The sequence below is a fragment of the Mesorhizobium sp. ES1-6 genome (genome assembly GCF_020164775.1).
Taxonomy (GTDB): domain Bacteria; phylum Pseudomonadota; class Alphaproteobacteria; order Rhizobiales; family Rhizobiaceae; genus Mesorhizobium.
Map to the genome: position 1 here is coordinate 1 of NZ_JAIUGU010000021.1, position 43,817 is coordinate 43,817.

40 protein-coding genes and 6 pseudogenes are annotated in these 43,817 nt (G+C 60.1%); 24 read left to right on the top strand and 22 right to left on the bottom strand.

Annotated elements, in window-relative coordinates; all coding sequences use genetic code 11:
• A pseudogene (locus LB564_RS30730) lies at window positions 1-246 on the bottom strand (hypothetical protein); the annotation flags it as partial.
• Window positions 247-479: 233 nt separating this feature from the next.
• Between LB564_RS30730 and LB564_RS30735 the strand changes: the two are divergent.
• The 3 genes from LB564_RS30735 to LB564_RS30745 are packed head-to-tail and all read left to right on the top strand — an operon-like array spanning window position 480 to window position 2,532.
• Window positions 480-1,004, top strand: a complete 525-nt coding sequence (locus tag LB564_RS30735; RefSeq protein ID WP_224542814.1) for a hypothetical protein — start codon at window positions 480-482, stop codon at window positions 1,002-1,004.
• Window positions 1,001-1,870, top strand: coding sequence for a hypothetical protein (locus tag LB564_RS30740; RefSeq protein WP_224542815.1), 870 nt, complete (start codon window positions 1,001-1,003; stop codon window positions 1,868-1,870). The genes LB564_RS30735 and LB564_RS30740 overlap by 4 nt, the downstream gene beginning before the upstream one ends.
• Window positions 1,871-1,875: 5 nt before the next feature.
• Entirely contained in the window at window positions 1,876-2,532 is a 657-nt protein-coding gene (locus LB564_RS30745) for a hypothetical protein (protein ID WP_224542816.1), read from the top strand.
• A 127-nt stretch (window positions 2,533-2,659) separates the two neighbouring features.
• Here the strand turns inward: LB564_RS30745 and LB564_RS30750 are convergent, their stop codons facing one another.
• The gene (locus LB564_RS30750) at window positions 2,660-3,142 is read right to left on the bottom strand and encodes a hypothetical protein (RefSeq protein ID WP_224542817.1); all 483 of its coding nucleotides are present in this window, start codon (window positions 3,140-3,142) and stop codon (window positions 2,660-2,662) included.
• A 751-nt stretch (window positions 3,143-3,893) separates the two neighbouring features.
• Here LB564_RS30750 and hxsB point away from each other — a divergent pair.
• Genes hxsB through hxsA form a run of 3 tightly spaced genes read left to right on the top strand, consistent with a single transcriptional unit; the run spans window position 3,894 to window position 6,963 of the window.
• On the top strand, window positions 3,894-5,303 hold the full coding sequence (gene hxsB, locus LB564_RS30755; RefSeq protein WP_224542818.1) for a His-Xaa-Ser system radical SAM maturase HxsB: 1,410 nt from the start codon (window positions 3,894-3,896) through the stop codon (window positions 5,301-5,303).
• Complete coding sequence (hxsC, locus tag LB564_RS30760) at window positions 5,300-6,400, top strand: His-Xaa-Ser system radical SAM maturase HxsC (RefSeq protein ID WP_224542819.1); 1,101 nt, start codon at window positions 5,300-5,302, stop codon at window positions 6,398-6,400. Before hxsB ends, hxsC begins: the two co-directional genes overlap by 4 nt.
• Window positions 6,397-6,963, top strand: a complete 567-nt coding sequence (hxsA, locus tag LB564_RS30765) for a His-Xaa-Ser repeat protein HxsA (protein WP_224542820.1) — start codon at window positions 6,397-6,399, stop codon at window positions 6,961-6,963. The genes hxsC and hxsA overlap by 4 nt, the downstream gene beginning before the upstream one ends.
• Here the strand turns inward: hxsA and LB564_RS31585 are convergent.
• Window positions 6,950-7,075: a hypothetical protein gene (locus LB564_RS31585; protein ID WP_263493414.1), complete on the bottom strand. Its 126-nt coding sequence runs from the start codon at window positions 7,073-7,075 to the stop codon at window positions 6,950-6,952. The genes hxsA and LB564_RS31585 overlap by 14 nt on opposite strands.
• Before the next feature lie 235 nt (window positions 7,076-7,310).
• Between LB564_RS31585 and LB564_RS30770 the strand changes: the two genes are divergently transcribed.
• Window positions 7,311-8,294 carry an AAA family ATPase gene (locus LB564_RS30770; protein WP_224542821.1) on the top strand — a complete coding sequence of 328 codons (984 nt, stop codon included), beginning with the start codon at window positions 7,311-7,313 and terminating at the stop codon, window positions 8,292-8,294.
• Between the two features lie 15 nt (window positions 8,295-8,309).
• A complete protein-coding gene (locus LB564_RS30775; protein WP_224542822.1) occupies window positions 8,310-10,772 on the top strand; it encodes a S8 family peptidase in 2,463 nt (820 codons plus the stop codon).
• A gap of 366 nt (window positions 10,773-11,138) precedes the next feature.
• Here the strand turns inward: LB564_RS30775 and scpB are convergent, their stop codons facing one another.
• Window positions 11,139-11,846 carry an SMC-Scp complex subunit ScpB gene (gene scpB / locus LB564_RS30780; protein WP_224542823.1) on the bottom strand — a complete coding sequence of 236 codons (708 nt, stop codon included), beginning with the start codon at window positions 11,844-11,846 and terminating at the stop codon, window positions 11,139-11,141.
• 5 nt (window positions 11,847-11,851) lie between these two features.
• Window positions 11,852-12,886, bottom strand: coding sequence for a DUF1403 family protein (locus LB564_RS30785; protein ID WP_224542847.1), 1,035 nt, complete (start codon window positions 12,884-12,886; stop codon window positions 11,852-11,854).
• Between the two features lie 125 nt (window positions 12,887-13,011).
• Between LB564_RS30785 and LB564_RS30790 the strand changes: the two genes are divergently transcribed.
• Window positions 13,012-14,409 (top strand): site-specific integrase, encoded by a 1,398-nt coding sequence (locus LB564_RS30790; RefSeq protein WP_224542824.1) that lies wholly within the window; start codon window positions 13,012-13,014, stop codon window positions 14,407-14,409.
• A gap of 47 nt (window positions 14,410-14,456) precedes the next feature.
• On the opposite strand, the gene LB564_RS30795 is transcribed toward LB564_RS30790, so the two are convergent.
• Entirely contained in the window at window positions 14,457-14,975 is a 519-nt protein-coding gene (locus tag LB564_RS30795) for an RES family NAD+ phosphorylase (protein WP_140707438.1), read from the bottom strand.
• Complete coding sequence (locus LB564_RS30800; RefSeq protein ID WP_140707436.1) at window positions 14,972-15,361, bottom strand: MbcA/ParS/Xre antitoxin family protein; 390 nt, start codon at window positions 15,359-15,361, stop codon at window positions 14,972-14,974. The genes LB564_RS30795 and LB564_RS30800 overlap by 4 nt, the downstream gene beginning before the upstream one ends.
• A 112-nt stretch (window positions 15,362-15,473) precedes the next feature.
• On the opposite strand from LB564_RS30800, the pseudogene LB564_RS31815 reads away from it, so the two are divergent.
• Window positions 15,474-15,946 (top strand): annotated as a pseudogene (locus LB564_RS31815) (integrase); the annotation flags it as partial.
• Window positions 15,947-16,298: 352 nt separating this feature from the next.
• Here LB564_RS31815 and repC read toward each other — a convergent pair.
• The 6 genes and pseudogenes from repC to LB564_RS30840 all read right to left on the bottom strand — a co-directional run bounded on the left by repC (window position 16,299) and on the right by LB564_RS30840 (window position 26,944).
• Window positions 16,299-17,639, bottom strand: a complete 1,341-nt coding sequence (gene repC / locus LB564_RS30810; RefSeq protein WP_224542825.1) for a plasmid replication protein RepC — start codon at window positions 17,637-17,639, stop codon at window positions 16,299-16,301.
• Between the two features lie 154 nt (window positions 17,640-17,793).
• Complete coding sequence (repB, locus tag LB564_RS30815) at window positions 17,794-18,774, bottom strand: plasmid partitioning protein RepB (protein ID WP_140707432.1); 981 nt, start codon at window positions 18,772-18,774, stop codon at window positions 17,794-17,796.
• Between the two features lie 77 nt (window positions 18,775-18,851).
• Window positions 18,852-20,054, bottom strand: coding sequence for a plasmid partitioning protein RepA (gene repA / locus LB564_RS30820; RefSeq protein WP_224542826.1), 1,203 nt, complete (start codon window positions 20,052-20,054; stop codon window positions 18,852-18,854).
• A gap of 1,428 nt (window positions 20,055-21,482) precedes the next feature.
• On the bottom strand, window positions 21,483-24,758 hold the full coding sequence (locus LB564_RS30830; protein WP_224542827.1) for an error-prone DNA polymerase: 3,276 nt from the start codon (window positions 24,756-24,758) through the stop codon (window positions 21,483-21,485).
• Entirely contained in the window at window positions 24,755-26,278 is a 1,524-nt protein-coding gene (locus LB564_RS30835; protein WP_224542828.1) for a Y-family DNA polymerase, read from the bottom strand. The genes LB564_RS30830 and LB564_RS30835 overlap by 4 nt, the downstream gene beginning before the upstream one ends.
• Window positions 26,193-26,944, bottom strand: a pseudogene (locus LB564_RS30840) (ImuA family protein). Before LB564_RS30840 ends, LB564_RS30835 begins: the two are co-directional and overlap by 86 nt.
• A 594-nt stretch (window positions 26,945-27,538) precedes the next feature.
• Here LB564_RS30840 and LB564_RS30845 point away from each other — a divergent pair.
• Window positions 27,539-27,694: pseudogene (locus tag LB564_RS30845) on the top strand (IS481 family transposase); the annotation flags it as partial.
• A gap of 103 nt (window positions 27,695-27,797) precedes the next feature.
• Here LB564_RS30845 and LB564_RS30850 read toward each other — a convergent pair.
• Entirely contained in the window at window positions 27,798-28,085 is a 288-nt protein-coding gene (locus LB564_RS30850; RefSeq protein ID WP_224542829.1) for a hypothetical protein, read from the bottom strand.
• 138 nt (window positions 28,086-28,223) lie between these two features.
• Between LB564_RS30850 and LB564_RS30855 the strand changes: the two genes are divergently transcribed.
• Window positions 28,224-28,469 (top strand): hypothetical protein, encoded by a 246-nt coding sequence (locus tag LB564_RS30855; RefSeq protein WP_224542830.1) that lies wholly within the window; start codon window positions 28,224-28,226, stop codon window positions 28,467-28,469.
• 2,003 nt (window positions 28,470-30,472) lie between these two features.
• On the opposite strand, the gene LB564_RS30860 is transcribed toward LB564_RS30855, so the two are convergent.
• The 4 genes from LB564_RS30860 to LB564_RS30875 all read right to left on the bottom strand — a co-directional run bounded on the left by LB564_RS30860 (window position 30,473) and on the right by LB564_RS30875 (window position 34,909).
• A complete protein-coding gene (locus LB564_RS30860) occupies window positions 30,473-30,625 on the bottom strand; it encodes a hypothetical protein (protein ID WP_224542831.1) in 153 nt (50 codons plus the stop codon).
• Window positions 30,626-31,618: 993 nt separating this feature from the next.
• The gene (locus LB564_RS30865) at window positions 31,619-32,470 is read right to left on the bottom strand and encodes an ABC transporter ATP-binding protein (RefSeq protein ID WP_224542832.1); all 852 of its coding nucleotides are present in this window, start codon (window positions 32,468-32,470) and stop codon (window positions 31,619-31,621) included.
• Entirely contained in the window at window positions 32,418-33,098 is a 681-nt protein-coding gene (locus LB564_RS30870; RefSeq protein ID WP_224542833.1) for an ABC transporter transmembrane domain-containing protein, read from the bottom strand. Before LB564_RS30870 ends, LB564_RS30865 begins: the two co-directional genes overlap by 53 nt.
• Window positions 33,099-33,394: 296 nt before the next feature.
• The gene (locus LB564_RS30875; protein WP_224542834.1) at window positions 33,395-34,909 is read right to left on the bottom strand and encodes a protein adenylyltransferase SelO; all 1,515 of its coding nucleotides are present in this window, start codon (window positions 34,907-34,909) and stop codon (window positions 33,395-33,397) included.
• Window positions 34,910-35,136: 227 nt separating this feature from the next.
• On the opposite strand from LB564_RS30875, the gene LB564_RS30880 reads away from it, so the two are divergent.
• A complete protein-coding gene (locus tag LB564_RS30880; RefSeq protein WP_224542835.1) occupies window positions 35,137-35,328 on the top strand; it encodes a hypothetical protein in 192 nt (63 codons plus the stop codon).
• A gap of 791 nt (window positions 35,329-36,119) precedes the next feature.
• Here the strand turns inward: LB564_RS30880 and LB564_RS30885 are convergent.
• Both LB564_RS30885 and LB564_RS30890 read right to left on the bottom strand, forming a co-directional pair.
• Window positions 36,120-36,308: a DUF6894 family protein gene (locus LB564_RS30885; RefSeq protein ID WP_224542836.1), complete on the bottom strand. Its 189-nt coding sequence runs from the start codon at window positions 36,306-36,308 to the stop codon at window positions 36,120-36,122.
• 13 nt (window positions 36,309-36,321) lie between these two features.
• Window positions 36,322-37,023, bottom strand: a complete 702-nt coding sequence (locus LB564_RS30890; RefSeq protein WP_224542837.1) for a Crp/Fnr family transcriptional regulator — start codon at window positions 37,021-37,023, stop codon at window positions 36,322-36,324.
• 240 nt (window positions 37,024-37,263) lie between these two features.
• Between LB564_RS30890 and LB564_RS30895 the strand changes: the two genes are divergently transcribed.
• A complete protein-coding gene (locus tag LB564_RS30895; protein ID WP_224542838.1) occupies window positions 37,264-37,488 on the top strand; it encodes a hypothetical protein in 225 nt (74 codons plus the stop codon).
• A 459-nt stretch (window positions 37,489-37,947) separates the two neighbouring features.
• On the opposite strand, the gene LB564_RS30900 is transcribed toward LB564_RS30895, so the two are convergent.
• Window positions 37,948-38,157: a DUF3606 domain-containing protein gene (locus LB564_RS30900; RefSeq protein WP_224542839.1), complete on the bottom strand. Its 210-nt coding sequence runs from the start codon at window positions 38,155-38,157 to the stop codon at window positions 37,948-37,950.
• A 755-nt stretch (window positions 38,158-38,912) separates the two neighbouring features.
• Between LB564_RS30900 and LB564_RS30905 the strand changes: the two genes are divergently transcribed.
• The 4 genes and pseudogenes from LB564_RS30905 (at window position 38,913) to LB564_RS31825 (ending at window position 41,101) form a co-directional block, all read left to right on the top strand.
• On the top strand, window positions 38,913-39,431 hold the full coding sequence (locus LB564_RS30905) for a ferritin-like domain-containing protein (protein ID WP_224542840.1): 519 nt from the start codon (window positions 38,913-38,915) through the stop codon (window positions 39,429-39,431).
• 626 nt (window positions 39,432-40,057) lie between these two features.
• Window positions 40,058-40,255, top strand: a pseudogene (locus LB564_RS31820) (hypothetical protein); the annotation flags it as partial.
• 175 nt (window positions 40,256-40,430) lie between these two features.
• On the top strand, window positions 40,431-40,748 hold the full coding sequence (locus LB564_RS30915) for a hypothetical protein (protein WP_224542841.1): 318 nt from the start codon (window positions 40,431-40,433) through the stop codon (window positions 40,746-40,748).
• Between the two features lie 161 nt (window positions 40,749-40,909).
• A complete protein-coding gene (locus LB564_RS31825) occupies window positions 40,910-41,101 on the top strand; it encodes a DUF6074 family protein (RefSeq protein WP_411910174.1) in 192 nt (63 codons plus the stop codon).
• 325 nt (window positions 41,102-41,426) lie between these two features.
• Here the strand turns inward: LB564_RS31825 and LB564_RS30925 are convergent, their stop codons facing one another.
• On the bottom strand, window positions 41,427-41,633 hold the full coding sequence (locus tag LB564_RS30925; protein ID WP_224542843.1) for a DUF2188 domain-containing protein: 207 nt from the start codon (window positions 41,631-41,633) through the stop codon (window positions 41,427-41,429).
• A gap of 121 nt (window positions 41,634-41,754) precedes the next feature.
• On the opposite strand from LB564_RS30925, the gene LB564_RS31685 reads away from it, so the two are divergent.
• From LB564_RS31685 to LB564_RS30955, 6 genes and pseudogenes are all read left to right on the top strand, one after another.
• Entirely contained in the window at window positions 41,755-41,913 is a 159-nt protein-coding gene (locus LB564_RS31685) for a hypothetical protein (RefSeq protein ID WP_318012869.1), read from the top strand.
• 78 nt (window positions 41,914-41,991) lie between these two features.
• On the top strand, window positions 41,992-42,141 hold the full coding sequence (locus LB564_RS30935) for a hypothetical protein (protein WP_224542844.1): 150 nt from the start codon (window positions 41,992-41,994) through the stop codon (window positions 42,139-42,141).
• On the top strand, window positions 42,141-42,374 hold the full coding sequence (locus LB564_RS30940; protein ID WP_224541698.1) for a hypothetical protein: 234 nt from the start codon (window positions 42,141-42,143) through the stop codon (window positions 42,372-42,374). The genes LB564_RS30935 and LB564_RS30940 overlap by 1 nt, the downstream gene beginning before the upstream one ends.
• Window positions 42,375-42,472: 98 nt before the next feature.
• Complete coding sequence (locus tag LB564_RS30945) at window positions 42,473-42,673, top strand: hypothetical protein (protein WP_224542845.1); 201 nt, start codon at window positions 42,473-42,475, stop codon at window positions 42,671-42,673.
• Window positions 42,674-42,747: 74 nt separating this feature from the next.
• A complete protein-coding gene (locus tag LB564_RS30950) occupies window positions 42,748-42,969 on the top strand; it encodes a hypothetical protein (protein ID WP_224542846.1) in 222 nt (73 codons plus the stop codon).
• Between the two features lie 69 nt (window positions 42,970-43,038).
• Window positions 43,039-43,737, top strand: a pseudogene (locus tag LB564_RS30955) (SOS response-associated peptidase); the annotation flags it as partial.
• Window positions 43,738-43,817 lie beyond the last annotated feature (80 nt).

Sequence of the window (43,817 nt, forward strand, 5' to 3'; positions counted from 1 at the left end):
GGAGGCGTCGCCGCCGAGCACGGTCTCGATCTCCAGCGTGCCGCCATTGCCGGTATAGTTGCCGGCAATGGTGAGCGCGCCGGGCACACCCGGATTGCCGGCGGCGATCACACCGCCCGCGGCATTGGTGGTATTGCAGACCGTGCCGGTGCCTTCGAGGCGCCCGCCGGAAAGTGCGTTGACGTCGCCGCACAGGCTGCCCGAGACGTTGACCGTGCCGCCGCCGGTGCGATGACGAACCGACATCGGGGCCAGCCACCGGTCTATGCTCTGGGGACTATGCCCGCCCTTCTATACACAAATGAAGGGCGATAGCCTTCGAATGTGAAACCGGTAGGACGTCAAGTCGTTCCTGAGTTCTCAAACGGGATCAAGACCGAAGGCGCCCAACAGGAAGAAGCGATCCCTTCACCCAAAAAAGACTCTGTGGATTTGTGTAGTCGTATCGTTGTCGAATGCGCAACATGATAGAAGAGCCAATGTTCAATGTTTTTGCCAGACTAGTTTTTACGAGCACTGCCCTCGCCCCGGTTGGATTGACCTATGCTTGGGTTGCATGGGTTGAGGGGGCGCCCCGGACGGCAAAATACATCCTGGCAGCCTGCCTAATCCTTTGCGTCCTATGCGTTTTGATTCTCTGGAGCGCAAAGCGGTCATTGCCTGCATCTAAATTCAAAGCAGCTTCAATTGAGGCTGCGGACCATGAGAACACGGCGTTTCTCCTGCTCTATGTAATGCCGCTATTCACGTCGCAATTCAACACGCTGGATTGGAAATTTTGGATACCAACCATTGTTATCTTTGGCGTCATAACAGCGACCGGTTACAACTACCATTTCAACCCATTGCTTGGCTTGCTTGGTTGGCATTTCTATAAAGTCCAATCTACCGAGGGGGTGACTTTCGTGCTGATAACGAAGAAGCATCTTCGTACTGCCGCCACGGAATTGCAGGTAGGCCAGCTGACAGAATACATTTTGCTCGATCTGGGGGGAAGCAAATGACTCAACTCTACGCCGTGTGCCGCCCGGCCGGGGTAGCCGAAGTCAGACACATTCAATTGACTAACCCGCTGCAGGCCCAGCTAGACGGGATATTCGGACACCAAGAGGCTCAGTTCTTGGCCGGCATCGACAACGAAATTGCCTTCACAGGCGACTGGATCCCAGACAGCGAGGATGTGCTTTTTATCCAGAACCTGCCGGAGGCACAGGCGCTGCTTGCTGCGGCGGACCAGAACGCGGTCGCACTTCCCGTACTCGATGTCGCCAATTTTCAGGACCAATCCGTCAAGGGAATATTCGCTGTCCTCGGCAATGGCGCAAATCGGCGCCTCCTGATCCAGAACTTCGGCCCGCAACAGGTACTGTCCAATCGTTTCGCGCTTTTGTACGAGGGCGACGTTTTTCGACGGCTCGTCGAACCGGCATTCTCACTGGACAACAAACTGGTGGCAACCGTCGACGCGGCAGGACTGGTACGCTTCAAGAGCTATGCCATGTTGCGGCGTGTCCTCGATATGTCGCCTGTGTTCCGAGAAGCCACCGATCCTGAGCTGGGTGCATTTTGCGGTCACCCCAGTCTCGCCGTCGAGGATGCCGCGGCGTTCGTGGCAGGGGCTGATGAAGGTATCCGAAAGCACGTTCTTGCAATCACAAAGGCCAATGTCCTTGGGAACCATCCAGTCGCAAACATTCAGGCGCAGGCAGTGGCTATAGGATTTCCAATCTCCGTAAACGCAGGCCGTATCGAGATACCAACCGATCGAAGAGGCGCTAAGGCTCTGTTCAGCTTCCTCCTGAACAAGGTCTATCTTGGGCCTATCGACCAGCAGCTCTTCATCACCAATTCAAACCGTCCACTGGGCTAACCCAAGTGAGTTGGGAAACCAGGGCTGGGAACAACCTGCTACCGCTTAGTCGTGACAAGGACAGCCTTTCGCGCGCACTTCGCGAGTGGCGCTACACTGGCGACTATCATGACCTCGAAGAGCCCTCCGCGAACTGTGAGCTCTGTGATCATCCCGACATCCGCTACCAATTCGAAATCCGTAATTTGAATACTGCTGAAACGCTGCTGATCGGATCTGAATGCATTCATCGCTTCGGTATCCCTGCGACCGACGAAGAAGGGCGCGCATTAGACGCCCTCGCCACTCGTAAGAAAGTCGATCGGGATCGGCGACAGCTTGTCGAGGACGCGCGCCGCAGACGACTGGTAACCGCGCTTGTGGCGCTGGCCAACGTGGAACGCGATTTCGATGTTCATTCCTTCATAGACTATTTGCAGACGCGGGGTGCATTCACCCCCAAACAACTGGCGACCGTTCTCTGGAGGTTGAAAAAGCAAGGCGTCGCGCATAGCCCTCAAGACTTCAAGCTCACGATCCGCCGAGGCCGGGAAAAAGCGCAACTTTTGTCCCTGAAGGAGTGGGAGATGGTGCTCGTGCGCCCGTGCCTCACGAGCGAACAGTCAGCCTACCTCGAGAAAGTTGCTCATCGAAGGGCAAGCCTCGACCATCTGCTCGACTAAGTCAAATTGCGGTTCCGAAAGCGCTCATTTTCGATCTCGTAACACCGACCTCTGAGTTGTGCGGCCTTCACCGATAGCGGTAAGAATCATAGGAAAGCGCGCGATAAGGAACTTGCCACATCGGCTATCATGCCGGTTCGGCTGCGGCTCTTTCAGACCTCTTGCTTTTCGCTTCAATTTTCTCCCGCATCGTTTTGGTGGAAAGGTACTCAACCAATTCTGCAGCGTGGTTTTCGCAGCCCTTTGCCTGCTTACGAAGAAGCGAGACGTGGTCAGAAAGTTCTTGCGTTGTGCAGAGGCCTATTGGAACCAAGGACCGTTCACCGTTCCGAAGCACAGGATAAGATTTGACCAAGCGAGTATGGCCGGGAAGGACCATCTGAGGAGACGCAGGATCGTCACTCATGCCCACGCGTTTCAACATGCGTGTAACGACACCCACAAGTTCCTTCTTGGCAAATGCTCTGTAGAAGTCGGCATGCGGGCCTGTCAGAGGTTTACTTTTGAATATCTCCTCAACGATTTCGCTCGGCTGCGCGATCTGGCCAGCCTCCATCCGTTGCCCGATGAGTTTATGCATCTCAGACAGAAGCGCTGAGTCTTTGGCCATGCCTTCTATCCCATCAATTGTTAAACGGGAAACTGATAAGCCTAAACGGCCGTCAATCCGTTGCTGGGGCCACAGCGTCCGCACCAAACGTGAAGCACTGGTAAGTTGGCTGGATATCCTCCGCCGATTCTAAGATTTGTCAAACTCGTTGCTCTGACTTTGTTCGAATTTGCAACTGACACGATACAGGCGAAGCCAGACAACTGCCAAGACGACGCCGAAAAGTCCGACTGATAGATCGCCGGCAACCTTATAGTTTAGCCGGTTATCCGAATTCGTGCGGCGGTGCCGGCGAGTCGAATGTCCGCTTTTTGTGTGTCGCGCTGACCCCATTGAACGACCGATATCAGGCGCAAAACTGCCGTCCTCTCAGCAACAACCCCAACCATCAGTGATATCGGTCCTCACTGAAAAATCGAAGTTGAACTGCACTAATTCCCATACTCGGGTTTGGGTATAGTTTGTTGGGCGGGAGGACTTGGTACGTGGGGGAGGCGCGCTCTCTAGGACGGGCAACAATCGAGATTCCACAAGGCTTTCAGCGCTTTGTGGAAGGCGCGTTAATGCGACTACAAGTCCAATATCCGTCGCTGCGGTTTTCGGCCTCCAGTCAGGGCGTAGCGGTAGAAGAGATTCCGCCGGACAGGCTAGACGATCTGCGAAAGAACGTCCTTCACGCCATCTATCGTGAGAAGATCTACTTGGAAACGCTTCCGCTCCGACATGCGATGATCGGGGCGGTCACCGCCAGATGACAGTGTGGCCGCTCAAATTTAGAGATCTCCCGGACGGAAAGCTTCTGTTTAGCGACGATGCCGGTGGGTTCTTTCTCGGTAGAGACGAGTTTCTAGGGAGATACGCACGCGATGCGCTCTCACTCGACGACCTGAGATTTCTTCGAGGCAATGGACATACGTTTGAACGCGAAGGCGATCCTGATTGGACATCCTATGCCTATCGTTGGGCGGGCAGGCAATCGAAGCAGCAAGAGCTCTCGTATCTCATTCTCGTCCCGACTTTGCGTTGCAATCTGACATGCGGCTATTGCCAGGTTTCCCGGGCCCCTGAGGCCGCGCGCGGCTTCGACTGGTCCAATGAAACATTGAACGCCTCCCTCGAATTCATTGGAAACTTGAAAGGTCCGGACATTAAGATCGAGTTTCAGGGCGGGGAGCCTTTGCTTCGCGTTGATCTCCTCGAGCAAATTCGGGCTTTCACCCGTTCAAAATTTCCGCGCAGTCAGTTTGTCGTTTGCACCAACCTCCAGCGCATGGGCGAGGTGGAGTGGGCCTTTCTTGATCAGCCTGACACGTTCGTCAGCACGTCATTGGACGAGAACCACGAGACGCATACCCGGCAGCGCACTGGCGACGGCCTGGCTACGGACACCTTCTTCGGAAACATGGCTGAAGCTGTGCGGCGCCTCGGCCCCGGCAAGGTGTCCGCCCTGCCAACCATCGACGTGGGGCGTCCGCCGGATTTCGAGGATCTCGTCGGCAACTTCGAGCGCCATGGGATACAGTCGATATATCTGCGGCCGATAAACCACCAAGGCTTTGCGCGCCGGCGGAAAAGCGATCCCAATGCGATCGCTCAATGGAATTCACTCCATTCAGGTTTCATCGATTACCTCATAGAGCGTAATCAACGCACTGGCCGATACGTTGAAGAGTACTATTTCAGCCAGTGCCTGCGGCGATTCTTGAGATCAGGCACCGATGATCACGTCGATCTTCGCAATCCGAATTTCTTCGCGTCCGACTACATCGTTGTCGATCACGATGGGCAGTTATACCCGACGGACGAAGCCAGGATGCTGTCGCGGATCGGACGTGTCGATCTCTCGATTGGAACAGTGGCCGACGGCATCAATCGGCAAAAGGTGCAGCTACTCAATCATGCATCGATCAACAACTTCGATGCCGATTGCATCCACTGTGTTTATCAGCCTTTTTGCGGCACGGACGTCGTCGACGATCTGTCACGCGACGGCCATATCGATCTCATTCGCAGTGAGACGTGGTTCTGCAGACGGCATATTTCTCTATTCGACAAAGTCGTAGAGGTGATGACGCGTTGCGACGACGCAGCTCGGCAATCCGTCGCCAAATGGGCCGGAGTTCCCTCCTGGGGAGATCACATGGTCCCGGTCCACGCATGATCCCGCTTCGCCTCAAAATCGAGACTAACGCGATCGATCCATATGTGGTTCGACTCCGGTCCTTCGAGGGCGTTGCCCACGACACGCCAACGCTCAGCTCGTTCGATGCGGTGCTGGGTAACGCATCCGGCGAAAGTGCAGACTTTTCGGGCGGAGCGGGAACGCTCCGTGTCTACGGAATCGACCCCAGTGACGTAAATGGGGACGTGCTGTTTGTTGTGCCTCGACGGGGAACTGCACACCGTCTCATCCGGGCAAATTCCCGTCACAACACGCTGCTGGTCACCGAACGATGCGACCAGCTTTGTCTGATGTGTTCGCAGCCGCCGAAAGCGCACCACGTAGACATGTTTCCGTTTTTTGAGACGGCAGTCCTTCTCTCGCCAGAAAACGCGACGATCGGTCTATCTGGCGGAGAGCCGACGCTCTTCAAATCGGAACTGCTCGAGTTCCTGGGACGAATGCTGGCAGCGCGGCCCGACATTGATTTCCACGTTCTGACCAATGCGCAACACTTTGACCGCGATGATCTGGCTAAGCTCGGCGAGCTGGATTTAAATCGTGTCCTTTGGGGTGTTCCCGTCTACTCGAGCGACCCCGAGGTTCATGACCGGATCGTGGCAAAGCCAGGTGCGTTCGACAAAGTTAGAGAAGGCCTGTCGATCCTTTGTCAGGCTGGCGCAAAAATCGAATTGCGTACAGTACTGATGAAACCGAATGCAGCCGGTCTGGCGGATCTGGCTGGGTTCGTGACGACATCGCTGCCCTTCATCGACAAATGGGCGATCATGCAGCTCGAGAACATCGGCTACGGCAGGCAGAACTGGCACTCGTTGTTCTTCGACAGCTCCAGAGGTTTCGACGTGGTCGGTAAGGCCCTCGATCTCGCCATCAGCCGCGGTATTGACGCCATACTGTACAATTTTCCGCTGTGCACGCTTCCGCCCAACTATCGGACGCTGGCCCCGTCGACGATTTCAGATTGGAAGCGAACTTACCTCTCGGAATGCGCTGGCTGCGCACTGCGTGACGACTGCGGCGGTTTCTTCGAATGGCACCCAAAAACGCATGGATACGAAAGGTTTGGTCTCGCGTGAAAAAGCGGCTCTTTACGATCCCGTCGTTGCTCGCTGCCGGCTTCATGCCGATTGAAAGCATCGCAATGCCGATTGCTCCGTTCAATGACGGAGGCAAGTCGAAATCATTGTTCGACATTTTCAAGCTTGACCACAAATTCACATTGGCCGGTCACAGATCTCACTCCAGCCACAGCAGTCACAGCTCTCACAGCAGCCATCGATCATCGACGGGCGGCACCTATTTGCCGCGTGCCCCGGTCTATCAATCTCCAGCGCCTGTCTATCAAGCTCCGGCGCCAGTCTATCAGGCGCCCGCGCCGACCTACCAGGCGCCGACCGCCGCTCCGCCGGCTGCGGCGCCGCTGGTCGTGCTTCCAGGGACCGCTGCCAAATTCAAGGAGATCGTCCTCCAGGTTCAGTTCGCGATGCTATCGTTCGGCTATTACAATGGCGAGTTGGATGGAAAGATGAGCCCTGCGATGCGATCTGGGCTCCTGAAAATGCAGTCGGATTACAATCTGAAGGTAACAGGCACCATTACGCCGGAGACACTGAACGCCTTGCGCATTACAGCGGATTAATTTCACCGAAATGATGCGTGTGAACAAACAGCGGCACCACCCCCTGCACTGGCACCTGTTTATTCTTCGGCGCCGATGCCTCAAAGGCGAGGTCGAGAAGGTTGTCCGACACGGTAGCTCGTTCGCCGGTGTCCTTCGGCAGCCCGACATCGGAAATGCATTTGCTGGGGTCAAAAACCTTAATGATTTCACATTATGTTGGCTGCAAGGTGGCTCCCGGGATGTCACGCCGACAAACCTTGTGGACGACGCCTACGTTTCACGGATCTTTCTTCGATACATCGTGCCAAAGTACCGCTAGAATCGGCTTCGTTGGATCTCGGCCTTGGGCCTGAAACTGGTATGAGATGACCACCGCACACCACATTGTTGCATTGCTGCGAAGTCATATCGACGGGGACGAGGATCGCTTCCTCTCCGTGGCGACGCAGCTTGCCGCTCATGAGGCCCGTCAGGGCCATGGCAAACTGGCGCAGGAACTTCGTGAACTCGTCGACACAGCCAAAGGCAAGGGAGCAACTGTCGGTCGCCGTGGTGCCGGGCCTGTGCCGATCGCCCAACCCAAGGGGGAATTGACCAGCCTCCTCGCCGCGCGTTATTCGGACATTCGGATGAACAGCATGGTGCTTGGCCCCGAGTTGCATGAGCGGCTTGCGCGCGTGCTGACGGAACAGCGGCAGCAGGAACAGTTACGTGCACGGGGATTGCCGCCGCGCCGGAAGTTGCTCCTCGTTGGACCGCCCGGTTCCGGCAAGACGATGACCGCCGCAGCGCTGGCGGGTGAGTTGAAATTGCCGCTCTTCACCGTTCTTTATGATGGCTTGATCGGTAAATTGATGGGCGAGACTGCTAGTCGTCTGCGGCTGGTTTTCGATGCGATTGCTGTCCAGCGCGGCGTCTACTTCTTCGACGAGTTCGACGCAATAGGTTCGCAGCGGTCCGGGCCCAATGATGTGGGGGAGATCCGTCGGGTCCTGAATTCCTTCCTGCAATTTCTGGAAAATGATGCCGGCCCAAGCCTCGTCGTGGCCGCGACCAATCATCCCGAGCTCCTGGACAGGGCGGTTTACCGCCGGTTCGATGATGTCATCACCTATGGGCTTCCGGATCCTCAGATAGCGCAAGGTATTCTCGAATCGCACCTTGCTACGTTCAAACTGAAAACCGTGGCCTGGCCACAAGTCTTGGGCGCGACGGTGGGTTTGAGCCAAGCCGAAATTGCGCGCGCCGCCGACGAGGCTGCGAAAATCGCGGTGCTCGCAGATACAGACGAAATCAGAACCCAGACACTGCTTTCGATGCTGGCGGAACGCAAAGCCGCCACCAGTTGAGGTAGTCGTCGATCAATGGCTCGCCCCCCACGTAATCGGCCCCATTTCTATGTGGAGGGCGGCGGCCAAGCCGAACCCTATACCTCACCACGATTGGTCATCACCGGGTTGCCGCCTGCGCGGGCGCGGGTCGCCCACGCTCAGAAGCTGGAGCGCGCGATCGGAGACGCGGTGGCCGAGGGGCGAAGGAACCTGGCGGCACGAGATGAAGCCATCGCCGAAGGTGAGCGTGGCTTCTACCTCGAATTCGAAGTTCCGGCGGCCGAGCGCATCGCCCTCGATAGCCTCGAGAATAGACCCGCAGCGATTGAGCTCGTGGCGGTGCGGCCAGTCGCCGACGGTGACGAGATGGTATCGGCGACCGTGTTCGTACCCGAGCGCTCGGCCGAGTTTTTCGCGAGGAAGATCGAGGCTTATCGAGATGAGAACACAAGGACGGGCAAGCCGAAGAACGAAGCCTTGGTTACCCGGATTGAGGATGTACGGCTTGCGGCTGTCCGCTCTCTTTTCACCGATGAGATCGCGCTTTTCCCTCAAGCTGGTCGGCAGGCCTGGTGGGAGGTGTGGATCCGCGATGGACGGTTGGGGACGTTACGCCATGTGGCAGACCGCTTGAATGTAGCCCTCAAGCACCACTCTATCAGCTTTCCAGAACGCGATGTCGTGCTTGCGCTCGCGGACGAAGAAACGATGGCGCGGCTGATCGCGAACACAGATGCGGTCGCCGAGCTGCGCCTGGCGAAGGATACTCCGACACTCTTCCTTGAGATGCGTCCCATGGAACAGGCGGATTGGGCTGGCGACCTGGTTGGTCGGATCGATCCGCCCGACGCCTTGGCGCCGGCTATATGCCTCCTCGACAGCGGGGCTACGCGTGCTCATCCCCTGATCGAGCCTGCACTCGAAGCGGCTGACCAACACGCATATGTTGATGCCTGGGGCGTCGGCGACAGCGCCTATTGGAATGGACACGGCACTTCCATGGCAGGCGTCGCCCTTTACGGTGACCTGGAGGCCGCGCTCGCCGATGGCAATGTTGTAGAGCTCCGCCACCGGTTGGAGACCGTCAAGGTCCTGCCGCCGGCCGGACAGAACGATCCTGAGCTCTATGGTGCAATTACCGCGGTTGGCATCGGCAAGGCCGAAGCGCAGGCACCACGAAGGCGACGCATCTTTTGTATGGCTGTCACGAGTGAAGTCGGCCTCGGTCGCGGACGACCGTCATCATGGTCTGCGGCCGTTGATCAGCTCTGCTACGGGGGCGGAGACCGCCGCCGGCTCGTGGTGCTGGCCGCCGGCAACCTCCGCGGCGAGATCGATGTGGGAGAATATCTCGATCGGAACGATCTCGAAGAGGTGGAGAGTCCGGCTCAGGCCTGGAACGCACTGGTCGCCGGTGCCTATACCGACAAGATCGGAATCGCGCATCCCGATTATACCGGTTGGGAGGCCGTGGCCCCTGCTGGTGATCTATCGCCGGCGAGTCGCACATCGGGCATATGGGACCGTCAGTGGCCGATCCGGCCGGATGTCGTCTTTGAGGGCGGCAATTTCGCTCATGATGGCGTCAACGCCGCGTCGGCGATTGATGACCTCCAGCTCCTGACTACCCACTACCGACCACAAATGCGGCTGTTCGAAACCTTCGGCGATACCAGCGCCGCCGCTGCGCTAGGCGCCAATCTTTGTGCCGAGATTCTTGCGGTTCGACCCGAGTTATGGGCAGAGACGGTACGAGGTCTCGCAGTTCATTCTGCCGAATGGACCCCCGCCATGCGCGCCCGCTTTAATGCTGCTGGCTCACAAGCGCAGAAGATGGCGATGCTACGTCGCTATGGATGGGGCGTACCGGATCACGGACGAGCGCTGATGAGCGCCACCGACGATGCCACATTGATGGTCGAGGATGCCCTGCTTCCGTTCCGCAAGGACGGATCGGCGATCAAAACGCGCAGCATGAATCTGCATCAGCTGCCTTGGCCGCGCGATGAGCTTCTTGCTCTTGGTGGCCAGGATGTCGAGCTGCGGATCACATTGTCTTATTTCGTTGAGCCCAATCCGGGCGAACGCGGCTGGACCAGGCGACATCGCTACGCCTCTCATGCGCTGCGCTTCGCGGTGAAGCGATCACTTGAGAGCCTTCCGCAATTCCGACAACGGATAAACCGGGCTGCGGAGGCTGAAGAAGGCGGTCAATTGGGAGCTGCCGCAGGAGGCGATGATTGGGTGCTGGGCCAAATCCGTGACCGCGGATCGATCCACTCCGATATCTGGCGTGGAAGCGCCGCCGCGCTCGCGAACCGGGACGCGATCGGCGTGTTTCCAGTAAGCGGCTGGTGGAAGGAAAAACCCGGACTGCAAAGATGGGATCGTTCAGCGCGCTACGCTCTCCTGGTTTCGGTACGAGCTCCTGGAGCCAACGTCGATATCTACACGGCGATCGCCAATCAGTTGGCAATCCCGATCCCTGCATCATAACTGACAGACCGTCGCCGCCATCATCTACAAAACCATCCAGCGATAAGGGCGCGCCGTGGTCCGGCGCGGCAAAGGTAGGGGGTGCGTGCTAATATCTGCACGCGCTGCCCAACCGTTTGGCGCGAGCCGTGTCTTTCCGCCTTCTAAAACTACACCGAGACAGACCTGCAGGCGAGCCTATCGGTAAGCCATGGCCTTGACTTCCTTACAGGGCCATCCCGTCCGTGCTTGAGCGTCCTCTGTCGCAGCACCAAGGACACTCATGAAAAACCTGGACTTGTCGAAGCGGGCGCCGGCGTGCTCGCAGTCGAGCTTAAGCCGCGAGTATCTGCAAGCGCCAGCGACTGTAGCGTGGGCGGCGGGCAGTCATTCGTTGAACTCGACTCCGCCGTATTCTGCGCTACCGGCAAAGTCTGGCATGATGTCGCCCGCCAGCAGCTTCTCTTTGCTCAGCAGTCCGGCGTCCTCGAGCGCCTCGAAATCCGGCAGATCGCGCAGCGTGGCAAGCCCGAACTCCAGCAGGAATTCTTTCGTGGTGACGTAGGTGTACGGCGCGCCGGGCGTCGGGCTGCGCGGACCGGACGCAATCAGGCCGGCACCGCGCAGATGGCCAATAAAATCGCGACTGATCTCCTTGCCGAAAAAAGACGACAACTCGGCGCGGGTGATCGGCTGGAAGTAGCCGATGCACATCAGCACCAGCACCTCTGACTGCGTGAGGTCTGCCGCGCGCTCGTTACCGCCGACTGCACTGCGGATGGCGTCGGCATAGGCCGGACGGGTCAGGTGCTTCCAGCCGCCGGCGACGGCGACCAGGTCATAGGGTCGACCGCGCAACTCCTCACGGATGTCGTCGATGAGGAGATCTATGCTGCAATTTTTCCCGACGATGCGGGCGAGCATTTCGCGGCCGACCGGCGCGCTGGCGGCAAAAATTGTCGCCTCGACGCGATGCATCCATTCGCGCCAACGCGCGTCCGGCGGCAGATGATCCAGCTCGCGATCAAACAAATGGTCATTTGGCCGTCCGTCGCCTGGTTCACCCTTCCCTCGCCTGCGCGCCGCCTCCGCCATGGTCGTCACAGCCCGTAGATGCGGAAGGTCGGCCGACCGGACAGTTCGCGCACGGCGCCGAGCTCGAGCAAACGGTCAAATAGACGGCGCAGGCCACGGTCGCTCATGCCGGCGATCTTTTCCGAGGCGACGATCGCATCGTCGGACAGCAGCTTGTCGACGACGACGTCCGCCGCCTTGGCCCGGAGTTTTGGCGCAACGGCAAGCAGCCGGTCCGCGCTGCGCTCGATCTCGCCGGAAAGATCAATTGCACGCAGCGCGGCGCGCGCCTGCGCGGCAAGCAGACCTTTCGCACGCTCGGAATCTGTCTCAATGCTTGTCGCCACAGAGCTGGCCGCCGATCGACGTGGGCGGGCGCTTGTGCCCAAGGCTACCTCCGCACCCAGCAGCGGCACCGCGTGTGCCCAACCCAGCCGTTGCGCCAGCAGGGCGTCGGCGAGCCATGCCCCGACGGCGCGCGCAAAGCCGTGGCGTTCGGCGGCCATGAACGTGCCGGCGAGCGTTGCAACCATGCCAGCGCCGGCGAGTTGCCGGAGATCATCCGCGAGATCGCTGACCACCTCATCATCCGGGGCGTAGCCGAACTCTTCCAACACCGCCGCGAGGTTTTTCTCCGTCAGCAATTCGTCCCCAGGCCGGGTGGCCAGCCGACGCCAGGCGAGGAGCAAAAGCCCGGCGGGACCAACGGACAAAAAATCGCCCGGCCGTGTGAGCAGCACGGCGTCGCGCAGCGCGCCTTCAACCTCGACGCGCCCGGTTTGCCGTGCCGTCACCGCGGCCGCAGCAAGCGACAGTCGCTGCCGCCAGGCGCCGGCCCACCGCTCCTGCCGGCGGACCACCGCATCGAGCGCGCCAATGGCGGCGCCGGCGGCGAGCGCGACATCCTCAAGGTCATTTAGCCCTACGGCTTGTCCCGCAAGGCTTTGTGCATCCGGGACGGCCCGGCGCAGCCAGGCCGGCACCGTTGCCATTGGCGCGGTCGAAGCGGCATCGGCGATCGTGGCGTGGTGGGGTAGGGAAGGTTTGGAACGCAGAATCATCACTGACACGATGAATCATGACGGCGCTTTTATCAACAGAAATGGACAAAAAGCGCTGCGGTTGTCGTGTCGACAAAACGAATGATAATGTTGCATTATCATTCATTTTGCTCTTCATATAAGAAATGGCCTCTCACATCGATCAAAACCTCGAACACCGTAGTCAGCGCGGCTCCGCTCGACCGCAGGAAACGGCGCCCCGTGTCGATCGGGAACGTGTTAACCAGAACGCGGCTGCAGGCTCGGCCGAGGCCGACGCCACGTTGGCCGATGACCTGCCCGACATCATCGACGTCGTCCTGGAGATGGGCCGCGCGCCGCAAGAGCCGGCGGAAGCCGAAGCTCTCCGCTATGGCTCCCAGCCCTTCGGGCGTTCGTCATCCTTCGAAAGGTCCACCGGACCTTCCTATCCGCCTGAAGAGGAACCGGACGCTCACCGTTCGGAGTTCGGACAGCCAAATCGTTGGCTTTCCGCCGGCGATGCCGACCACTCCTCACCCCCTCCCCTTCCGGTCGTCTCGACCGAGCGCCTGCCGGCGCATCTCGACGCACTGGCCGATCGGGCGCGCGATTACGTCGAGGCGGCGAGCTCGGCCAATACGCGCCGCGCCTACGCGTCCGACTGGAAGCATTTTTGCGCCTGGGCGCGCCGCCAGCATCTCGATGTGTCGCCGCCCGATCCGCAGGTCGTCGGCCTCTACATCACGGCCTGCGCGTCCGGCAACGTAGCGGGCGACAAGAAGCCGAACGCGGTCTCGACAATCGAGCGACGTCTCTCTTCGCTGACCTGGAATTTTTCTCAGCGTGGCCAGCCGCTGGACAGAAAGGACCGCAACATCGCCACCGTCATGGCCGGCATTCGCAACAAGCACGCAGCCCCGCCCCGCCAGAAGGAGGCGGTGTTGCCCGAGGATCTGATCGCCATGCTGGAAACGCTCGACCGCAGCACGCTACGCGGCTTGCGTGACCGGGCAATGCTGCTGCTCGGCTTCGCCGGCGGCCTGCGTCGCTCCGAAGTCGTCGGCCTCGACTGCGGCCGGGACCAGACCGAGGATTCTTCGGGCTGGATCGAATTTTTTCCCGACAAGGGCGTTCTGGTCACCTTGCGGGGCAAGACCGGCTGGCGTGAGGTCGAAATCGGTCGTGGTTCCTCCGACGCTACCTGTCCGGTTGTTGCCCTGCAGACCTGGCTGAAACTTGCGCGCATTGCCCACGGCCCGCTTTTTCGTCGGGTGGCAGGGCAAGGCAAAAAAGTCGGAGCCGACCGGCTCAACGACCAGGAGGTCGCCCGCCTGGTCAAACGCACCGCGCTGGCGGCCGGCGTGCGTGGAGATTTGCCCGAAGGCGAACGCGGTCAAAAATTTGCCGGGCATTCGCTGCGCGCCGGCCTCGCCTCCTCGGCCGAGGTCGACGAACGCTATGTGCAGAAGCAGCTCGGCCATGCCTCGGCTGAAATGACCCGCAAATATCAGCGCAGACGCGATCGTTTCCGCGTCAATCTCACAAAAGCCTCCGGGCTTTAGGCGCGGGAGAAGGCCCCTCCCCTGCCCTTCGGATGCCGAGACGTGCATCATCGCCAGGAGAGCTGGTCCTTCGGCAACCGGCCGCTTGGGTCGAATACGGTTACCTTGTGCGGCAGATCCGGACCCCAGTCCCAAAGCACCAGGTTACGATCCTCCATCTCGGCGCTCGGCGCGAAACTGGGGACCACAATGCCGGCAATACTGCGAGGCCGCAGCCGGTCGTAGACGGACCAGGACGCCGGGCGCTCTCCGTCGCTGAGCGCCGTCGCCCAGGCGCAGGCCATGTCCTCGAGCGCGATAGAAAATTCTCCCCTTGCCTCGTCCGTTGTCAGATCCACGATGTCATCGCAGTCGATCTCATAGGAACACAGCACGCAAGGATCGATCCGGTGCGCGAACCCTTGGTTGGCTTCCTTGACCGCTGTCATGATGGTCAGCGCCAAATATAGCGCCGGCACGCCTTTGGGATTAAATCGCGCACCTCTGATCGCCGCCCCTTCGCCGGAAGTCGGCTTGAATGCCCAACGTGGATCGTGTGCCCGGTAGCAGGTTCCAACGAACCTCAAGCGAAACCACCGACGGCCATGTGATCGAGATAATCACGGACCGCAGCGGCCTTGCCTTCCTTCACCAGCGCTTCAGCAGTGCGTCCGCCAAATGCTGGAAGCGGCTGAGCTCGATACCAAGCCATCGCCTGCTCCTTGCCGCCCGCCCAATCCGTCACACGACTGATGATCTCAAGCATTTCCCGCAGACGCCCCTGTGTCTTGACCGCGGCGCTGCGCTCTGAGCGATAAAGGGTCTCGCGAGCAAGACCGGCGGTCTGGGCCAACTGGCCCTTGGACATGCCAAAACCGTCCGCGACCTGCTCGATCGCAATCTTCCCGTTCCGGTCCATATAGGACAAGATGAGAGGTCCATTCTGCTCGGGGATCTTGAGTGCATGGGCCACAGAATTCATCCTACCATATTGAGAGTCATATTTCCTGTGCAAAAGGTATGGCAGTTCTCGGCACCTTTCAAGCCCAGGACCGAACCATTCAAGCTGCTGCCACCGTCCTAGCATGCACGCAAATCGAGCTGACCATGTGCGCGCTTATGCCGGGGCAGCGAGTTCGGCAAACACCCGTCGCGCCTATGCTCCAACTGGAAGCATTTTTTGAGCCCGGTGCCGGCGTCAGATCCGCAGCGGCCAGACCCACAGATCGTCGGCCTCTACATCACGGTCCAGACCTCTGGATCGGCAAGCGACACAAGTCGGTGTCGACAATCGAGGGCTGCCTGTCGTCGCTGACTTGGCACTATACGCAACGCGGTCGACCGGAAGGGCACGGCATATCTCCACCGTGCTCGCCGGCATTAATAACAAACGCGCCTCCACTCCCCATTAAGGAACCCATCCTGCGCGTCGTTCGACTCGCCATGCGGGAAACGCTTGACCGCGGCACCTGCGCGGTCTGCGCGACGCGTCATGTTGCTTTTGGATTTCGCAGGCGGCTTGCGCCGATCCGAAATCATCGGCTTCGACCTTTTGCGCGGGCCGGCTTGGCCACGCCTCCGCCGAGATGACGCGGAATACCAACGCCATCGCGACCGCTTTCGCGTCAATCTCACGAGGCGAACGGGCTGTAGAGCCAAACGGCCCCCTCCCTGCTCCGTGATCAGCTATTCGGTTCGAGGCGACGCGCGCCGTTACTGGCAAGCCGAGCACGTCAGCGACACTTGCTAGGGCTGGCCCGACTGATCTCATATGAGACCTCGAACAAAGAGGCTCCTTGGCTCCCACTGTCAAGGGAATCGCAGTTGGCCCTTACGGAATGCGTTATCAGCCCCCTCCCCTGCCCCGATAGGCGGCTGAAAACCGGGCGCCGCATGGTATCCAGCGCCCGTCACTCCCAGCCCCTGTTTTTCATGCTGAGCCGCAGAGCCTCGCTGATTTCGGTGTGTCTGGGGCGATCAACTAGATCGTTGCCGACGTCCGCCTCCGTCCAGGACGGTTCTGCCGGGGACTTCCCTGCCTTTTCGTCAAGCCTGGCCCGGAGCAGTGCCATGATCATAGGCCATACAGAAAACTGTCCGCCACGAGCCCTTTCCGTCAGGTTCCTGAGATAGCCCCCCAAACTGTTGATATGATTGCTCCGCTGGAGGATCCCTGCAACCGTTGCTGCCGCTTGTTCCGGACCCATGGCTTCGACGGCTTCCTGCCAAGCGCTCGGACTGATCCCCATATGGGGCCGGGCAAGCTCGGCCGCGGCCACAAAGTCCCGCCATGTTCGAATTTGCCCCCCACGTACCATGGTCAGGATTTCGGGGCAGGCATCCAGGACCATCCCTAGGGGCAGATCGCGTTTGGGCAAACTGCGCACATTATCGTATTTCGCAGCCGTGGCGCTCGCTTCGTTCTCTTTTCCAGAGCGTTTTTCAGATTCATCGGTAGAATTAGAGTGTGGGTTTGAATTCTGTATGTGGCGCTCAAAATGGGACTCATTGGCGCTCATATTTTGTGATTTCACGAACGTTTCCAGCAGTTGATGGACCTGCGTCCAAAGATCCTCCAACTCGTCGGCAATCGTCTCGAGCACCTGCCGCGATGCCGTACGCGGTAGCTTCGCGATGATTGTCTCGTACCGCCTCAGGAACCGTCCCCAATCGGCCGGCACATCTTCATTGAGCCCTGCATCGATAATCTTGACGATATCGCGCCGGCAGATCGTAAGGCGCTCCTTGACCAGCTTATAGGCCTTCCGCTCGTGCTGGACCGCGGCTGCCAATTCCTTGAACTCGCCAGCGCGCGCCACGATCGGCGACAGGTCGAAACCATAGGCCTGCTCAACCTGACCTCCCTGGCCTTTACGGGCAAAGCGTTTGCCATTCGGGCTGTCGCGCCGGATCACCAGGCCACACGTGACCAGAACAGACAGGTGGCGCCTGAGCGTCGCCGGCGACATGCCGTTGGCACGGCGGATAAGCTGCTCATTCGACGGGAAGACGACGAGACCGCCCTCGCCCGAAAGTTCGTCATCACGGTGAAACGTCAGCAAGGCGTTAAGGATCGCCAATGCGCGGTCGGTAGCGCCGAGCGCTTCCTTGGCTTCCCTGATATTCCCGAAGGCCTGCCACTTGGAAACCGTGGCATCGGAATCGATCTTTCCAGCCCTGGCCTGACTTGCAATTATGTCAAGCGACATTGACCGCCGCCCAAAGGGCGTCGTTGCGATATGCGTCCCCATCTTCCTTCACCTAACGCTAGGCAAAAGAAATCTGCTCGCCAAACGACGTCCAAAGCACTTGACAGTGATTCGCGGATTTGCGATTCTCAGCTTGCTACAGACTTGAGAAGGGCTTCCGTGACGGTGACGTTCGGGGGCCTTTTTCTTTTGCGGTTTAGTCTCCTGTTTGAACCTTCTGTGTCTTCTTGAAGGCTTGGTAGAGATCCTCAAGGTTCTCCGAGAGCCACACTCCAAACCCCGGTTGATTCTTCGACGACAGGGAGATGCTGACCGCTCTGCCCTTCACGCCAACCTTGGCAAGAACGGCCTGATCGGATGATGACCATGATGTCGTGGTGGACGGCGCCAACTTCTTCCTGGACCGGTGAAGAAGCGCGGCCAAGACGAAATTGAACCGTTCGGCCTCATCCACCTGTCGTATCTCTGCACTCTCGACCAGGTCCACAGCGGCGGCCGCATTCTTTGGCGCCAGAACCGCCTTCTTGAGTTCCTCCCATCGGTCACGACCGACACCTTTTGCGGGTCCCAAAGTGCGGATCACCACCGCGGGAATGACATCAACGACGGAAAGCATCCTGGAAAGCACAGAATCATCGACCGTCAATGCGGCCTTCGCAGTCTCCTTCGAGTGGCCAAGGTCCAGCACTTGCCGGGCAAACAATGCGCGTTCGATGAACGAAAGGTCCGCTCTGGCCGAGTTTTCCTGACCTTGTGCGACCACAGCGGCCTCGTCCGCCATAGGCTTGATCACCGCGCGCACTGGTACACCGATCTCGGCCGCGGCCTTTAGCCGTCGCCGGCCAAAGACGACCATATACCGGCCATGCTCGGTTGGATGCGGCCGGACCAGTATTGGTGACGCCTGGCCATTTGCCCGCATCGCGGCCACCAGATCGCGATAGTCCTGGTCATCCAGTTCCATCCTGTCCGCTGTCGGCGAAGCATTGACGAGGCCCGGGTCCAAGGCGACGACCGCTTCCCCTTCCAAAAGCCTGGCAGAGTTCTGCGACATCTCATCCAGCGACAACATCATCGTTCGCGATGCTCCGCGCCGGGCGTACTGAGACCGCGCGGCGGCGTCGGCTACCGCCGCGTCCGGGCTTATTATGCTCGTCAGCAAGCCTTTCCTAGCCATTTTTCAGCGCTCCATCCAACCTAAGGCCCTGACGAACATCGAAAAAACGCCGATTTGCACGGCTGTCAAAATCTCGCTCATCGACGCCCCCACGCGCGGTGGATAAGCGTGACGATCTCAGAATTCACCGCGTTCATGCTCTCGATCGCCCGATCATAGGTCGAGCGTACGAATTGTGAGCGATCGACTTCGTAAAGCGTCTGCTTGGTCATGCCGGCATCGGAAATCGCCGTCGATTTAAGCATATTCGCCTTCAGCATGTGCTCGACGAACATGGCTTGCATGAAGCCGACCATTTGCGTCTGGGGTCCGTCGGTCGGTTCATACCGCGTCACAAGATATCGGAACCACTTCAGTTTCACGGTGGCTCCAGCCGCCTTGATCGACTGCAATATGCCGCCCAGCATCAGAAGAAATTGCGACATCGACATTATGTCCAACATCTGTGGGTGCACGGTAATCAGAACGGCCGTCGACGCCGTCAGCGCCGTCAGCGTGAGATAACCCAGCTGGGGCGGGCAATCGACAATGACGACATCATAGCGATCATCGACTGATTTGAGCGCATTCGAAATCCGTGTGAAGAACGTCCGTCCTTCAACTGACTGCTTCGAAGCGGCCAGGGGAGTTTCATACTCGTATTCCTGCAATTCCAGATTCGCTGGGATGATGTCGAGACCAGGGAAGTTGGTGGGCTGGATAAGCTCCGCGATGTCCTTTCGCTCGTCATCGTAACGAAGGGCCTCGTAGAGGGATGGATTTTGGTCGAGTTCCGGTTGGATTCCATGCAGCGCCGTCAAGGAGGCCTGGGGATCGAGGTCGATCGCCAAGACTCGGTGCCCGGTGAGCGCGAGGTATTGCGCCAAATGGGCGGCGGTGGTCGTCTTACCGGAGCCGCCTTTAAAGTTCACGACAGAGACAATCTGCATCGCGTCACCGAGGCGCCGATGCGGCAAATATTGCTTCATTCCAGGACGGCCGTGCTTGTCCAGATACCGCCGCAGATCCAGCATCTGCGCAGCCGTGTAAGTACGCCGGCCCGAGGGGGTGGTCGCCGGTACCGGTCCTTTGCCGTCCAGATGCAGCTTTTTTACGTTGTTCGACGTCACGCCTAAAAACTCGGCAACTTCCGACAGCGAAAACGCTCTCAGTCCCTTGGCTGCATTGGGTGGATACTGTTCGAATCGAAGGATGTTCAGCTTGTCGGAGATCAGTTCGCCTTGCGCGACGATAGCCTCGTCGAAGTCCAGATCAGCGTCTGAATTCGGCCGGATATTCATTTAGGAGCCTCGAATAACGCTTTTTCCGTCTAAAAAGATTTTCAAGCGTGAATAGTGCCCGATTCTCTAAACGACGCAAGGAATTTAAAGTTAATGGAACGTTAACGAAGGCGGCAGCTTTGCCCGATCGATCAGCATGTATCCAAAAAACGACGGCAAGTTCCGAATATCCTGTTGATATTGCTACCAATCTCGGCGATTTGCACGGCTGTCAAATCGCGCTTGCAACGTTAGCCGATTCGCCAGCCCGTATCACACAGGACGGAACAGCGCACCCTGGTTGGTGTCCGAGGCGCGAAGGTCAGGTGGAGTTCCTTGAAAAGGTCGTTCGTACCGCTGCGGCCCGCTCCTCATTCCAAAATCCGCCCCGCGAGCCTTTCGAGGTGACTTATGCGCGCTTGCTGCCGGCTCGTTTCGATGAAACCCCAACCCGCCTCGCTTTGATTGCGGGATGGCATCTGGGCCGCTTCGCGGCGATTATGGGGAAGGATTGGAGAGTTGCCCGCGGTGACGTTGCGGCGCCGGGAGGGCCGAAAGCGATATTCGGCCGAGCCGTGCGAGTTGCGTGCGCGCGGTGCGTTAGTGGCCGGACGCGGGTGCCCCGGACCGTCACGCGCTCCGGGCAGCGTCGTTCATAGCGGCGCGGCCTGGCCCCCTACGCTTGTCCTCGCAGTGTCTGGCGGATGATCCAAGCGTTGAGATCACCTTGGCCTTAGGCCCACTGCCATGCGGCCTAGGTTTGAGAAGTACCGCGGCTGCGTATAGTCAGTTGAGAAGCCGTATCCGACTCATGTGCAACGACTATGAGCAACTCATACTCTGGGCCGAATACCGCACGATGATCCAGCGCCTCGAACTCGGCGTTCCGACGCGACAGACCGAGGCCGATCTGCCCAGGGCTGTCGACATCAAGGTGAACGATATGGGCCAAGTCATGAGGGCGGCAGGCAATGGAGTCGGGTTGGGACCCATGAATTTCAGCTTTCCGCCATGCAGGCCGTGCGGCGGGCCAGTCTTCAACTTCCGCTCCGAGGGACGCAGCTCGCCAAGAGGAATCGTTGTCTTGTGCCGGCATGGGCCTTCTTCGAGTTCACGGGCAAGAAATAGCCAAAAGCCAAGCATCGCTTCACGATGAACGGCGAAGCATTCGTGGCAATCGCCGGCATCTGGCGGGTAGGGGAGGGGGACGGGCCGCCGACCTTTCAATATTGACGACCGATCCGGACATACGGCCCTATCACGAGCGGCAGGTCATTGTTTTGAGGCAGGAAGATTGGCGCATTGGATCTATCTGACCAAGGCGCAAGCTGACCTACTGAAGCCATTGCCGGCCGGACCGCTTCAGGTCGAGACTGTTAGAACAGGGAAGTGACTGACGAGGCGAGATGGAGGGCGACCCAGGCGCGGCGACGTTTCGAGCCGTGCCGCTCATTTGAAATCTCGTGGCTTCACCGTGATCGTGTCGATATGCAGATCTGGAATGTAGATGTCGCGTGGGCGCAACCGCCCCGCAGGCAAACCGCGCGGATCGGGCGTCGGACTGCCATGATGGAACTCGTCGCCCCGGCCATGGGGCAGCGGGAACGCGGCATCGCGATTGCCGACACTGGCGAGTTCGGCCGACAAGTCGACGAGCCGTTGGGCTACGAGATGAACCACATCCCCCTCTCGTTGTATGCGGCCATGTACAGCGATCATGCCGGCCGAGAGCACGACGCGGCGATATTGTTCGAACACCTTGACCCAGACGACGAGGTTCGCGATGCCGGTTTCGTCCTCAAGCGTGATGAACATCACGCCCTTGGCGCTGCCGGGACGCTGCCGCACCAGAACAATGCCCGCAGCCTCAAGCCAGGACCGATCACGCGCCTCCATCGCCTCCCGGCACGTGACGATGCGCCGGCGGCGCAGGTCATCGCGCAGAAACGAGACGGGATGGGCGCGCAGCGACAGGCCGACATGGCCGTAATCCTCGACCACTTCGCCGCCCGCTGTCATTGGCCGCAGCGACACGACCGGCTCGTCCACTTCAGGAACGGCGCGCACCTGGCGAGCAGACGCCGCGGCGAACAGGGGAAGCGGCTCCTCGCGCAGCGCCTTGATGGCCCATAGCGCCTCGCGCCGTGCCAGCCCCAGGCACGGACGGAAGGCATCGGCATCGGCAAGCTGGACAAGCGCTGCTGAGGGTACACCGGCGCGACGCCAGAAATCGTCAACCGAAGCAAAAGGCCGATCGGCTCTCGCGGCAACGATCGCGGCGCCATGCGCGTTGGCGAGCCCGCGCGTCATGCGCAGGCCAAGGCGGACGGCAAAGCGGCTGTCATTTTCCGTTGACTCGAGCAGGCAGTCCCATCGCGAGGCATTGACGCAGACGGGACGGACCTCGACGCCGTGCTCGACCGCATCGCGCACGATCTGGGCAGGCGCATAAAAGCCCATTGGCTGCGCGTTGAGGAGGGCGGCGCAAAACACGTCCGGGTGCCAGCATTTCAGCCAGGCGCTGGCATAGGCGATGAGCGCAAAGGAGGCAGCGTGGCTTTCCGGAAATCCGTAAGAGCCGAACCCCTCAAGCTGCTTGAACGTGCTTTCGGCAAAATCCCGCTCATAGCCATTGTCGACCATGCCCTGGATCAGCTTCTCCTTGAAGGAAGAGACACCGCCGGTGAACTTGAACGTCGCCATCGACTTGCGCAGCAAGTCGGCTTCGCCAGGCGTAAAACCGGCGCATTCGATTGCGACCCGCATCGCCTGTTCCTGGAAAAGGGGAACCCCGAGCGTCTTGCCGAGCACCTTCTCCAGCTCCGGCTTCGGGTAATGGACCGGCTCAAGGCCTTGCCGGCGCCGCAAATATGGATGGACCATGTCGCCCTGGATGGGTCCCGGCCGGACAATGGCGACCTGGACGACGAGATCATAGAAAGTGCGAGGTTTCAGCCGCGGCAGCATCGACATCTGCGCGCGGCTCTCGATCTGGAATGTGCCGAGTGTGTCCGCCTTGCGGATCATGGCGTAGGTGCGCGGATCCTCGGCGGGGATAGTTGCCAAATCGAGGTTGATGCCCTTGTGGTCAGCCAGGAGATCGAAGCCTCGTTTCATGCAGCTCAACATGCCCAGCGCCAGGACGTCGACTTTCATGAATTTCAGGGCGTCGATATCGTCCTTGTCCCATTCGATGATCTGGCGATCATCCATTGCGGCGGGCTCGATCGGCACCAGCTCGTCAAGCCGGTCATGGGTCAGCACGAAGCCGCCAGGATGCTGCGACAGATGGCGCGGCGCGCCCATCAGCTGGCGGGCGAGATCAAGCGCCATGCGCAGACGTCGGTCACCGAGATTGAGGTTGAGCGCCTCGACATGCTTGGGCTCGACGCCTTCCTGCGACCAACCCCAGACCTGACTGGACAAGGTTCTAATGAGGTCCTCGGTGAGCCCAAGGGCCTTACCGACATCGCGCAATGCCCCCTTGGTGCGATAGCGGACAACGGTCGAGCAGAGTGCCGAATGGTCGCGACCATAGGTTTCGTAAACCCACTGCATGACTATCTCGCGCCGTTCGTGCTCGAAGTCGACGTCGATATCGGGAGGCTCGCGTCGCTCCTCGGAGACGAAGCGCTCGAACAGCAGATCGTTGCGGCCGGGATCGATGCTGGTGATGCCGAGCACGTAGCACACCGCTGAATTCGCGGCCGAGCCTCGGCCTTGACACAGAATGTCTTTCGATCTCGCGAAGCGCACGATGCTGTTCACGGTGAGGAAATAGGGCGCGTAGCGCAGCTTTTCGATCAGCCGCAATTCGTGCTTTAGCGAGGCGCGCACGCTGTCCGGCACCCCCTCGGGATACCGTTCATCGGCTCCCTCCCAGGTCAACTTCTCAAGCGTCTGCTGCGGGTTCAGCGTCGGATCGCCGCGTTCCTCTGGATATTGATAGGCGAGTTCGGCGAGATCGAAGCGGCAGCGTGACACGATCTCCAGTGTGCGAGCCACGGCTTCCGGATTGCGCGGGAACAGGCGATGCATCTCCTGCGGGGGCTTCAGGTAGCGATCGGCGTGGCGCTCGCGTCGGTGTCCAAGTTCGCCGATGGTGACGTGATGACGGATGCAGGTGACGACGTCCTGCAGGACCCGGCGGTCCGGTGCGTGGAAGAGCACGTCATTTGTGACGACAGTCGCCACACCGACGTCATTTGCCATGGTCGCCAGATCGTGCAGCCTCAGCTGATCGTTCGGTCGTCGGCGCAAGGTGAGCGCCACGTAGGCGCGGTCGCCGAAGACGACGCGCAGCCGCCGCAGATGCAGGCCACAGCACTCGTCAGCCTGGTCGGGAAGTAAAACGGCGAGCAGGCCTTCGCCGTAGGCGACGAGGTCTGCCCAGTCGAGGATGCATTTGGCCTTGCCGCCGCGTTTCTTGCCGAGCGACAGCAGCTGGCAGAGCCGGGCATAGGCGGCGCGATCGGTTGGATAGACCAGGACGGACATGTCGTCGGCGAGATCGAGCCGGCAGCCGACGACAAGGCGGACGCCGGTGGCCTTGGCCGCCTCATGGGCGCGCACGATCCCGGCGAGCGAGTTGCGGTCGACGACTGCCAGCGCCTCGATGCCGGCCACCGCGGCCTGGGCAAACAACTGCTCGCATGATGAGGCGCCACGCAGGAAACTGAAATGCGATGTGACCTGTATTTCCGCGTAGCGGGGGCGGTCCGTCATCCGAACACCCCATGCAAGAACCAGCGATGCGATCCCGTGGCCGCATCCTGGCCGTCTCCGGAGCGGAAAATCCAATAACGTTCGCCGCCATCGTCCTCGACGCGGAAATAATCGCGGACCGCCGCCAGTTCCGCGTCGCAACGCCACCACTCGCCGAAAATGCGTTCCGGTCCATCGGCGCGGCGAACACGGCGTCGGATGCCGCGCCAGATGAACGACATCGGCGGATGATCGGGCAACAGCGCAACGGTCTCGATCGGTTCGGGCGAGGGCAGGAGCCGGGCCGGGCGCGGCCAATGACCTGGCCATGTGGCACCGGAGTCCGGCGCCATTGCCGGAATGCGGCGCACCGATCGCTCCGGAACATCGGTGGCGACCGGGGCGGCGCGATAGACTGAGCGTTCGCCGACACGGTTGGCCAGGACATCGATCAAATCGGACACGTCCGGTGCCACATCGTCGACCAGGGAGGTCATGAGCTGCCGGCCGGCAAGCGGCTCGGCAAGTATCGCCGTCAGCGTCATGATCTCGATCCCAAAGCCGGGGTCGATCGTTTCGACCTTGTCGGTCAAAAGCCGCGTCAGGCGCTTGGCGTCGCGTACGGGCAGGGCGGTGCCGACGCGGATGGCCTGGGCGCTGCTGTCGACGCGGTTGCAAATGAGGTCCAGACGCCGGACGCCGAGCCCCTTGGACTCCAACGCCTGGCGCAGGGCAGCGACGAGTTCGCCAATGTAGTGTTTTATGGTCTCGGCCGCCCCAATCGGCTCGGCAAAGCTGCGTCTGACCTCGATCAGGTCCTCGCCCCGTATCGGATCGATCAGCTCGTTAAGGACGCCAAGCGCCTGATCGACCCGCCGCCAGACTTGGGGGCCGAACCGCAATGCAAAAGGCGCACGCGGCTGCACGATCAGATCGGCGATGCGTTCGAAGCCAAGGACGCGCAGGCCCTCGATCGTGTCAGCCGGCAGGCGCAGTGCCGAAAGCGGCAGCTGTGCAATCGCTGAGGCGGCGTGTCCTGGCGGGGCAACGACTGTCGGTCTGGTCGCATGACGCGCGAGCGCGTGCGCTGCTCCCCAGGTGTCGGCGATCGCCGACCGACTGGTGAACCCGGACGCACCCAGCCGGTCAACCAGGCCAGCGAGCATCCCTTCCTCGCCGCCGTGCAGATGATCGGCACCCGTTGTATCGAGGACGATGCCGTCCGGCAAATCGACCGCAACGAGCGGGGCGTAACGCCGCAACAACCAGACGGCTAGCCGGCCGAGCGCCTCTGCGTCGCCGGCAGCATCATATTCTCGAACGATCAGCTTGGGGACGAGAACACGGGCCTTGGTGGCAGCCATGCCGACGCGCGCGCCCGCGGTCCAGGCCGCCGTGTCCGCAGCCAGCACCACCTCCCGTCTCCCGAGCAGGCCAGTCAGCACGAGCGGCGCCTCAGCCGGAGGCGCGGCGTCGCCACCCTTGCGCCGCAGCCTGTCGGTCGACCAGGTGGGAAGGAACAGCGAGACGACCCTTGCCATCGCAGGCCTCCAGTTCAAAATCCGCACTTTCGCCAGCTCGCGACCGGATGAGCTCGACCAGCCAGCGGTGGCGGCCCACACCGGGAACAGGCAATGGAGCCGAAGGCAGCACCGAAATGCGCCATCGGGTCACAGCCGCGGTCGGTTGACCGAAATCGGCAGCTTCGGTCTGCCGTCGCCAGCGCCGCAGGGCGATGCCGATGGTGCCGGTCTCTTCGGCACAAAGCTGAAGCCGCCGGGAGGCCGTCATGTCGAGGCGGGCGACTTCGCCGACCACGGTGCCGAGCCCGCCGTGCCGCAAGCCTTCCTCCACGCAAGCAAGCAAGGTCTTGTCGTTGCCGGCTTCAGCGTAGATGACCCGGTCGGGTGCCAAGCCTGCCTGCGCCAGAGCCGGCGCGAACAGGTCGGGGCGTGGGATCACCCACAGGACCTTGCCTCTAGTACGGGCGGCGATCCCGGCGGCGAAAAGCGCCGCGGCTGCGGCATCGATCGCACCGTTGCCGCCGCCGGCGATCTCATGCAGGGCACCGAGCGCCAGCCCGCCACCCGGAAGCCGCGTGTCGAGGTCGGCGATGCCAAAGGGCAGACCGACTTGATACGCCGACTTCGGCCTTCGATTTTTTCGATCGACGTGCGCAATGTACCGATAGCGGGTTGTGGCCGCACCTTAACCGAACCTTCAGCAGGATAGGAATTTGTTCTCTATTTGTTCCAAAACTAATCAAGAGTCAAGCGATATGCAGGGACGCCTCTTGGCACGACACCGCCAAAGATGGACGAGCACGAAAGGCACAAAAGTGACCGCCAAGAAACTGCTCGGCCGGTCAAGGACGAAACCACGTCTGTCATTGCGCCGTTGCCGGGCGGTAGGGGTGGCGGCGGGTGCTGGAGGATAGCGCCTTACAACGGGCGACGCAGCCCAAGCTATCGTCGGCGATAACTGTCGCGAGGCGCTGGAACTACTCGCCAAGCAGGAACAACTGCTCTATGCTTAGGCGGTGCCGTTAGCAAGATCGGGTTGCCTGGCGGGGGCGTTGCATGTTCGAAGTCGTGCATTGTGGCGAGCGCGAGCCAAAGCGCAGCGTCTTGGCCTGATCGTAATAGCGATACTGGGATGGCTGGTCTTCGGGCCGCAAACAGCGAGTGCAGCACCGAACTGGACGCTCGATTCGGCCGCTTCGGTGCTTACCTACCAGTCAGTCAAGAAGAACACGATCGTCGAAACCAACAAGATCAGGAATCTCACCGGTACACAACGAGCTGCGCAGCCATCTCACCGATTTCGTCACCGCCTACAACTTCGCTAAGCGGCTCAAAACCCTCACACCCTACGAGTTCATCTGTAGGGCCTGGACAAAAGAGCCCGAACGATTCACCCTCAATCCGCTCCAGCACATGCCGGGACTAAACATCTAGCGACCTGTTTGAGGTCTAGATAAAACTTTCCCCGTCAAACAACCACCGGCAGCGACAGGGGCATCTCCTGTCTCGGCGCGATGTTGTATCGCTGCGGGTACCATCAGTGCTGTTGCTGCCGGCCTTCGAGGCGAGCGGCCTCCCTCAGATCAATGTCGATCTGGTCGCGTATCGCATCAGCTAGCGACAACTGCAATTCGAGGTTATCAGGGTAGTAGGCCTTGATCCAGGCGGTCGTCATTTGCGCGATAGCCATCTTCTGGCTGACGTCGGAGAGACCGCGCATTGGCTTTGCCATCTTCAAGACCGCACGATGAATTGCAGGCAGTTCGCGTCTGACGGTGGCAAAAATCTCGGGTTGCTCAGTTTCAGTCGCACGCAGCGGTTTCATGGGAATGCCTCCATTTGCCGACAGTGAACAAAATGAGAACAAAGAGTCAATCCCTCTTGACCTCACAGGAATATGTTCCTAACTTTGGGGTATGGCGCACGATCCGATAGACACGCTGGGCAAGGCGACCCGGCAAACATGCTTGTGAAGGTGGAATGCAGTTGCGGCAATGTCCGCTACTACCGGTCCGCCGATCTCATGATGGTCTATGGCGGCGGGGTCGACCCGCTTAAGCTGAAATTCGATTGCAGCCCATGCAAGCCGTCGATCAAGATCACGCTGCTCGAAGTCCATCCCGAGCACCTTCCCAAGAAATTGATGATCCACAAGCCGATGAAGGTGGACGGCAAGATCACCTGGTACACTGAACGGTTCAAAGGGTGAGGGCGGTTTCCCAATCTGCGGCACAGGCGGGCTCCATGACGCTGCGTCAAATCACCTAACATTTCGCAGCTACAATCCTCACTAACTTTCCCGGCGTTGTGGAACGCGGGCAGTGTCGAACAATATCATTTGTCGACTGGGGGGTATGGCTCAATCTTACCCGTGCGGCGGGCGACAACTTGGAGATGACCACATGCACGGCAATCTTGGCCCTGTACGTCGCGCGCGCGTCGTTCGTCGCGACAACACCTGGACGTTCAGTGAAAGCGAGATTTTAAGAACAGATTGGCCCGAAGACCCTCTCGCAGCAAGAAATGACACCTCTCGATAGTTTGTTTTTCCGGAACATTAGGTGGCGACGCGTCTTCCTTAAGACATGATGACAGGAGGAGGGGGCTTTGACCCAAAGGAGGATCGATAGAGAAAAGTTGGACCGCGCGGCTGACGTAGCCAGACTGGTCAACGCCGCCGAGCGCGAAGCGCGGGAGTCCAAGACGGCGCGGCTTCGAGAACTACGCCTTCAGCAACAACAGACAGGTAAGCATGAGCGGGAAGTTGAGCGGGCAAAACGTGGCCCTACGAGATAGGGTCTGGCTTAGTGGCCATCCGCTCTAGCAGCTTACGGGACTTCGCGATGATGGGGCAGGTCTCCGCGTTGGCGATGTGCAAGTCTACCAGTTTAGCCGTTGTCTAGCGGATGCACGACTTCTCTTCAAAAGGTGGTATGTCCCCACTTGTCGTGGCGGAAGGCGAGTACTGCTAGGTAACCCAGTTGAAACATCCCCGTTAGTGGGCGCGGATCGCGGCTCCGTCTCCGACTTCCAAGCGCAACCGAGCAAATTCGCCAATCAAGGCACGCTTTCGTTCCTGCTGGAGCGCAAGGCTGAGACGCAAGGCGGCGCCAGCACGATCTCATTAAAGCCGTCGGAATATCGGCAATCATGCCCGGCTAACTAGCCATCGGGAAAACTTCATCTCCATCCTTCGCGGAAGCCCGTCTATGGCGAACGCGCTGGAATATTCTGGCGCTCACCAACTTGGAGGCTGCACTGATCCATCAGTGCTCCCCTGTGCGCGAGCTGGCCGGCTGCCCAAAGTGGCCGGTTCTTTCCTCCCTGCGCGAGAGGCTGGTTACCACAGTCGCCACTTGCCAAGACGCCGAGAGAGCTAAGAGGATAAGCGCTGGCCACCACGGGATTGCGATCGCCTCGCCGAACCAGCAAGAAGCCAGAGTAGGCCAGCGTACGGCGAAGACCCTGAACCGCTCACCCAGGCTGTCAAGACCTTGACGCAGGCCCACTCCCGCCGCCGCCGCACCGTGTCCATTGATGACCATCTGGCAGCGTGGCTGCAGGCCAACCTGGCCGACGTGACCGTCAATTCGCGTATCGGAAGAGTCTCGCAGGTCCGAGATTGCCGCTTTCGAGACTGTCACTGCGCTATTGCTTTTGCCCAACCTCACCCCGGTTGATAACCGCCGACACTGTAACGTTCGCGCTGCACCGGTTCCAGCAGGTTGCAGTGAAAGCGGCCCGCCCCGGGTGGAACTAGGGGCAGGGACGCTGATCTGTCGATTGTGTCAGCCCCAGGCCGGAGGTCCCTCCGCCTGGGTGGAGAACGAACGTCTATTCCGCCGGTCTAACGATCTTGGCCGATTTGGGCCCTTCCGAGTGACGATGTTCCAATGACGGCGATCTTCGGCGCTTCCAACATCTTCGATAGACTTCGCCACGGCTCATGTCTTGTCGTCACGGTCTCCAGACCGTCTGCTGGCCCCGGTTCGAATGGTTCGGCCCGTATTATCGGTTCGAGGTCATAGACCGGGCGCTTTTTCGGGTGACGCTTGTGCAGGTGCAAAACCCGGCAGCAGAGCGGCAACCTCCTCAATCAAACTGGTGCGCGCGTTCTGCCGCGATGTGCGACCCGACACGGATTTCACCCCATAACGCCATGGGCTTCGCGGTTCGGCCGCCGAGGCGGGCATTTAATAGCTGGCCAACCCACTATGCTGCGCGAATGATCTCCAGGCCTGTCTCGTCGAGATCGAGATCGAGGTCGAACGCGACTACTCGACCATGCCTGACTGCTATTGCCGCCACCAACCCGGCGAGCTCCAAATCAGTGTGCTCGCAAAACGCAGCCAGGTTCCTGATCATGGTGATCGCATCCCGGGTCGACACGATGGAGGCCCGCCTGCGGGAGTTCACAAAGGCTTCCGCGACCTCCGCTACAGATGACGTTCGGTCGGAGTTGCCTGGCACGATTGCACCTCTGTACGTGTCGTGTGAATGGTGGCTCTCCTTTCGCCGTCGCTCCAGAACCCTGCTTTTAACGGCGCGGCGTCTACCGGGCTTTGATCTGAAGCGACTTATGGCATTCTCATGCGATCCGCCCGGCGCGGGTATAAGGAGGTTGGTCTTGGCACGCCCTTCGTGCTAGGGGCGCTGGGAGCGTGCCATGCTTGGGCGCCCGTCGTAGCACCGGTTTTGCGGCAGAGCGGAAGTGCCCGACATTGCTCGTCTCTGCCTGCTTATTGCGAGTACACAACCTTGATCTTGCGGGGATGTTCCACCTCGAATTGAATGCCAGCTAAAAACGGAACCGGTAGGCGGTGTGCGGACGAAGTTGCCAAGTTGAAGTGCGTGTTTGCTCCAAACTGGCGAACTGCCTTAGAGGCATATCAGCACGCATATGCCGGTTGTGCGCTATCGCGATTTAGCGCCCTGGCCTCCCGCCACCATGGCGACGGCAAATGAACGTCCTCTCCTTGAGGAACTAGGGACGGCCAAGGGACCGCACTTACTCCTGCCCGTAGACTGATGAATCCACAGGCAGACCGCCACGGACCCCGATTGGTTCGACTGAAACTCTTCCGGCTCAAGGTGCTTAATGGCAAAGTCCGTGTACCGCGCCCAGAGATCGACTGTATGTGTGAATGACGGGCTCCGAAGGACGTAGAATCGAACGGCCGTGCTGGGAGCGTTTTGAGGCAGTTCGCGCCGATGCCTCAGACGCTGGACAGGGCTCCTATCAAACGCGCCCGAAAGCAGTTTATTCAGCCGCGTCGAGGGTCAGTCCTTCTGCCTGCACTCTCCACATGCGAGCGAATAAATTTCCACGCGCCTTGAGTTCTGTAACGCTGCCGTCTTCTACCACGCGGCCTTCATCCATAACCAGAATACGATCGAAGCTGGACAGCGTCGAAAGGCGATGGGCGACCCGATTACAGTTCGGTCCCGAAACATCTTGACCAGTGACGACTGGATCACCAATTCGGATTCGGTATCCAGGGCAGATGTTGCTTCGTCCAAAACAATCACGGGAGCAGCCTTGAGGAAAGCGCGGGCAATACCGATTCTCTGACGCTGACCGCCCGAGAGCTTGACTCCCCGCTCGCCGACAAGCGTGTCGTACCCCTGAGGTAACCTCGCGATAAAGGCTTCGCAGTGAGCAGCCCGCGCAGCGGCGTAAACCTCTTCATCGGTGGCCTCGGACCTTGCGAACCGAATGTTCTCCAACACTGTGCGGTGAAACAGAAGAATTTCCTGCGGCACGACGGCCAGCGCTTCGCGAAGGCTATCCTGGGTGACGGAGGCAATTGGCTGACCATCGATCAGGATCTCGCCGCCCTGAACGTCGTAGAGCCGCTGCAGGAGGTGGACGAAGGTCGACTTGCCCGCTCCGGAGGGACCGACGATTCCGACCTTCTGGCCCGGAGGTATGGACAGGTTGAGGTTGTGGATGGCGTCGACTTGAGTGCCGTAAGTGAAGGACACCTTGCGAAACTCGATGGCCCCGCCGCGCGGACGGATGGCCGGCGCATGAGGCAGGTCTACCACGGTCTGCGGCTGGCCGATGATGCGCAGCGTGTCTTCGATGAAGCCGAATGCTGGACCATGTCCACGAGCGACAACGCCATGTCGCGGGACCCATGAAGGATGCGGAACGTCAAAGCGCTGACCAGGACGACGTCGCCGGGCGTAATTTCCCCCTGGCTCCATTGCCGGACCGACCAGGCGAGCATGCCGCCGGCCATAACCCAAAGCGCGATGTCGTGGATGAGCCGCGCTTTTCCGTGTACATCCAGCTGTCCCGCTGGGCATCGGCTTCAGCTCGAAAGCTTGCCGCCAGCCTGGCGTGCTCGCGTGACCGGGCCGAGAACGCTTTGACGGACCACATGTTGGTGATGACATCGATCAGGCTTCCGCCGACCTCGTTGGCATAGGATGCGTATGTGCGGTGCAGGTGCCTTCCCCGTTCCCCGAACGCAAGCAGGCCGCCCATGATGACGACCACTGCGGAAGCCAGGGCCACGGCCATGCGCCAGTCGACGATCGTGAACACGATAACGGTGCCGAGGAAGTCGACCGCCGGCGGCGCAACCCGCCAGATGACGATGTTGGTCAGCGCCCCGAAATTGCCTGCGGTCGCGGTAACCCGCTGGCCAACGGAGCCGGCGAGGTTCTCGGCAAAGTACTTCATCGGCTGGCCGTTGAGGAAGTCGAACAGGCCGAGCCGCATCTGGACGCCGATCGCCAGCGTCGCCTTGCAGCCGAGCCAGCCGCCCGACAGGATCTGCCAAGAAAGGACCCCGTCGCTAGCGGTTAGATGCGCTGTACGCGGAGACACACAGATTACGGGCCAGCAGCCTCTGGCCCGATCTGGCTGCGGTGATTGTCGAACACCTAGGTGTCGTTAATCACCCTTGCTGCTCGCACAAGTGAGGACCAGTCAGCGCCCATGGCTGCGACAAGGTCACGAGCATCTTCGTCGGATATCCCAGTGTGGTCGACAAGCTTCCGTGCCAGCAATTCGAATGCTAATTCTACGATCGTCATAGATCAGACCCTTCCGAAACTACTCACAACGATAGTTCGCGAAAGGGTCTTCCGCATTTGCACATGTTAACGGCCATCAAGAATGTCTCAGGTACCGCAGAATGTCTGCAGGACACGCTCATCCGGGCGTGGCGGCTCAGCATAGCGTTCCATTCCCGGCTGCTCATCGAAGGGACGGCTGACGACCGCCAGGATCTCCTCGAACGGTGTGAAGTCGCCGCCCAACGCTGCCTGGATCATCGCCTCGATGCGATGATTGCGGGGAATGAATTTGGGATTGACGGATTGCATGGCTGCCCGGCGCGTGGCCGTGTCGGCGGCCTCGCTTGCGATGCGCTGGCGCCACCGCGCCGACCAGGCATCGAATGCACCTGGATCCTCAAACAACTGCCGCGCCGTGCCTTGGCCGTCCGCAGCGTCGAGGTCATCGCCCAGGCGCCGAAAGCCGAGCGTAAAGTCCGCTTCGCCGTGAGCCAGCACGTCCAGAAAGTCGGCGGCGAGCTGCAAGTCGCCTTCCGCTTCGGTCAGCAGTCCGAGTTTTCTGCGGAAGCCGCGCTGCAACACAGCCTCATAGGAGGCCTGGAACGACTTCAGCACCTCTTCCGCTTCAGACACTGCTTCATTCTCATCCGTGCTCATGAGCGGCAGCAGGGTCTCGGCAAAGCGCGCAAGGTTCCATGTGGCGACACGAGGCTGGTTGGCATAGGCATAGCGGCCGGCGCGGTCTATCGAACTGAACACCGCGCTGGGGTCATAGGCGTCCATAAAGGCGCATGGGCCATAGTCGATCGTCTCGCCCGAGATCGACATATTGTCGGTGTTCATGACGCCATGGATGAAGCCGACCAGCATCCAGCGCGCCACCAGGTCCGCCTGTGCGGCGACAACGGCCTCCAGCAAAGCCCGGTACGGCCGTGCTTCCCCCGCCAGCAGTGGGAAGTGACGCTGAATGGCATAGTCGGCCAATATCTTGAGCGCCTCGGTGTCGTGGCGCGCGGCGAAATATTGGAACGTGCCGATCCTGATATGGCTTGCCGCCACCCGAGTCAGGACGGCGCCGGGCAGCCGGACCTCGCGATAGACCGGGTCGCCGGTGAGCACCGCCGCAAGGCTTCGCGTCGTCGGAATGCCGAGCGCCGCCATCGCTTCGCTGACGACATATTCGCGCAGGACAGGGCCGAGTGCGGCGCGGCCGTCACCGTTGCGCGAGAACCGGGTTGGTCCCGATCCCTTCAGCTGGATGTCACGGCCAATGCCGTTGACGTCCACCACTTCGCCAAGCAGCAGAGCGCGCCCGTCGCCAAGCTGAGGCACGAAGTTTCCGAACTGGTGGCCCGCATAAGCCAGGGCGATTGCCTGCAAGCCTTCCGGAAATCTGTTGCCGGCAAGCATCGCCACTCCATCCGGGCTGGTAAGCTGGTCGGCATCGAGCCCGAGTTCCTCCGCGAGGGGCCGGTTGAACCGGATCAGCCGCGGTTCGGACACCGGCTTCGGGTCTGTTTGCGCGAAGAAGCGCTCCGGCAGTTGCCCATAGCTGTTGCTCAGGGCGGGAAGCCCCGTCTGAATGACTGAGGGTTGTTCAGCAGTCGCAGGTGACGTCATGACAAGCTGTCTCTGAAGAGGGGTTCAACAGCTCCCGTTCGAGGTGTTCACATGTCCATATAGGGACCCAACGTCGCTGGTGCCATCGGGATCCATAAGGCCGGCAACGGATAAAGGCTAGGGATCACCCCGCCTAGATGGAGGTTCGGAGCTACCGGGCGCCAAGCAAGCTGTCGCTTGCCGTCCGGGCAGTCGAATCTGACGAACGGACTAGTTGATGAGCAGAGATGAGTCATGGCCCAGACCAGGACAGAGTTTACCGGCGCACCGCCACGACCAAGGACGAGACCAATGGCGCGCCAGAAGGCATTGGTCTCTGCAAAGTCGATGGGGTCGAATATCGGCTGGTGCTGGAGACACGCTGTTCGTACCGGGTGGCGCTACCCACTCGGTCCGCAGTGACGATCTCGCACCGTTGAGGTTCCTGTTCAGTTCACAATGTGCGAGACGTTCATTACCATTTCGAACACGAGCCGGACGCGATTGCTGGTGAACGCGCACAAGTGGCCGGCGGATGAACCGATCCGGCTCTCAACAATCCTGACGCCATGCCCGGGACCGGCATGCTCCCCGAGGTGGCAGCGATCCGAACATGCAGCCGAGCAGCTGAGAACCGATAGCTCGAAGTCCAGACCGCATTTTCTTCATCTCGCCGGGCCAGGCTGGCCTCACCACAGCATTCCCGGCCCGTTTCGGTTCCTCTCCGAGGCGGGCTTTTGATTGCGCCGAAGGTCGGAGGCGCGAGTGAAACTCTATAGGGCTCTTTCTTTGGCGCGCGCTCGCGGGCCCTGACCACCCCACACACGCAGGCTTTATTACCCGGATGCCGCCCTCTGCCGCGAGGTTGCGAAGGAACTTAGCAGCGGGGCTGCAGTTCGGCCTCCGGAACTCGATGCCTTGAGGCTCAAGCGAACAGCAGGGAGACTATGGACGTACGATCATCCGGCACCGAACTGCCCCCACGGACATCTGGCGGAGCGCCGCTGCTGCGTTGTTCCTGTTATTCTCTTTCAGTCTCGCCCAGAGCTGGGCAGCGCTTGCCCAGGACACGAACACCGCCACCATCCATGGGCGAGAGCGAAGACGCTTTTGGCTTTGCCTGCCCGCCGCATCAGCTCGACTGCGCAAACTCCCAAGAGATGCTTGGCAGTGCTTCGGGCTGTCATCCCATCGCGGTGACCTGCAAACATATGCAAAGCCTCAGCAGCTTTTACCCGCTTTCATCCCTGACCTCGATGAACAACAGCTGTCCATCGGAATCCTTCAGCGCGTCTCTCGCCAGGTCTTTCAAGCCTTCCAGGCCGGCGCGGCGCGCCTCTTCCAGCCCCGCGCAATCGATACCCACCTCATCCTCGACCACATGGTTCGAGTCGCCACCGTCAAAGAAATATCTTGCCATTGGAGAGCTTCCGTCACTGCCCGGCTTCGGGGTTCCTCTGGTGCAGGTAGGTTGTGTCGAAATCCCCGGCGTGGACGAGATCTGGCCAATTCAGGGCATGCACCCGGGCGCCTGATGTGGCAATCAGGCCCTTTCGACGCAGATCCTGCAGCATTCTGTTGACATGCACGGTCGACAGGCCCAGGGCGTCGCCAAGCGCCGCCTGCGTGATCGGGATTTCCGCTACGTGGTCCTCGATGCGTCCGACCGAACGCAGCCTGTAAATCAGCTCACACAACATGTGAGCCATGCGCGAAAAGGCCTCGCGCCGTCCGACATTGGTGACCCATTCTCTGTAGATGGCGGCGTCGATCAGCGTCGACCGCCAGAACGCTGTCGCTATTGTAGGGTGCTGTTCGCAGATGGCGCGCAGTGTGTCGTGACGCATGAAGCCGACATGCGATGGCGTCAGGGTCGAGAAGGTGCAGTCCATCACCGAAAGATGCAGTCCGTGCAGATCCGGAATGTCGCCGGTCACGAAGAAGGATGTGATCTGCCGCTTCCCCTTGCCAGTATACTTGGTCGAGCCGACCAGGCCGTCGATGAGGACAAACGAATGCGAGGGCCGGTCGCGTTCTCGGACAAGGTCATGATTGGCCTGGAATTCCTTTTCCTGGATCGGGATGCTTCTCAGGACCGCCAGATCGGATTCTGGCAGCTCAGAGATTCTCTGCAACTTGCGAATGAGGACTTCGGAGGGTGAGGTTGGGGACAAGAGGGCCGACCTAGATACGTGTTTGGGCCGAACTTCCAATCGCCTCGAATGTTCGCCCGGGAGCGAATCGCAACCGATGGGAGTCGGGCCAAACGAACCCCGGGGTCCTGTCTCGGAACAAATCACCGACGATCCTGTTGGGCAAGGATGCCACCGAACTCATTCCAATGTCGAGGCATGACGACAGAAGGGAAGCTGAAGATGTCGAAGTCTTCCGACAGCGCCGCTCCCGGCGAAGGCAAGATCGAAACCGGCCCGCAAACATCTCCGCAACAGGATCCAGTCGAGGGGTCTCGCGAGACAATCGATCGCGAACTCGCGCGGACAGACAAGGAAAACAGTTCTGACAAAGCGGAACGCTTGCGCGGAAACCTGCAAAAAGAGGTTGCGGAAGAGACCGAGCTGCCCGAACGCGGCTCGGCCTAAGGACCTACCCGGCCATGGAACACTTCACTCGTGCTGCCACGCCCGCCACTGTGCGCGGCGGTGATGACGGCCAGGCCCTTTCCGACACCAGAGGAACTACCCAAGGCGTTGTGGCCTGGCAAGATACGACCTGTCGCAGGTCGCATCTTGCCAAGGACCCCTCTGCCAGGCAGCGCCCCTCTGTCAGGCAGCGCGGGTGTCCTGGCCACGCTCGACCGGGCAAAGTCGCGGGGCTGCAGCAGTGCCTTGGGGAAGCCGCTGCGATCGCCGCAGTCGCGCGGCCTGGCCCGCTGCGAGAGTGTCGCGCGGTCACTCCCTTCGCACCGATGATGTCGAGCAATGTGATGCCGACGATTGGAGCGAACCGCGGCTGCTTCATGAGGTGGTGAACGACTCCGGAGCGCTTGAGCACGTTGCGCCATTCCTCAAATACCGCAGCGTTTCGTCGTGCCTCCACTTCTAGTTTTGGGTAAGCGGCCCCCCATTCGATAGCGCCCGCAACTGCTCTGCAGCCGCCAGCAAGGCGGCGCGATCTCTTCCGGTCGCCTTGATCAGTTCGCGAACCTGTTCCGCTGTAACGCCGGTCTGCCGAGCGAAGTCTTCGACTTCATCTTCAGACAATTTAGGGCCCCTGCCGAGCAGTTCGTCCTTGCTTGTGTCATCTGCCATTTTCACTGCTCCACAGCTCGAGCAACGCGCGATCCGCTCTCTTGTTGCAAGTTCCAGGCAAAAAGGTGTCAGGGGGCGGAGACTAATCGGAACTGTCCGGCCCGCTTCGCCGTTTCCAGGCATGGAACAGCTGAAGAAGGATCTTGCCGTTTTCGCGCATCCAGGCTTCCTGATCGCGGTCGTGTTGCTGGTCCTGCTTTACTCCGCCGGGGTGATAGCCCTCATCAGGACCTGCCGCTGTCTCTGACGTTGCCCGCGAAGGCCGCCCCGGCCCGAACTATCGGCGCATCGCGCCCATGCTCGGACGAGCCGGGCCACGGCAATCGGGATGGCAAGTAGATTGCCGACCGCCGCGCAGCCCACGAACAGGAGCATGGTGACCTGGATGCCGGCCAGAAGCTGATTGGTAAGATATGCCCAGAACTCCGTCACTCTAGCCTCAGCGCGACGGTGACTGCGGCGGAAGTCCCACGCGGTACCTCGGGGACGGGCGATGGGCCGACCTCTGGCCACCGCGTCGAAGATGGCTACTACGTCCCACGCTCGAACCGGGCATTCCTTGCTTATCTTGCTGGAGATGGGCGCGCGTAGCCTCCGACGTCTTCTCGCACACGACAAGCGGCAACGTAATTAGCAGCTCCGCAAGCCGCAATTGCCTCGACCGGTCCAGGACCGCCGGCGTGGCTCGAGGCCTTATGGAACATGAGGCACATTCCCGAGTTAGGAGAACTTCCAACCGTAAACAGGAGCAAGCTTTGTCAAACGATCGTCACCGAATTCGGGACCTTTACGTTACCGGGCTTCGCAACGCTCATGCGATGGAGAACCAAGCATTGAGCATCATGAAACCCCAACTGGAGCGTATCGAAAATTACCCAAAGGTGGCTGCGAAGCTGGATCAACACATTAGGGAGACCGAGGCTCAGATCGGACGGCTCGACAGCCTTCTGAAAGGACTGGGAGAGTCCAATTCAACGATCAAGGACATGGCGCTTTCGCTGGGCGGAACCATGGCGGCTATGGGCCATACGGTTGCCGGAGATGAGATTCTCAAGAACAGCTTCGCCAATTTCGCGTTTGAGAACTTCGAGATTGCGGCTTACAACTCGTTGCTGGTAATTGCCGACTTGGCCGGGGAGACACGAGCCGAAGGCCCATTGCGCCAGAATCTGTCCGAAGAAGAAGGGATGGCAAGGTGGCTTCAGTCGAACCTCGTCGAGGTGACCCGTCAATTCGCGGAACTGAAGAGTGTCGGCGAAGAGGCCAAAGTCTGAGATGGCCGGCGTCCAAGCCGTCCCTGAACTGCTGTTTTCACCTAGCCTCTCGATCGACGGCTTGATCCGACACGGTAACGTTCGTGCTGGAACAGCTGCAGCAGATCCGCAGTGGGAATGGCCCGCTGCGGGTGGAACTGAAAAGGGCGGGACCCCGCTGATGGCGCTCCCCGAATTGCGCTTGAACTTCAGTTGTTTCAGCACCACGCCGGACGTGCCGCCGCGTGCGTAGGCAAGACGAACGTCTATTCCGCCGGCATCACGATTTTAGCCGCGTTTCCCAAAGAAGCGCGATACCTGACGCGAGATTCTGTCCTACTGGTGCACGAGCGCAGGCTGGAACCATGCTCCATCTCAATGGTCCAATCTCCTCATGTCTTCAAATCGTGCAGGAACAATTGGAACTGCTGAAGACCACCGAGAAACTTGAACAGAAGGGTTTGCCCAATTCGCCGAAGGTAGTTCGCTGACTGTCGAGGAAGTGACGCGAAGGGCGAAGACGAGCTGCTACCTAACGGCTGCAGAGGCACTCGAGTTCGGCCTCATCGCGGCAATCCTTCGATGAACCATGTTTCAGATCGAGCGAAGGAGATCGATCGCTTTCTGACGAAATGGTCGACTGAGACATGACCTTGCAGTCCCTAGGCACAGGACCTATTAAAGTTCTGGAAGCGCTTGGACTGCAGTCGTGGCCGTTGCTGTCCGGCGGCAAGGGCGTTCATGCGGTCGTGCCGCTCGTCCCGGAGGCAGACTGGGACGAGGTCAAGAGCTTCTGCCAACACTTCGCCGAACTACTGGTCCGTACAGATCCGTCACGCTTCGTCGCCAAAATGAGCATGTTTGAAGTGCCCGCCGGCGGGCACCGCTACCGTGCCCTCGAACTGCTCGTCAAGCAGAAGCCCTTGGCCAAGACCGAGCCCGTGCCGTGCGTCGTCACCGACGCCCACAGCGCGGTGCCGATCGAGGAGGATTCGCTGGCGTGCGACAGGCTGCGAATGCATGGGCTGCGCATCCGATACGGCGGCCGAAGCTTTTCGGGATCTCCAGCGTAAGGGTTTCCTGTTCCAAACGGAACCGGCCTGCCTGGGTCTCGAGGGCGCGGCCAAATCCCCGTCCTATGAAATCACCGATATCAAGATGCCCGGCACCGACAAGCAGCAGGACGGCAGGAAGCTTTACCGGGAGTGGCACCCAGCCCGAGAGTTTCCGGTGCAAGGGCCGCGCGCCAATAACCCGACCGGCAGCAATGGGCCAAGGAAAACACAACCCCATCATGGTTTTCGTGACGGTCCTGTCCTGAAAACCGTGGCGAATTGAGCGGGGCCGTCATGAAAACAATGACGAAATGGGGTGTTCCCCAGAACGATCCGTCATGGTTTCTGTGACATCCTTATCCTACCAGACCGACACGACGGGAGGCGGGCATGTCACTGACGCTGTTTGACTGGACGCCACCGTGTCAAGTGCTCCTGTTTCCCATGGACAGGCGGGTCGGCCGCATCCGATCGACTGCCGAGAAGATGCTGGCCGAGCCGACAGAGCGAGCGGCCGAATCCTACCGGGATCAAGTCACAGACGGCATGCTTCGGCAGATGGCGAGGGCTGGCATCAGCGGCCGCGAACAAGACGAACACCTGGGAGCGTTCTGTCGGCGGTCCAGGCCGAGATAGTCAGGCTCACCTACAGAAACAATCGGCCTGGAGGTCCCGCGGCATGCGAAACGGCTGGAAGCGAAAGCCGAACTCAGCAAGAGCACGCTGGCAAACCTTGATCTCTGGCAGGCGCTCGACGAGCGTCTGACCACATCACCGCTCTCGCTGGAGGGTGCAAGGGTCACGCCGGCATCATCGGCAATAAGCGCGCCGACGAGTTGAGTTTGATCGGTCGTGCGGAAGCGCCTCTGTCATCGGGTTCGCTTTCTGAATCGAGGCAAATCAGACCCAAACTTGATGGCGGCAACGATGTTCCCATCTGAGCCTCCACAAGGAGAGAGCGTCAGGCCGAAGGCCACTCGGTGCGCCACTTGCCGTCATCGCCCTTACGAAGCACTTCAGCTTCGTGCCCAAATGAACAGGCCGACGTTGCAGCTTTCACGGCTGCCAGGACAGCGGCCGACTGGGAGCCGAAGGGATAATCCCTGCCATCATAGCGGACGGTCCAGCGGTCGCCTTCCTGCGACACGTAGTACCTTACATTTGCCATATCTGAGCGCTCCCGAAAGAGAGCTGGCTAGAAAAGCACCGCTCCGAAAAAGCCGCAACCTACCCGCACCCGCTCAGACCGGGGAGACTAGCTAATGCCTAACCTAGAGCCGAGTAGAAAGATGAGTAGAAAGAAAACCGGCGATCGCACCAAAGGCATCCCGAATAAGACGACGGCCTTGCTTAAGGACGCGATCCTTGCTGCGGCCGAAGCGGCCGACGAGGAAGGGTTAGTCGGTTATCTCACAAAGCAGGCAACAGAAACCCTGGCCCATTTATGACCCTGCTTGGCAAGGTGTTGCCGATGCAGGTGACAGGTGCGGACGGCGGCCCTATCGGCGTAATGTTCAAGACGGTCTATGAGCAGCGTCGAGATTGAACGGCGGATCCGCTGGTATCAGCGGCCGTTTCACGAACACCTTGTCAACACGCGGCCGCTCGGCGAGCACTTTCGCGGCGAGGAGGATTTGCGGCACGCTTCGCTGCAGGATTTCAGAGAGGACGACTGATGGCCGTAGCCAAGAAGGACCAGGAGCGCGCTAACTATGCCTGGATGTACGGCGCCCAGGCGCGCAAGGACGGCAAGGAGCGCGTCGTGCCGGAGTATTGGGAGGAACACGCTGAGGCGTGGCTACAAGGCTTCGACGATGTCCCCCTGGCGGGCGCGACCACAGCGAAGGCCGTCAGCGGTCAGATGGAGGCGGAGCTTGACGCCTCGGCGGTCGACCGAGACCCGAAATGATCGGCAAGAACTGGACGCTCCAATCGCTGATCGACGGCAAGATGCCACGCCCGCCCCAGCCGTAGGAAAAATGAAGAGGCACTGATATGGTGCACGACATGAATCAGAAGATCATAGGCTATGGACGCGGCGGGGCGGTTGGCGTCTCCCTCGGCCATATCCTGTACATGATTTTCAACGGTGACGACCTGCACAGCATCGTAGCAAGCGCCGCAATGTATGCCGCGATCGGGATATGCATCGTTCTGCTTATCGAACGCGGTCTTAGGCGCTGGGGAAAAGCTTACTCGAAAACCTGAAATCTGCGCAGAGCGCCTCCGGCGGCTTGAAGCATCAGCGGAACCTAATACCCCCCCGGGCGGCTAGTTTGGGCATGAGCACGCGCGGCGTCAACTTTCTTGACAAGTGGCTGAGCTGCAATGTGTCTGGCTTGGCCAGCTCAGACGTGATTTCAGTCGCCGAGGCTATTCAGAAGCTTTTCGCCGACGCGAAAGCGATCGGCATCACCAGCACCGAAATTGAGGAAGAGACCGGCAGCATCTACGAAACCGTGCTCGATGCCATCGTGCAGCATGACGCTGGCGTGCCCGAATAGCGTTGGCTTGACTCGTTCTCAATGCGTTCCCATTTTGGTCTTCCCTGACGTAATTTGGTCGGTTTCAACATGTGCGGACGCGTTTTCGTAAAGACCACAATCCCCGACATGGTTCTCCGGTTCGAGTTCGCTCATCCGGGCGAGGTCGAACGACTGGGCAACAGCTTACATTGTGGAATGGCGCGCCGAGCCTGACCTATCCGATCATCATCCGCGAGGAACTGTCGACCAGCATGGCCGGCTTTGTCTCGGCGCGCTGGGGTCTGGTTCCGGGCTGGGCTCGGGATGGTGGCGGCCGGCCGCCGCCCGTCAATGCGCGCTGCGAAACCATCGCCAGCAATGGCATGTTCCGCAAGGCCTACGCGTCCCGCCGCTGCCTGGTGCCCGTCGACGGCTATTTCGAATGGCAGAAGCTCGATGCATCGGGCAAGAAGAAGCAGCCCTACGCCATCGCCATGAAGGACGATCAGCCCTTCGCCATGGCTGGCATCTGGGAAGAGTATGCCGACAAGGTGACGGGCGAGCTGATCCGAACCTTCGCTATCGCCACGTGCGAGCCAAACTCCCTGATGGCAACAATCCATGACCGCATGCCCGTCATCCTGGCGCCAGCGGACTACTGCGCTGGCCTGGACCAGAGCCGGAAATCCCCGCGACCTGATGAAGCCGTTCCCCTCGGATCTGATGAAGATGTGGCCGATCGGCACCAAGGTCGGATCGCCGCGGAACAACACTCCCGACATCGTCAACGAGATCGGCAGAGGGCCTAGATGTTTGATCCCAGGGTTTGATGGTGCATTATTTTCCAAGCAATGGAAGGATGCGCTATGGGACAGGTTCTTCACGGC

Coding starts and splice junctions, on each gene's coding strand:
- LB564_RS30735 (WP_224542814.1), top strand. CDS start 480: ATGTTCAATGTTTTTGCCAGACTAGTTTTTACGAGCACTGCCCTCGCC.
- LB564_RS30740 (WP_224542815.1), top strand. CDS start 1,001: ATGACTCAACTCTACGCCGTGTGCCGCCCGGCCGGGGTAGCCGAAGTC.
- LB564_RS30750 (WP_224542817.1), bottom strand. CDS start 3,142: ATGGCCAAAGACTCAGCGCTTCTGTCTGAGATGCATAAACTCATCGGG.
- hxsB (WP_224542818.1), top strand. CDS start 3,894: ATGACAGTGTGGCCGCTCAAATTTAGAGATCTCCCGGACGGAAAGCTT.
- hxsC (WP_224542819.1), top strand. CDS start 5,300: ATGATCCCGCTTCGCCTCAAAATCGAGACTAACGCGATCGATCCATAT.
- LB564_RS30770 (WP_224542821.1), top strand. CDS start 7,311: ATGACCACCGCACACCACATTGTTGCATTGCTGCGAAGTCATATCGAC.
- LB564_RS30775 (WP_224542822.1), top strand. CDS start 8,310: ATGGCTCGCCCCCCACGTAATCGGCCCCATTTCTATGTGGAGGGCGGC.
- scpB (WP_224542823.1), bottom strand. CDS start 11,846: ATGGCGGAGGCGGCGCGCAGGCGAGGGAAGGGTGAACCAGGCGACGGA.
- LB564_RS30785 (WP_224542847.1), bottom strand. CDS start 12,886: ATGATTCTGCGTTCCAAACCTTCCCTACCCCACCACGCCACGATCGCC.
- LB564_RS30790 (WP_224542824.1), top strand. CDS start 13,012: ATGGCCTCTCACATCGATCAAAACCTCGAACACCGTAGTCAGCGCGGC.
- repC (WP_224542825.1), bottom strand. CDS start 17,639: ATGGGGACGCATATCGCAACGACGCCCTTTGGGCGGCGGTCAATGTCG.
- repB (WP_140707432.1), bottom strand. CDS start 18,774: ATGGCTAGGAAAGGCTTGCTGACGAGCATAATAAGCCCGGACGCGGCG.
- repA (WP_224542826.1), bottom strand. CDS start 20,054: ATGAATATCCGGCCGAATTCAGACGCTGATCTGGACTTCGACGAGGCT.
- LB564_RS30830 (WP_224542827.1), bottom strand. CDS start 24,758: ATGACGGACCGCCCCCGCTACGCGGAAATACAGGTCACATCGCATTTC.
- LB564_RS30835 (WP_224542828.1), bottom strand. CDS start 26,278: ATGGCAAGGGTCGTCTCGCTGTTCCTTCCCACCTGGTCGACCGACAGG.
- LB564_RS30850 (WP_224542829.1), bottom strand. CDS start 28,085: ATGAAACCGCTGCGTGCGACTGAAACTGAGCAACCCGAGATTTTTGCC.
- LB564_RS30855 (WP_224542830.1), top strand. CDS start 28,224: ATGCTTGTGAAGGTGGAATGCAGTTGCGGCAATGTCCGCTACTACCGG.
- LB564_RS30860 (WP_224542831.1), bottom strand. CDS start 30,625: ATGATCAGGAACCTGGCTGCGTTTTGCGAGCACACTGATTTGGAGCTC.
- LB564_RS30865 (WP_224542832.1), bottom strand. CDS start 32,470: ATGGAGCCAGGGGGAAATTACGCCCGGCGACGTCGTCCTGGTCAGCGC.
- LB564_RS30875 (WP_224542834.1), bottom strand. CDS start 34,909: ATGACGTCACCTGCGACTGCTGAACAACCCTCAGTCATTCAGACGGGG.
- LB564_RS30880 (WP_224542835.1), top strand. CDS start 35,137: ATGAGTCATGGCCCAGACCAGGACAGAGTTTACCGGCGCACCGCCACG.
- LB564_RS30885 (WP_224542836.1), bottom strand. CDS start 36,308: ATGGCAAGATATTTCTTTGACGGTGGCGACTCGAACCATGTGGTCGAG.
- LB564_RS30895 (WP_224542838.1), top strand. CDS start 37,264: ATGTCGAAGTCTTCCGACAGCGCCGCTCCCGGCGAAGGCAAGATCGAA.
- LB564_RS30900 (WP_224542839.1), bottom strand. CDS start 38,157: ATGGCAGATGACACAAGCAAGGACGAACTGCTCGGCAGGGGCCCTAAA.
- LB564_RS30915 (WP_224542841.1), top strand. CDS start 40,431: ATGGGCTGCGCATCCGATACGGCGGCCGAAGCTTTTCGGGATCTCCAG.
- LB564_RS31825 (WP_411910174.1), top strand. CDS start 40,910: ATGGACAGGCGGGTCGGCCGCATCCGATCGACTGCCGAGAAGATGCTG.
- LB564_RS30925 (WP_224542843.1), bottom strand. CDS start 41,633: ATGGCAAATGTAAGGTACTACGTGTCGCAGGAAGGCGACCGCTGGACC.
- LB564_RS31685 (WP_318012869.1), top strand. CDS start 41,755: ATGAGTAGAAAGAAAACCGGCGATCGCACCAAAGGCATCCCGAATAAG.
- LB564_RS30935 (WP_224542844.1), top strand. CDS start 41,992: ATGAGCAGCGTCGAGATTGAACGGCGGATCCGCTGGTATCAGCGGCCG.
- LB564_RS30940 (WP_224541698.1), top strand. CDS start 42,141: ATGGCCGTAGCCAAGAAGGACCAGGAGCGCGCTAACTATGCCTGGATG.
- LB564_RS30945 (WP_224542845.1), top strand. CDS start 42,473: ATGAATCAGAAGATCATAGGCTATGGACGCGGCGGGGCGGTTGGCGTC.
- LB564_RS30950 (WP_224542846.1), top strand. CDS start 42,748: ATGAGCACGCGCGGCGTCAACTTTCTTGACAAGTGGCTGAGCTGCAAT.